The organism is Nonomuraea cavernae, from assembly GCF_014646355.1.
In the GTDB taxonomy this organism is placed as follows: domain Bacteria; phylum Actinomycetota; class Actinomycetes; order Streptosporangiales; family Streptosporangiaceae; genus Nonomuraea; species Nonomuraea cavernae.
The window spans coordinates 1-56,500 of record NZ_BMNH01000007.1 but is presented as its reverse complement, the minus strand read 5'-3'; the positions used below and the strand labels follow the sequence as shown (position 1 = coordinate 56,500).

The 56,500-nt window shown below is 69.6% G+C and carries 50 protein-coding genes and 2 pseudogenes (1 of these 52 cut by a window edge); 22 read left to right on the top strand and 30 right to left on the bottom strand.

The features are described from left to right. Together IEY82_RS14440 and IEY82_RS14435 are read left to right on the top strand one after the other, a co-directional pair. Nucleotides 1-481: the 3' portion of an RNA polymerase sigma-70 factor gene (locus IEY82_RS14440; RefSeq protein ID WP_189124619.1), read on the top strand. Its footprint begins 452 nt before the window's first position; 481 of the gene's 933 nt are visible here — the last part of the coding sequence; the start codon falls outside the window, past its left edge; its stop codon occupies nt 479-481. A gap of 171 nt (nt 482-652) precedes the next feature. Further along, entirely contained in the window at nt 653-1,135 is a 483-nt protein-coding gene (locus IEY82_RS14435; RefSeq protein ID WP_189124618.1) for a DUF3237 domain-containing protein, read from the top strand. A gap of 289 nt (nt 1,136-1,424) precedes the next feature. Here IEY82_RS14435 and IEY82_RS14430 read toward each other — a convergent pair whose 3' ends face one another. The 3 genes from IEY82_RS14430 to IEY82_RS14420 all read right to left on the bottom strand — a co-directional run bounded on the left by IEY82_RS14430 (nt 1,425) and on the right by IEY82_RS14420 (nt 4,133). Next, nucleotides 1,425-2,192, bottom strand: coding sequence for an SDR family oxidoreductase (locus tag IEY82_RS14430; RefSeq protein ID WP_189124791.1), 768 nt, complete (start codon nt 2,190-2,192; stop codon nt 1,425-1,427). A 154-nt stretch (nt 2,193-2,346) separates the two neighbouring features. Next, nucleotides 2,347-3,480 carry a pyridoxal phosphate-dependent aminotransferase gene (locus IEY82_RS14425; protein WP_189124617.1) on the bottom strand — a complete coding sequence of 378 codons (1,134 nt, stop codon included), beginning with the start codon at nt 3,478-3,480 and terminating at the stop codon, nt 2,347-2,349. 5 nt (nt 3,481-3,485) lie between these two features. After that, entirely contained in the window at nt 3,486-4,133 is a 648-nt protein-coding gene (locus IEY82_RS14420) for a helix-turn-helix transcriptional regulator (protein WP_189124616.1), read from the bottom strand. Between the two features lie 640 nt (nt 4,134-4,773). Here IEY82_RS14420 and IEY82_RS14415 point away from each other — a divergent pair. Then, nucleotides 4,774-4,917 (top strand): hypothetical protein, encoded by a 144-nt coding sequence (locus IEY82_RS14415; protein ID WP_189124615.1) that lies wholly within the window; start codon nt 4,774-4,776, stop codon nt 4,915-4,917. Further along, on the top strand, nt 4,914-5,729 hold the full coding sequence (locus tag IEY82_RS14410; RefSeq protein ID WP_189124614.1) for a DinB family protein: 816 nt from the start codon (nt 4,914-4,916) through the stop codon (nt 5,727-5,729). The genes IEY82_RS14415 and IEY82_RS14410 overlap by 4 nt, the downstream gene beginning before the upstream one ends. A gap of 407 nt (nt 5,730-6,136) precedes the next feature. On the opposite strand, the gene recQ is transcribed toward IEY82_RS14410, so the two are convergent. Further along, nucleotides 6,137-7,945, bottom strand: coding sequence for a DNA helicase RecQ (gene recQ / locus IEY82_RS14405; protein WP_189124613.1), 1,809 nt, complete (start codon nt 7,943-7,945; stop codon nt 6,137-6,139). Nucleotides 7,946-7,949: 4 nt separating this feature from the next. After that, nucleotides 7,950-9,155 carry an MFS transporter gene (locus tag IEY82_RS14400; protein WP_225262763.1) on the bottom strand — a complete coding sequence of 402 codons (1,206 nt, stop codon included), beginning with the start codon at nt 9,153-9,155 and terminating at the stop codon, nt 7,950-7,952. A gap of 74 nt (nt 9,156-9,229) precedes the next feature. Between IEY82_RS14400 and IEY82_RS14395 the strand changes: the two genes are divergently transcribed. Then, nucleotides 9,230-9,988, top strand: a complete 759-nt coding sequence (locus IEY82_RS14395) for an SDR family NAD(P)-dependent oxidoreductase (protein WP_189124612.1) — start codon at nt 9,230-9,232, stop codon at nt 9,986-9,988. A gap of 180 nt (nt 9,989-10,168) precedes the next feature. Further along, a complete protein-coding gene (locus IEY82_RS14390; protein WP_189124611.1) occupies nt 10,169-10,393 on the top strand; it encodes a DUF3040 domain-containing protein in 225 nt (74 codons plus the stop codon). 48 nt (nt 10,394-10,441) lie between these two features. Here IEY82_RS14390 and IEY82_RS14385 read toward each other — a convergent pair whose 3' ends face one another. The 3 genes from IEY82_RS14385 to IEY82_RS14375 all read right to left on the bottom strand — a co-directional run bounded on the left by IEY82_RS14385 (nt 10,442) and on the right by IEY82_RS14375 (nt 12,248). Next, entirely contained in the window at nt 10,442-10,699 is a 258-nt protein-coding gene (locus IEY82_RS14385) for a DUF6343 family protein (RefSeq protein ID WP_189124610.1), read from the bottom strand. Between the two features lie 11 nt (nt 10,700-10,710). Next, nucleotides 10,711-11,415, bottom strand: coding sequence for a maleylpyruvate isomerase family mycothiol-dependent enzyme (locus IEY82_RS14380; protein ID WP_189124609.1), 705 nt, complete (start codon nt 11,413-11,415; stop codon nt 10,711-10,713). 95 nt (nt 11,416-11,510) lie between these two features. Further along, nucleotides 11,511-12,248, bottom strand: coding sequence for a hypothetical protein (locus tag IEY82_RS14375; protein WP_189124608.1), 738 nt, complete (start codon nt 12,246-12,248; stop codon nt 11,511-11,513). Between the two features lie 186 nt (nt 12,249-12,434). Between IEY82_RS14375 and IEY82_RS14370 the strand changes: the two genes are divergently transcribed. Further along, nucleotides 12,435-13,307: a sugar kinase gene (locus IEY82_RS14370; protein ID WP_189124607.1), complete on the top strand. Its 873-nt coding sequence runs from the start codon at nt 12,435-12,437 to the stop codon at nt 13,305-13,307. A gap of 72 nt (nt 13,308-13,379) precedes the next feature. Here the strand turns inward: IEY82_RS14370 and IEY82_RS14365 are convergent, their stop codons facing one another. Both IEY82_RS14365 and IEY82_RS14360 read right to left on the bottom strand, forming a co-directional pair. Next, nucleotides 13,380-15,626 carry a transglycosylase domain-containing protein gene (locus IEY82_RS14365; RefSeq protein ID WP_225262766.1) on the bottom strand — a complete coding sequence of 749 codons (2,247 nt, stop codon included), beginning with the start codon at nt 15,624-15,626 and terminating at the stop codon, nt 13,380-13,382. Between the two features lie 135 nt (nt 15,627-15,761). Next, entirely contained in the window at nt 15,762-17,018 is a 1,257-nt protein-coding gene (locus tag IEY82_RS14360) for a GVDTG sorting domain-containing protein (RefSeq protein ID WP_189124605.1), read from the bottom strand. A gap of 177 nt (nt 17,019-17,195) precedes the next feature. Between IEY82_RS14360 and IEY82_RS14355 the strand changes: the two genes are divergently transcribed. Continuing rightward, complete coding sequence (locus tag IEY82_RS14355; RefSeq protein WP_189124604.1) at nt 17,196-17,561, top strand: DUF1622 domain-containing protein; 366 nt, start codon at nt 17,196-17,198, stop codon at nt 17,559-17,561. 61 nt (nt 17,562-17,622) lie between these two features. Beyond that, nucleotides 17,623-19,173 (top strand): acyl--CoA ligase family protein, encoded by a 1,551-nt coding sequence (locus IEY82_RS14350; protein ID WP_189124603.1) that lies wholly within the window; start codon nt 17,623-17,625, stop codon nt 19,171-19,173. A 3-nt stretch (nt 19,174-19,176) separates the two neighbouring features. Here IEY82_RS14350 and IEY82_RS14345 read toward each other — a convergent pair whose 3' ends face one another. The 10 genes and pseudogenes from IEY82_RS14345 to IEY82_RS14300 form a co-directional block, all read right to left on the bottom strand. Continuing rightward, the gene (locus tag IEY82_RS14345) at nt 19,177-20,172 is read right to left on the bottom strand and encodes a LacI family DNA-binding transcriptional regulator (RefSeq protein ID WP_189124602.1); all 996 of its coding nucleotides are present in this window, start codon (nt 20,170-20,172) and stop codon (nt 19,177-19,179) included. Nucleotides 20,173-20,198: 26 nt separating this feature from the next. Continuing rightward, a complete protein-coding gene (locus IEY82_RS14340) occupies nt 20,199-21,569 on the bottom strand; it encodes a GH1 family beta-glucosidase (RefSeq protein ID WP_189124601.1) in 1,371 nt (456 codons plus the stop codon). Further along, nucleotides 21,566-22,369, bottom strand: a complete 804-nt coding sequence (locus IEY82_RS14335; RefSeq protein WP_189124600.1) for a carbohydrate ABC transporter permease — start codon at nt 22,367-22,369, stop codon at nt 21,566-21,568. Before IEY82_RS14335 ends, IEY82_RS14340 begins: the two co-directional genes overlap by 4 nt. Continuing rightward, on the bottom strand, nt 22,366-23,328 hold the full coding sequence (locus IEY82_RS14330) for a carbohydrate ABC transporter permease (RefSeq protein ID WP_189124599.1): 963 nt from the start codon (nt 23,326-23,328) through the stop codon (nt 22,366-22,368). The genes IEY82_RS14335 and IEY82_RS14330 overlap by 4 nt, the downstream gene beginning before the upstream one ends. Then, a complete protein-coding gene (locus tag IEY82_RS14325; RefSeq protein WP_189124598.1) occupies nt 23,325-24,632 on the bottom strand; it encodes an ABC transporter substrate-binding protein in 1,308 nt (435 codons plus the stop codon). Before IEY82_RS14325 ends, IEY82_RS14330 begins: the two co-directional genes overlap by 4 nt. A 290-nt stretch (nt 24,633-24,922) precedes the next feature. Continuing rightward, nucleotides 24,923-25,117, bottom strand: a pseudogene (locus tag IEY82_RS14320) (IS5/IS1182 family transposase); the annotation flags it as partial. A 663-nt stretch (nt 25,118-25,780) separates the two neighbouring features. Beyond that, entirely contained in the window at nt 25,781-28,048 is a 2,268-nt protein-coding gene (locus IEY82_RS14315; protein ID WP_189124597.1) for a fibronectin type III domain-containing protein, read from the bottom strand. A gap of 478 nt (nt 28,049-28,526) precedes the next feature. Continuing rightward, nucleotides 28,527-29,441 carry an RpnC/YadD family protein gene (locus IEY82_RS14310; protein ID WP_229697587.1) on the bottom strand — a complete coding sequence of 305 codons (915 nt, stop codon included), beginning with the start codon at nt 29,439-29,441 and terminating at the stop codon, nt 28,527-28,529. A 101-nt stretch (nt 29,442-29,542) separates the two neighbouring features. Continuing rightward, nucleotides 29,543-30,433 carry a serine/threonine-protein kinase gene (locus IEY82_RS14305; RefSeq protein ID WP_189124596.1) on the bottom strand — a complete coding sequence of 297 codons (891 nt, stop codon included), beginning with the start codon at nt 30,431-30,433 and terminating at the stop codon, nt 29,543-29,545. A 38-nt stretch (nt 30,434-30,471) separates the two neighbouring features. Further along, complete coding sequence (locus IEY82_RS14300) at nt 30,472-32,220, bottom strand: N-6 DNA methylase (RefSeq protein WP_189124595.1); 1,749 nt, start codon at nt 32,218-32,220, stop codon at nt 30,472-30,474. 76 nt (nt 32,221-32,296) lie between these two features. On the opposite strand from IEY82_RS14300, the gene IEY82_RS14295 reads away from it, so the two are divergent. The 4 genes from IEY82_RS14295 to tpx all read left to right on the top strand — a co-directional run bounded on the left by IEY82_RS14295 (nt 32,297) and on the right by tpx (nt 38,282). After that, on the top strand, nt 32,297-33,067 hold the full coding sequence (locus tag IEY82_RS14295) for a PP2C family protein-serine/threonine phosphatase (protein ID WP_189124594.1): 771 nt from the start codon (nt 32,297-32,299) through the stop codon (nt 33,065-33,067). Nucleotides 33,068-33,276: 209 nt separating this feature from the next. Beyond that, complete coding sequence (locus IEY82_RS39885; RefSeq protein ID WP_268241129.1) at nt 33,277-34,242, top strand: CHAP domain-containing protein; 966 nt, start codon at nt 33,277-33,279, stop codon at nt 34,240-34,242. Between the two features lie 102 nt (nt 34,243-34,344). Continuing rightward, complete coding sequence (gene icmF / locus IEY82_RS14285; protein ID WP_189124593.1) at nt 34,345-37,608, top strand: fused isobutyryl-CoA mutase/GTPase IcmF; 3,264 nt, start codon at nt 34,345-34,347, stop codon at nt 37,606-37,608. 173 nt (nt 37,609-37,781) lie between these two features. Beyond that, a complete protein-coding gene (gene tpx / locus IEY82_RS14280; protein ID WP_189124592.1) occupies nt 37,782-38,282 on the top strand; it encodes a thiol peroxidase in 501 nt (166 codons plus the stop codon). A gap of 64 nt (nt 38,283-38,346) precedes the next feature. Here tpx and IEY82_RS14275 read toward each other — a convergent pair whose 3' ends face one another. Further along, nucleotides 38,347-39,147: an SAM-dependent methyltransferase gene (locus tag IEY82_RS14275; protein ID WP_189124591.1), complete on the bottom strand. Its 801-nt coding sequence runs from the start codon at nt 39,145-39,147 to the stop codon at nt 38,347-38,349. Between the two features lie 137 nt (nt 39,148-39,284). On the opposite strand from IEY82_RS14275, the gene IEY82_RS14270 reads away from it, so the two are divergent. Then, the gene (locus IEY82_RS14270; RefSeq protein ID WP_189124590.1) at nt 39,285-40,037 is read left to right on the top strand and encodes a helical backbone metal receptor; all 753 of its coding nucleotides are present in this window, start codon (nt 39,285-39,287) and stop codon (nt 40,035-40,037) included. On the opposite strand, the gene IEY82_RS14265 is transcribed toward IEY82_RS14270, so the two are convergent. The 5 genes from IEY82_RS14265 to IEY82_RS14245 are packed head-to-tail and all read right to left on the bottom strand — an operon-like array spanning nt 40,034 to nt 45,297. Then, complete coding sequence (locus tag IEY82_RS14265; RefSeq protein WP_189124589.1) at nt 40,034-41,209, bottom strand: ROK family transcriptional regulator; 1,176 nt, start codon at nt 41,207-41,209, stop codon at nt 40,034-40,036. The genes IEY82_RS14270 and IEY82_RS14265 overlap by 4 nt on opposite strands. Before the next feature lie 3 nt (nt 41,210-41,212). Next, entirely contained in the window at nt 41,213-42,070 is an 858-nt protein-coding gene (locus tag IEY82_RS14260; RefSeq protein ID WP_225262770.1) for a carbohydrate ABC transporter permease, read from the bottom strand. After that, nucleotides 42,063-43,013: a carbohydrate ABC transporter permease gene (locus tag IEY82_RS14255; protein WP_189124588.1), complete on the bottom strand. Its 951-nt coding sequence runs from the start codon at nt 43,011-43,013 to the stop codon at nt 42,063-42,065. Before IEY82_RS14255 ends, IEY82_RS14260 begins: the two co-directional genes overlap by 8 nt. Then, the gene (locus IEY82_RS14250; protein WP_189124587.1) at nt 43,010-44,374 is read right to left on the bottom strand and encodes an ABC transporter substrate-binding protein; all 1,365 of its coding nucleotides are present in this window, start codon (nt 44,372-44,374) and stop codon (nt 43,010-43,012) included. Before IEY82_RS14250 ends, IEY82_RS14255 begins: the two co-directional genes overlap by 4 nt. 35 nt (nt 44,375-44,409) lie before the next feature. Next, a complete protein-coding gene (locus IEY82_RS14245; protein ID WP_189124586.1) occupies nt 44,410-45,297 on the bottom strand; it encodes a sugar phosphate isomerase/epimerase family protein in 888 nt (295 codons plus the stop codon). A 113-nt stretch (nt 45,298-45,410) separates the two neighbouring features. Here IEY82_RS14245 and IEY82_RS14240 point away from each other — a divergent pair, with 113 nt between their 5' ends. From IEY82_RS14240 to IEY82_RS40340, 3 genes and pseudogenes are all read left to right on the top strand, one after another. Continuing rightward, the gene (locus IEY82_RS14240; RefSeq protein WP_189124585.1) at nt 45,411-46,445 is read left to right on the top strand and encodes a zinc-dependent alcohol dehydrogenase; all 1,035 of its coding nucleotides are present in this window, start codon (nt 45,411-45,413) and stop codon (nt 46,443-46,445) included. Next, entirely contained in the window at nt 46,442-47,227 is a 786-nt protein-coding gene (locus IEY82_RS14235) for a sugar phosphate isomerase/epimerase family protein (protein WP_189124584.1), read from the top strand. Before IEY82_RS14240 ends, IEY82_RS14235 begins: the two co-directional genes overlap by 4 nt. Next, nucleotides 47,224-48,402 (top strand): annotated as a pseudogene (locus tag IEY82_RS40340) (MGH1-like glycoside hydrolase domain-containing protein); the annotation flags it as partial. The gene IEY82_RS14235 and the pseudogene IEY82_RS40340, both read left to right, overlap by 4 nt. Before the next feature lie 9 nt (nt 48,403-48,411). Here the strand turns inward: IEY82_RS40340 and IEY82_RS14230 are convergent. Together IEY82_RS14230 and IEY82_RS14225 are read right to left on the bottom strand one after the other, a co-directional pair. Further along, complete coding sequence (locus IEY82_RS14230; protein WP_189124583.1) at nt 48,412-49,515, bottom strand: zinc-dependent alcohol dehydrogenase; 1,104 nt, start codon at nt 49,513-49,515, stop codon at nt 48,412-48,414. Then, complete coding sequence (locus IEY82_RS14225) at nt 49,508-50,641, bottom strand: Gfo/Idh/MocA family protein (protein ID WP_189124582.1); 1,134 nt, start codon at nt 50,639-50,641, stop codon at nt 49,508-49,510. Before IEY82_RS14225 ends, IEY82_RS14230 begins: the two co-directional genes overlap by 8 nt. Here IEY82_RS14225 and IEY82_RS14220 point away from each other — a divergent pair. Then, the gene (locus IEY82_RS14220) at nt 50,588-51,562 is read left to right on the top strand and encodes a glucosyl-3-phosphoglycerate synthase (RefSeq protein ID WP_189124581.1); all 975 of its coding nucleotides are present in this window, start codon (nt 50,588-50,590) and stop codon (nt 51,560-51,562) included. The two genes, IEY82_RS14225 and IEY82_RS14220, sit on opposite strands and share 54 nt — an antisense overlap. Further along, the gene (locus IEY82_RS14215; RefSeq protein WP_189124580.1) at nt 51,559-52,683 is read left to right on the top strand and encodes a glycosyltransferase; all 1,125 of its coding nucleotides are present in this window, start codon (nt 51,559-51,561) and stop codon (nt 52,681-52,683) included. Before IEY82_RS14220 ends, IEY82_RS14215 begins: the two co-directional genes overlap by 4 nt. Here the strand turns inward: IEY82_RS14215 and IEY82_RS14210 are convergent. Beyond that, nucleotides 52,680-53,474 carry a universal stress protein gene (locus IEY82_RS14210; protein WP_225262774.1) on the bottom strand — a complete coding sequence of 265 codons (795 nt, stop codon included), beginning with the start codon at nt 53,472-53,474 and terminating at the stop codon, nt 52,680-52,682. The genes IEY82_RS14215 and IEY82_RS14210 overlap by 4 nt on opposite strands. A gap of 77 nt (nt 53,475-53,551) precedes the next feature. Between IEY82_RS14210 and IEY82_RS14205 the strand changes: the two genes are divergently transcribed. Continuing rightward, on the top strand, nt 53,552-53,854 hold the full coding sequence (locus IEY82_RS14205) for a hypothetical protein (protein WP_189124579.1): 303 nt from the start codon (nt 53,552-53,554) through the stop codon (nt 53,852-53,854). Nucleotides 53,855-53,953: 99 nt separating this feature from the next. After that, nucleotides 53,954-54,502, top strand: a complete 549-nt coding sequence (locus IEY82_RS14200) for a phosphatase PAP2 family protein (RefSeq protein ID WP_189124578.1) — start codon at nt 53,954-53,956, stop codon at nt 54,500-54,502. Here IEY82_RS14200 and pip read toward each other — a convergent pair. Beyond that, nucleotides 54,456-55,427 carry a prolyl aminopeptidase gene (pip, locus tag IEY82_RS14195; protein WP_189124577.1) on the bottom strand — a complete coding sequence of 324 codons (972 nt, stop codon included), beginning with the start codon at nt 55,425-55,427 and terminating at the stop codon, nt 54,456-54,458. The two genes, IEY82_RS14200 and pip, sit on opposite strands and share 47 nt — an antisense overlap. A 58-nt stretch (nt 55,428-55,485) precedes the next feature. On the opposite strand from pip, the gene IEY82_RS14190 reads away from it, so the two are divergent. Beyond that, nucleotides 55,486-56,400: a threonine ammonia-lyase gene (locus tag IEY82_RS14190; RefSeq protein WP_189124576.1), complete on the top strand. Its 915-nt coding sequence runs from the start codon at nt 55,486-55,488 to the stop codon at nt 56,398-56,400. Nucleotides 56,401-56,500 lie beyond the last annotated feature (100 nt).

Genomic DNA, 56,500 nt, shown 5'->3' with positions numbered 1-56,500 from the left:
TGCACGACGGCACATGGAGGCGGGCCGGTCCCGGTTCGAGGTCGACCACGAGGAACGTGAGCGACTTGCCGAGCGTTTCTTCGTCGCCTTCCGGGAAGGCGACGTCGACGGCCTGCGCGAGCTCTTGTCCGCCGATGTGTACATGGTCGGTGACAGTGGCGGCAAGGCTCCGCAGTGGAATCCCATCATCGGCCCCGAGCCCGTCGCACGCGTACTGGTCGCGATCACCTCGGCTTTCGTGGACATCGGCGGTGTCGTGCAGCCGCGCCAGATCAACGGCCAGTCAGGCGTGATTCTTCGTGACCGGGATGGAAAGATCTTCGTCACGCTCGCCGTCGAGATCCTCGACGGGCAGGTCCAGGCGATCCGGTCGATGATCAATCCGGACAAACTCCGACATCTAGGGCCAGTGGCGGACGCTTGGGCGATCGTGCGTGAAGCGAGTAGGGCGCGTCGCCTGTCCGGTGACCGTGGGCACTGACGGCGCTTGCCGACCGCACCGTTCGGAGCCGAGCGCGTCGGCCTGTTCCTCTCACTGGTCACTGGCCCGGCTCACCGGTCACTGGCCCGGCGCCTCTGTTCGCCGACCAGATTCCGCCGACCAGATTCCGCCGTTCAGTTTCGCCCGTCAGTTTCGCCATTCAGGAGACCCATGAACCTGCTCGACACCGATCCGGTCGCCACGGCGTTGAAGGCCGAGCATCTGTGTGACTTCGCCATCACGTTCGCGTCGGTGCGGACCATCGCCACGCCGGCGGCGACGCGGATCATCGCGACCATCGCTCAAGGCACTGTCGAGGGCCCTCGGTTGCGTGGCGGGTTTCTCGCCGGAGGCGGTGACTGGATCACCTTGGGCACCGACGGAATCGCCCGGATGGACGTCCGGGCCACGATCCTCACCCACGACGGCGAACTGGTGTATGTCACCTCGACGGGCCGGGCCGGCCTGTCGGATGTCGCGATCAATCAGCTGATGGCCGGCGAGACCATCGCCTGGGATCAGATGCATGCCAGGTCGGCGCCACTCTTCGAGACCGGCGCCGATCGTTACGCATGGCTGAATGGCACCATCACGATGGCCATCAATGAGCTGTCACTGAACCACGTCAACTACCGGATCTACGCCATTCGTTGACCAAGTCCGCTGCCCGTGTCAACGCTTCACGAAGAACGGACCACCATGCCCCCACCCCAGGTGATAGGCGGCGACCGGAAGCAGGATGAACCCGAGCTTCTCGTAGAGAGCTCTGGCGGTGCGTGGAAGGGGTCGCCCCCGGTGCCGATCTCGTCCACCTCGGTGCTCGGCCCACAGAGATCATCCAGTAGTGGATCACACCAGTGATCCACTACTGGAACAGGCCTTGGTAGAAGATTTGTCGACCAAGATCAACCTTCACGCCGGAGGCTTTCTACCGCACTGGACGCTACCAGGGCACCGGTCCGTCGTCGCTGAAGAACCCGCCGGTGGGCCCGTCCGGGCCGAGTGTGGCCAGGCTGACCACGACCGCGGCGCCCTGCGCTGGGGTGAGGTACCCGCTGTGGTTGTTGATGTCCGTGGCGACGTAACCGGGTGAGACCGCGTTCACCAGAATGCCGTCCTTACGCAGTTCGTTGGCGTACTGCACGGTCAGCGCGTTCAGCGCGGACTTGGACGGCGCGTACGCCGCCGACGGCGGCAGTCCCGTCAGCGGCCCGTAGGGGTTGCTGGTGATGTTCAGCGACGCGGCTCCGCTGCTGAGGTTGACGATACGCGCCGCTGATGAGCGCCGCAGCAGCGGGAGCATGGCGTTGGTCACCGCAATGACTCCGAAGACGTTGGTCTCGAACACCTGACGAACCATGTCCAGGTCGACCCCACTGGGGATCTGATCGACGGCGTCCTGCGGTGAGACCTGCCCGGAGCCGGTGATACCGGCGTTGTTGACCAGCACGTCCAGATGGTCGAAGCGCTGCTCGATCCACGCCGCGGCATCCTTGATGGTGACCGGGTCGGTGACGTCCAAGGTGACGGCGTGTGCGGCACCGCCCGCCTCGCGCACCGCGTCTGCCGCATCCTCGCCACGCTGCCTGTTTCTCGCCCCGATGAGAACCGTCATGTCCAGCGCGGCGAACTGCTCGGCAGCCGCGAGCCCGATTCCCTTGTTCGCTCCGGTGATCAGGACAACTTGATGGGGGGCGGTGTGCTCGTTCACGTCCACACTCCTGTCGCTAAAGGCCCTTCCTTCTCAAGACGAGATAGCCCGGTCAACGTGTGACATCAGGGCGAAGGCACTGGGCCGTGGCCGAGGAGCCGCGCCAGGAGCCTGTTCAGGACGGCTGAGGCGCGGACGGCGTGGGCGGGCAGGCTCATCGGCTCGTTCGCATCCACTGGGCGAAGGCGGTCAGGCACTCCTCGGCGTCGCGCCGGCCGATGCCGATGCGGAACCGGTCGGCAGGGGTGGCGGTGAGCTCGGAGCGGTAGATGCTCGCGGGCAGCAGCAGGACACCGGCCTCCTGCACCAGGCGGGTGCAGAATGCTTCCACGCCGTCGGCCCCGCGGTAGCGGGGATAGGCGACGCATCCGCCGTCGGGTGCGCGCCAGTCGAAGTCGTCAGCGAATTCGGCGAAGAAGGCGTCGAAGGCCGGCAGGTTGGCCGTGATGAGGTCGCGGTTACGGTCCAAGATCGAGTTGCGGGCCTTCAACGCGATGCGGGCCAGAATTTCGCTGGGTGCGGAGTTGCATATCGTGGTGTAGTGCTTGGCTCGCTCCAGGCGGGCACGCAGCTCGCGGTCGCGGCAGGTGATCCAGCCGATGCGCAGCCCGGGCAGGCCCAGGGCCTTGGAGGTGACGTTCAGGGACAGTGCGTGCTCGGACAGGTCAGCCGCCTGCGGCAGGGTGCGGGCGGGGTCACGTTCGAGGCCGCGGTAGACCTCGTCGCTGAACAGGTGGATGCCGCGCTCGTCGCACAGACGTGCCAGTGCGGCGAAGTCGGCCGCGTCGATGACCTTGCCGGTGGGATTGTTGGGAAAGTTGACCGAAATGAGGCGGGTGTTGGCGCGGATCGCCGCCACCACCTTGTCGAGGTCCAGCGCCCAGTCACGATCGGCATCCAGAGCCACTCCGGTGACCTCGCACAGCGCGAGCGGAACCGTCTCAGCGGACTGATAGTTCGGCGTCAGCACCACGGCATGATCGCCGGGACCGAGCAAGACCTTCATCGCCAGGTAGAGAGCCTCTTGGGCGCCTGCAAAGCAGATGACGTCGTCGGCGTCGGCATGGTCATACGTGTCGGCGATCACGTCGCGCAGGGCCGGGTCGCCGAAGGTCTCGGTGTAGCCCAGGGACAGGTGGTGGAAGGCGCTGCGGTCGGCGTCGTCGGCGTAGGTGAGCAACTCGGCGAGCGTCATGGTCTGGGCGTCGGAGGCCGTCAGGTGGTAGCGGGCGGTGAATTCCCACTGGGAGAAGTAGGTTTCCAGACGGAAGTCCGGAAGTGCGGTCATGGTGATCACTCCTTCGCGCGTGGTGCTCGCAGCTCTGCCAGCAGGCCGTAGAGGGTGGAGCGGGAAATCTTGAGGGCGCCGGCGACGACCGGTGCGGCCCGGCGCACGGCGAAGACCCGGTCCTGCTCCAGCCTGCGGAGGATGGTGAGGCGGTCCTCGCGACTCAGGCGTTCGACGGGACGGCCGGTGACGCGGACGTGGCTGCCGATCACCTGCTGGATGCGCTCGAACCAGTCTTGCTCGAACAGCGGCTGAGGCCGCTGCACGGTCGGCGCGGCGAAGGCCGACAGGACGGCGGCGGCCTGTTCCAGTGGCGTGCGGTCGAGGTTGACGCACAGCACCGCCGACGGCTCGCCCTGGGCGTCGCGCAGGATCGCGCTGACCGAGGACAGCCGGCGGCCGTCAGCGAGCAGCTTCTCGTACGGTCCGTACACGTCCTTTCCCGATGGGTCGAGGTCGTCGAGTTCGCCCAGCAGGGATGGATCTCCCTGGCCACGCGAGGTCATCGGATTCCAGATCGCCAGCACTCGATCTGTGCCGGGGTCGTGCAGCACAACTTCGGCGTAGGGGCTGAGTAGTGCGGCGATGGCCTGGCAGACCGGGGTCCAGAGCGGCACGCGCGGGTCGTGCCTCTCATTCTCGACAGCACCCATCAGTGGATCGTATGTCTATTTTGGACAAATAGTCCAGATGGTCGATGGACTTCCGGCGCGTCCACCGAGCCAGTGCTTTACCGCGGCCGCGGCCATACCGTCCCGGCGAGTCGACGAATGTATGGCGGCTTCGCCGGCCGTATGTTGTCCCGCCGAATCGGCGTGGTTTGACAGGACGCCAGGTCGATGTGATGGCCGTCCTGTCGAATATTCCTGCGCTCGGGTCACAGGTGCCGCTACGTGTCGCACGTTTAAGAACGGTTATTTATGATCGAAAGATAAAATACAGGATCACACTCAAGGGGATGAGCCAGATAATGCCGCCTATCACGCACATGACCAGGCATCCGGTCACGACTGTGCGCCTTCTTCCGCGATCGTCCCATTCGTGAGGGCGGCCTGGTGGATCCATGGCCTTAAGGGTACGTCAGCAGAAAATAAGGATGCGCGGCAATTGTTGGCTGAAGGTCGATAGGGAATTGCCGGATCTGAGGGGCGAATGTCGGTGATTGCGACATGAGGTGCGCGCCCCTTTGTCTGGCTGGCTCTTCTCTCCGGACCGTCTGCCGCGCGGACCCTGCCCGGTGTCCGATGAGTTCCTCGTGCCCGCCTCGTCTGTACACCTGACGAGGAGGTGGACATGGGGGAGTTGCGCACCTGTCCGGGCGCCGCCGCGCGCCCTGCTGACAGGCGGCCCGGTTCGGTGAACGAGAGCATCGGCCATGCGGCCACGACGACCGGAGTGGTCAACCTGGAGTTCCGGCCCTTCGGGGTGACGCCGTGACGGCCGACCCGCTGCTCGACGGGGTGAGCCTGCTCGAACGTGCCATCGGCTACGCGCTGGGGATCCTGAGCGTCATCAACCGGGACGACCTGCACCGCGCCACGCCCTGCCACGACTGGGACGTGGCGAATCTGCTGGCCCACCTGGACGACTCACTCACGACCCTGAACGAGGCGGCCACCTTCGCCCAGATCACCCTCGGTGATGGGGCCGCCTTCCGCGCCCAGGGGAGTGGAGACCCCGGCGGTGGGGTCGGTGTCGAGCCCGGCGGCGGGACGAGCGCCGACTGGAGCGGTGAGGCCAGTGGCGAACCGGGTAGTCGGCGGGCTGGTGAGGTGGGTGGCGAACGAGATGGCGGGTCCAGTGACGAACGGGGTGGCCGGTGGGGCGGTGAGGCGAGTGGGCACTCTGGTGGGCGCCGTGGGAGCCGGGAGGGGAGCAGGAGAGGGGATCCGGTGTTGGTGCTGCGGGATCGGGCGGCCGAACTGCTCGGTGTGTGGGCTCATCAGGTGCGCGATCACGTCGTGACCATCGAGGGCTGCCCGATGGCGGCGAGGACGGTGACGGAGGTCGGTGCCGTCGAGGTGGCCGTGCACGCATGGGATCTCGCCCGCGCCTGCGGACGCTCCCGCCCGATGCCGGCTCTGATGGCGGCCGCGTTGCTCGGCCGCGCCCACGCCCTCGTCACGGCCGCCGACCGCCCGGAGCGCTTCGCCGAGCCGATCGACCAGCCGTGGCGAGCGTCCGCCGAAGACCGGCTGCTGGCCTTCCTGGGCCGAGACCCCGGCTGGAGCCCGCCCTGCCGCTTCTGACCCCGTCCCCGTCCCCGCGCCCGTCCCCGCCCGCGACTCCGACCGTGTCCGCGACCCCGCCCCGCCCGCGACTTTGACCCGCGACGCCGAGCTCGGCGGCGACGGCCGGCCCATTGACGAAAAGGGAACACGCCGCTCATATGGACAGAAGTGCAGGATGCGTGCTTGGTCCGGCTAATGTGGAAAGGAGCTGATCGCCGAAGTGGCGAGCAGCGCGGTGGCGACGACCGTTCTTCGTGCGGCCGTCGCCACCCTTCAGAGCTCCGCGAAGCCCCAAAAAGCGCCTTCGAAGTGCCTTTGAAGCCGCGAGCCACCCGCAAGGGCCTCCCTCGGTGTCGCCTCCAACCGCTCTCCGGAGCCCATTTCCGAGGCCACCCCGCAGCCGCCCACTATCGGGTCGCCGGAGGTCAGGAAGACGCGAGCGTCTCCAGCACCTGCTCCCCATATTTGGCCAGTTTGTTCTCGCCGACGCCGCTGATCCGGCCCAGGTCGGCCAGTGACGCGGGCGAGGCTGTGGCGATCTCGCGCAGCGTGGCATCGTGGAAGATCACGTAGGCTGGCACGCCCTGCTCCTTGGCCGTGGCGGCCCGCCAGGCGCGGAGCCGTTCGAACACCGGCGCCGCCTCCTCGGGCAACTCCACCACGGGCCGGGCACCGGCGCCGCCGGAGGACTTGGCGCGGGCCGGCCGCTGGGCGTCGCGGCGCAACCGCACCTGGCGCTCGCCGCGCAGCACGTCGGCGCTGGCGTCGGTGAGCACCAGCGCGCCGTAGTCGGACTCGACGGCCAGCAGCCCCTGCGCCAGCAACTGGCGCGCCACTCCGTGCCACTCGGTGTTGGTCAGCTCGGTGCCCACGCCGAACACGGTCAGCGACTCGTGGCCGAACTGGAGCACCTTGGCGGTCTTCTTACCGAGCAGGATGTCGACGATCTGGCCGACCCCGAACTTCTGCCGCCGCTCGCGGGCCAGCCGCAGCACGGTCGAGAGCACCTTCTGGGCGGCGACCGTGCCGTCCCAGGACTCGGGCGGCGACTGGCAGGTGTCGCAGTTGCCGCAGGGCTCGGAGCGTTGCTGGCCGAAGTAGTCGAGCAGCATCACCCGGCGGCACGCGACGGTCTCGCACAGGGCCAGCATCGCGTCGAGGTGGAGCACCTGCCGCCGCCGGTGGGCCTCGTCACCCTCCATGGCCAGCCGCCGGTGCTGCACGACGTCCTGCAGGCCGTAGGCCAGCCAGGCGGTGGCGGGCAGGCCGTCGCGCCCGGCCCGGCCGGTCTCCTGGTAGTAGCCCTCGACCGACTTGGGCAGGTCGAGATGGGCCACGAAACGCACGTCGGGCTTGTCGATGCCCATGCCGAACGCGATCGTCGCGACCACGATCATCCCGTCCTCACGCAGGAACCTGGCCTGGTGGGCGGCGCGGGTGCGGGCGTCGAGACCGGCGTGGTAGGGGACGGCGGCGATGCCGTTGTCGACCAGGAAATCGGCGATCTTGTCGACCGAGGACCGGGACAGGCAGTAGACGATGCCCGCCTCGCCGGGGTGCTCGGTGCGCAGGAACTCCAGCAACTGCCGCTTGGGCTCGTTCTTGGACGAGATGCGGTAGTGGATGTTGGGCCGGTCGAAGCTCGCCACGAAGTGGCGGGCCTGCTCGAGGCCGAGTCGTGAGGAGATCTCGGCGTGCGTGGCCGGCGTGGCGGTCGCGGTCAGCGCGATGCGCGGCACCTCGGGCCAGCGCTCGTGCAGCTCGGACAGCGCGAGGTAGTCGGGCCGGAAGTCGTGCCCCCACGAGGAGACGCAGTGCGCCTCGTCGATGGCGAACAGCGAGATCTCGCCCTTGGCCAGCAGCCGCAGCGTCGAGTCGACCCGCAGCCGCTCGGGCGCGAGGTAGAGCAGGTCGAGCTCGCCCGCCAGGAACGCCGCCTCGACCCGCTGCCGCTCGTCGAACTCCTGGGTCGAGTTGAGGAACCCCGCCCGGACGCCGAGCGCCGTCAGCGCGTCGACCTGGTCCTGCATGAGCGCGATCAGCGGCGAGACGACCACCCCGACCCCGGGGCGCACCAGCGCCGGGATCTGGTAGCACAGCGACTTGCCGCCACCGGTCGGCATGAGCACGAGCGCGTCGCCGCCCGAGACGACGTGCTCGATGATCTCCTGCTGGCCGGCCCGGAACGAGTCGTAACCGAACACGCGCCGCAGGACCTCGATGGGGGTATCCATACGGCTACCTTACGTGTTCGCCCGCGGGCGACGGCCCTGTTCGCCCACGGCGATCGTAGGCCACCAGCGACACCGCGCCGAGCGCGCACGCCGCCGCCACCGCGCCCATCACCGCCGGATAACCGGCCACCTGGGCCAGCCCGGCCGCGAGCAGCGGGGCCAGCGCCTTGGCGACCGTGATGGGCAGAGCCAGCGCCCCGCTCAGCGACCCGTACGCGGCGGTTCCGTACCTCTCGGTGAGCAGTGCCGGGCGGGCGATCGTGCCCACGCCGAACCCCAGCCCGAACAGCACGACGGAGCCGATCGCGCCCGGCACGCCGCGCCCGGTCAGCGGCAGCAGGACCGCGGCGACGCCCTGCAGCCCGAACACCACCGCGGTGATCCGCGAGACCGGCCAGCGGGCCTGCAGGCCGGTGGTGAGCACCCGGCCCGTCACTGACAGCACGCCGAGCAGGCCCGCGACGGCGGCCGCGAAGAGGGGCGGGTGACCGAGCGCGATCAGATACGTGACGAGCAGCACCCCCATGACCGCCACGGCGCCGGTCTGCGTCAGGAACGCGGCGGCCAGCAGCCAGAACGGGCGTTCGCGCACCGCCGAGCCGACGACCTCGCCCCGGTGGGCGGAGACCGGGACCGGTCGCCCGCGTACGGCCAGGCCGTGCAGGGGGATGGTGGTCACCGCGTAGCCGACGGCCAGCACCACCAGGGCGTGCCGCCAGCCGTACCTGTCGACGAGGAAGCCGGTGAGGGGCAGGAAGATGCTGGAGGCGAAGCCCGCGACGACGGTGACCGCGAGCAGCGCTCGGGCCCGGCGGGCCGCGTCGAACCAGGCGACGATCACCGCGAACGCGGCCTCGTACAGAACCATGGCCGAGGCGACGCCGAGGGCCGCGCAGACCAGGTAGAGCTGCGCGACCGTGTGGACCTGCGACCAGGCGAGCACGGCGGCGGTGCCGAGCACCGAGCCGGCCGTCATCAGCCCGCGCCCGCCGTGACGGTCGAGCCACCGGCCGACGAGCGGCGCCACCAGCCCCGAGATCAGCACGGCCAGCGTGATCGCGCCGGTGAGCTGGGCCACCCCCGCGTCGAGGTCGCGGGCCATCGGGCTGATGAACACCGAGAACGCGTAATAGAGCACGCCGTATCCGGCGGTCTGGGTGATCGCGAGTGCGCCGACCAGGTGGAGGGACGCTCGCCGGCCGCTGATCACACCTGGACCACTTCCCCGCCCGTCGCCCGGGAATGCGGTGATACATGTCACGTCAGGTGGATAACGTATTGATCATGAGTTTTTCGTATGTCGTGACCGGTGGAGGACGCGGGATCGGCCGGGCGATCGTCGAGCGGCTGTCAGACAAGGGGACGGTGGTGGCCGTCGAGCGCGCCGCGGGCGCGCCGGCGTGGACCGGGCCCGGTGTCATCACGGTCGTCGGAGACGCCTCGGACGAGGCGGTCGTCGAGCGCGCGGCCGACCTCGCGCAGGAGGCGGGCACGCTGGCCGGCTGGGTCAACAACGCCGCCGTCTTCCGCGACGCCTCGGTCCACACCGCCTCCACGACCGAGATCCGCGCGCTGATCACCGCCAACCTCGACCTCGCCGTCGCCGGCTGCGCCACCGCCGTGCGCCGATTCCTGGCGGCGGGCACGCCGGGCGCGATCGTGAACGTCACCTCCCACCAGGCGCGCCGCCCGGTGCCGGGCAGCCTGCCCTACTCCACGGCCAAGGCCGCCGTCGAGGGACTGACCAGGGCGCTCGCGGTCGAGTACGGCAAGCGGGGGATCCGGGTCAACGCCGTCGCCCCGGGTTCGGTGGCCACGGAGAGGTACGAGGAGTTTTTGGCGGCGGCGACTCCCGAGGCGGCCGAGGAGATGTCGCGGGACATGGCACGGCTGCACCCGCTCGGCCGGGTGGCGCGGGCGGAGGAGATCGCCGCGGCCGTGGCCTACCTCCTGTCGGAGGACGCCGCCTTCGTCAACGGAGTGACCCTGGCCGTGGACGGCGGCCGGTCGGTTCTCGGCCTGGATCCCGAGGCGAAGGACTGAGGAACGTGGTCATCCAGGGCTGACGCGCCGCAGGCGAGACCCGGGTTGTGGCGCGGCCCACCGCGCGGCGGCATGCCGGCGGCGGGCAGGATTTCGTCCCGACTGCCGCCCATGTTTCCGCTTTGGGCTGTTACTTGTGGGTATGAGGTTTTAACGGGTCTCTGGGCAATGGTGATCGCGATGAGTCTCTCCGAGCGGGAACGCCGCATCCTCGCTGAGATCGAGCATGCCCTTCTCGCGGACGACCCCGCACTGGCCAAGCGGATCGCGAAGATCAACCGCGCCGGGGCGGCCGGGCACTCCGTACCGCGTCTGCGCCTCTGGGTGACGGGGCGCGTCTGGCTGATCGTGGTGTGCTCACTCGTCGTCGTCGTGCTCCTGGTCGTGGCCGTGCTGGTCGCCTGACCGGCCTGACCCCTGTGAGCCGTGACCGTACGGGGTCGCGGATCGCCTCTATGAGCCGTGGCCGTGCTGGTCGCGTGACCGGCGGTGCCTGATCACCGCCAGGTCCACGGCGGCGATGACGGTGACCACGGCCGCGATCACGGCCTCCCAGACCCAGACGTCCGCGCCGGTGATCATGGCGCGCGTGACGAAGAAGACCGTCGCCAGCACGCCGACCAACAGCGCCACCAGAGACAGTGTCCGCCGCGCGCCCAGCGGGCTGCGGGCGGTCAACGGTTCGGTGCCCTGGCGGTCGCGTAGCCACATGTCGTCTCCCCTCAGGCCAGGCACCTCAGCCTGGCGACGAGTCGCGGGTCAAGCCCATGCCCGGCGGGCAGCCGCCCGACCGTCGCCTCGACGAACTCCGGGAAGGGCAGCGACGCGCTCTCTCCGTCGGCGTACACCCACATCTGCTCGCCGGTCGGCTCCACCTGGACATCGGCCCCCTGCTCCGACAGCACGAACCGGCCGACCTCGGCCCGCCAGCGCCACCTGTCATCGGCCTCCTGCGCGGAGACCGGCGCGCCGACGTCATCGGCGTGGGTGGCGTACTCGGAGTCGTAGTGGAAGGCCTGCAGGCCGGCCGGGTAGGGCCCGGCCATCGTGTCGAGCAGGCCGTCGCGGCCGAGCAGTCGCATGCGGTGGCGCGTCTCGCCGTTCTCGGCGCGCCACTCCTCCAGCACGTCCGCCACGGGGACGGTGCGGCGTTGCCGTACGCACCACTCGTTGAAGTCGTGGAAGCCGTCGATCCCCTCACGCGCCAGCCGGGCGAGCAGGATCTGGACGTTGCCGTCGAGGCAGGCGTGGTTGTAGAGCTCCTCGCCCGCCAGGTGACCGAGGACGTCGCGGACCGACCACCCCTCGCAGCGGGACGGCCGCCCCCAGCCCTCGTCGTCGAGACCGGAGAAGAACCGGTCGAGCCTGGCCGCCTCGGCGTCGAAGATGTCGAACGGATCGAACTCCTGCAGCGGATCCTCAGCCATAATTCGACGCTACCCCCAGAACGGCCGCTCAAGACGGCCGGGGAAACGAACGGGCCCGGCCCCCGCGGAGGGGACCGGGCCGCGCTCAGATGTGGTTACCGGTGGTGGTGCCACCGGCTGCCGTAGACCCGCACGTAGTCAGTGCGGCTCTCGGCGCTCTGGAGCTTCCGGTCGCCGGAGTAGACGGCCTTGAAGGTGCCGCTCTTGTAGGCACGCGACTTGGCCGTGAACTTGCCGCCCCACGTGGACTTGGTGGAGGCGACCCACTTCCAGCCGCTGGAGCCGTTGGCGCGGTAGAGGACCTTGACCGGCTGGCCGCGCAGGCCCTCCCAGCCGTGGTCGTCGACCTGCAGACGGCCGGAGAAGTAGATCGACTTGCCCTTGCGGACCTTGTACGGGTCAGCGCTGAAGCGCGTGATCCGCGTGTCGGCCTTGCCCTTGCGGACGTCGACGTAGAAGTACGCCGAGTCGGACACGACGATCTTGCCGTCCTTGTCCTCCCCGGTGGCCGTGGCCTTCCACTTGCCCTCGGGGTCGTACTTGTTGAACGGGACGGCGAAGCGCCAGCTCTCCAGCGCCTTGACGTCCTTGGCGCGCAGGGTGTGGAAGCCCTGCGGCTCGACGGTGAGCGTGACCTTCTCGACGTCGGAGCTGGCCGCGACCTTGAAGAAGGCCTCGGTCTCGTTGTTGCCCCTGACGATGACCGGGTTGGGCGAGATGTTCTGGATCTCGACCGTCGGCGCCTTCGTCTGCGCGGACGCGGCGGCACCTCCGGACACGAGCATGGTCCCGCCCACCAGGGCGGAGACGATTCCTACTGCGAACTTCTTCATGAGGGTGCTGATTCCTCTCCCCGTATCGCTGGAGCCGGCTCGGGATCGCGCGGCTCCTCTACTACTTTGAGGGACAAAATGGGGGAAAGGTTCGCTAAAGGTACGGAAAAACTTTGAACACAGCGCTCACCTGCGCCATCGGCGGGAAAATTTTTTGGGCCGGAGCCGACCCGCTAGAGTCTCGCCATGGCTGACGTCTACACCCTCGGCGAGGCACTGGGAGTCGTGTCCAGCGGCCGCGTCCGCCACGACGACGACGCCAGACTCGACGTCGGAGGGCCGGAGTTCACCCTGGTGATCGGCCTGGCGAGACTCGGGCACCAGGTGTGCTTCCTGGGCAAGGTCGGCGCCGACGAGCTCGGCGCCAGAGCGCTCACCGCGCTCCGGGGCGAGGGCGTCGACGTGGCGGACACCCGGGTCGTTGAGGGCGCGCGCACCGGGATGCTGCTGCGGGAGTCGCGTGTGGGCCGAGAGCCGTGCGTCACCCACTACCGCGCCGGCTCGGCCGGCTCCGCCCTGTCGCCGGGCAACGTGCCCATCGACCGGATCGCCGCCGCGAAGATCCTCCATGTGACGGGGGTCACCGCCGGGCTGGGCCGGGACACGCTCGACGCGGTCCGCGCCGCCGTGAGCGCCGCGCGGAACGCCGAGGTGCCGATCTCGTTCGCCGTCCGGTACGTTCCCGAGCTCTGGCCGTCGGTACGCGAGGCCGAGGACGTGCTGAGTGAGCTGGCCTGCGACTCCCACCTGCTGTTCCTCGGCCAGGACGAGCTCGACCTGGTCAAGGCCGCGCTCACGCCCGAGCGCGAGGTCGTGGTGGACCGCGGGCCGAAGGGCGCGAGCGTGCGGGCCGACCGGATGCGTTACGACGTGCCCGCCCCGCAGGTGCCCGTGGTGGATCCGGCGGGTTCGGCCGACGCGTTCGTGGCCGGCTATCTCAGCGCGATCCTCGACGGGTTGACCCCGCAGGAGCGCCTGCACCGGGGGGCGCTGCTCGGCGCCGCCGCGGCGACCAGCGCGAGCGACTGGCAGGGGCTGCCCACCCGGGCCGAGCTGTGACGCCCCCGCCCGGCCCGCAGCTGTGACGCCCCTTCGCGCGGCGGCCCGTCCGACGCGGCCGGGACGGCTGCCTCAGCCGCCCATGCCGCCCATGCCGCCCATGCCGCCCATGCCGTCCATGCCGTCCATGCCGTCAAGGTCTTCGAGTCCGTCGAGTCCGTCGAGCCCTTCGCCGGTTTCGGCCGGGTCGCCGACCAGCGCCGGCGCCTCGTCTCCGGTGGCCTCGTCCGGGCCCGCGTCGTCGTCCGGGACGGGCACCACCGGCCGGCAGTTCTGGGCGCAGCCGCCGAACCGGGCCGAGTCGATCGGGGTGAACGACGACGGCTCGACCTTGCTCAGCGCCGCCAGCATCGTGTCCTTCCAGATGGGTCCGGGGATGCTGGCGCCGACCACCGAGCCGTAGTAGCGGCCGCCGATCGTGACGCCGATCAGCTTGTGGTCCTGCGAGCCGCCCGGGTCGCCGATGCTCACCGCCCCGGCCAGGTCGGGGGTGAACCCGGCGAACCACGCGGAGGCGTAGCTGTCGGTGGTGCCGGTCTTGCCCGCCGCGTCGCGGCCGATGCCCCCGACGGCACGCATCGTGCCCTGGGTGAACACGCCGGAGAGCACGTCGGCCGCCGCGTCGGCGACCTCGGGCTCGATCGCCTGCCGGCAGCTGGGCTTGATCTTGGTCGTCCTGCCGTCGCGGTCGGTGATCCGGCTGATCGCCATCGGCTCGCAGTAGGTGCCCCGGGCGGCGATCGCGGCATAGGCGTTGGCCACCGTCACCGGGTCCATCTCGTTGATGCCGAGGGTGAACGTCTCGTACTCCCGGAGCTTCTGCCCGTCGGAGCGGCGGATGCCCAGCGACTTGGCCAGGGTGACCGTCTCGCAGAGCCCGACCTGCTGCTCCAGCGTCATGAAGAAGGTGTTGACCGAGCCCCAGGTGCCGGTGCGCAGCGTCTTCCAGCCGGGCGTGCCCTCGTCGTTGGTGACCGTGTGGGTCGGGTCGCCGATGTTCTCGCCCTTGCAGTTCTTGAACGCCGAGTAGCCCGACGCGCGGTAGCCGGCGCCGACGGTGAAGCCGTCATCGACCTTCATGCCCTTCTGCAGCGCGGCGAGCAGGGTGAACGTCTTGAAGGTCGATCCGGCCTGGAAGCCCACGCCCCCACCGTGGGCGGCGTCGGCGACGAGGTTGTAGGAGATCTCGTTCTTGTTCTTGTCGGAGCCGTACTTCCTGCTGGCCGCCATCGCCTTGATGGCTCCGGTGCCCGGCTCGACCAGGGCCTCGGAGGCGACCGGCGCGTCGCTCGGGTGCACCCACTTCCGGATCGCCTTGTCCGCCGCGCTCTGCATGGCCCGGTCGAGCGTGGTCCTGATCGTCAGCCCGCCTCGGTTGAGCAGGGCGAGCCGGTCCTTGGCGGTCGGGCCGAAGTCGGGGTTGTTGAGGATCTCGTTGCGCACATAAATGCAGAAGTACGGATATTTGCTGGATTCGCAGCCACCGGGGAGCTTTGTGCCCTTATAGCCGAGCCCGGTGGCCTTCGCCTTGGCCGCCTCGGCCTGGGTGATCTTGCCCAGCTCCGCCATCCGTCCCAGCACGACGTCACGTCGGCTCCGGAGCCGTTCGCGCTGCTTGCGGCCAAGGTTGGGGTCGGTCGCGTTGGGATCCTGCACGGCGCCGGCCAGGGTCGCCGCCTGCGGCAGGGTGAGCTCGGCCGCCGTCACGCCGAAGAACCGCTTGGCCGCCGCCTCCACCCCGTAGGCGCCCGCGCCGAAGTAGGCGATGTTCAGATATTTCTCCAGGATCTCGTCCTTGGAGTACTTCTCCTCCACGGCCATCGCGTGCCGCAGTTCCTTGAGCTTGCGCGCGTAGCTCGCCTCCAGCGCCTTGTTCCGCTCCTGGTCGGTGCCCGCGGAGTTGAGCAGCACCTGCTTGACGTACTGCTGGGTGATGCTCGACCCGCCCTGGCTCACCCCGCCCGCCTGGAGGTTCTTGGCGAACGCGCGGATCGTCCCCTCGATGTCGATCGCGCCGTGCTCGTAGAACCGGTAGTCCTCGATCGAGATGATCGCCGTCTTCATGACGTCGGCCACCTCGTCGAGGCCGACGACCACGCGGTACTCCTCGTAGAAGCGGGCGATCTCGGCCCCCTTGGCGTCCTGCACGATCGTGACCTCGGCCGGCGGCGGCTCGACGAGGTCGGCCGGTGTAAGGTCGACCGCGTCGGTCGCCGACTTGAGCCCGAAGCCCACACCCCCGACGGCGGGCAGCGAGATCCCCGCCACCAGCACTCCCGCCGCCACTCCCACGCCGGCCAACCGCATGATCTTGGACACGGTGCCTGATCTGTCCTCACCCCGATCTCGCATGAGCGTGAGCCAAGCAGATGTGATCGGTCGATGTCCAATATCGGTATCCATGACAGACCGATATCTACGGAAAGATGATCGCAGGTCAGGCGGTGTCCCCGGTCAGGGTCGGGTGACCGAGCGCCGCCGCAGGAGCAGCCCGCCGGCTCCGGCGGCCATGATCAGCGCCGACCCGGTGAGCACGAACGCCCGCCCGTCGGGCCCCGCCTCGCCGCCGGCGCCGGTGTCGACCCCGTCCTTGGGCGTCGCGGACCTCTTGCTCGTCGGCTCGGGCGACTCCGACGTGGGCGTGGTGGTCGGCGTGGGCGACGAGGGCGAGTCGGAGGGAGTCGATCCGCCGCCCGCGCCGATGGTCAGCGGGTAGGTGACGAGGGTGGTCGCGTTCTTCACCTCGCACTCGATGAGGGGTGAGGTGGGCAGGTTGCCGATGTTGATGGCGGCGGGCTTCACCTGCGCGGTGCCGGCCTTCTGCGAGGTCGTCTTCATGCTCACGGCGGTCGTCGGCAGCGTGATCGTCTGGCCGGCGGTGATCGTGCCCAGCGTGCCGACGCCGGTCGCCGAGGTCAGGCCCGTCAGCCCGGAGATCGAGGCGTAGGCGTAGAGCTTGACGCCTGCCGGAAGCCCGTCCGCCGGTGCTTTGAGCTCGGCCCCCGTCTCGTACTCGCCGGACCAGCCGATCGAGAACTGCTCGCCGGCCCGGGGATCGGTGGCCGGTAGCGTGAGCGTGACCTTGATCGTGACGTCCTGGACCGTGCCGGAGTCGCTGGTGCACGTGTAGTCGACGAGTTGCGTCCCGGTGCCCGCGCCGCCCCCGTCCTCGCCGCCCTGGCCGACCGTGACCACCACGCTCTCGGTGCCGGTGGTCGTGCACGAGGTCACCGCGGAGGGGTCGCTGATCAGGCCCAGCTTCAGGCTGCCCGCCTCGGTGGACGGTTTGACCGTCACCTGGCCGCCGGTGGCGGCGGTCACCGTCACGGTGCTGGTCACCTTGGCCGCGGGCACGCTCGTGGATCCGGCCGTGACGCTCGCGCCCGGCCCGCTGAGGTCCGCGTGCGTCCCGCCGGTCACGACCAGCTTGCCGGCCGCCAGGACCTGCGTGGCCGTGGTGGGCGCGGTCCGCAACGTCAGCGTCGGCAGGCTCCACTCGACGTCGAACGTGCCGCTCGCCGTGTCCGGCACCACGATCGGCACGGTCATCGAGGTGGTGCTGAACGGCCCGCCCGTACAGGTGAAGCTCACGCTGAGCGTCCTGTCCGCCGCCCGCGCGGGCGACGGCAGGGCCAGGAACGAGCCGGCGAGGACGGCCAGCAGGCTTGCTAAGGCGGATGCCCACCCGAGGGTGGCCCGGGGCTTCGGCACTGTCCATCTCCCTACGGAGGCTGACTTGACAGAGCGCACAGACTTTCAGCCTTGGGTCACGGTTGGGTGGAGTTCGTTGGAAAACGGGGGTAAATCAGGGGGATAAAGCGCTTGTTGCGGCTGAAGGGTGCGGATACGACACCTGGGCATGAAGGGGATGAGTGGGAGGGTGCGCGCGTGAAGGAGATCATCGAACTGATCGGTGAGGCGCTGGACTTCGTCGGCGTGCTCGTGATCGCGGCCGGCACCCTCATCGCCGGTGTCACGTTCGCCCTCCGGTACGCGCGCACCCGCCGGGCCACCGGCTTCTACCCGGCGTTCCGGCAGGGCGTGGGCCGGGCCATCCTCCTCGGGCTGGAGCTCCTCGTCGCGGCCGACATCATCCGAACCGTGGCGGTCTCGCCCACCTTCCAGAGCGTGGGCGTCCTGGCCGTCATCGTGGCGGTGCGGACGTTCCTCAGCTTCTCCCTCCAGGTCGAGCTGGAGGGCCGCCTGCCCTGGCAACCGCGCCCGGCCGCCGGGCCGCCACCCTCCGGCGGCTAGGAAAGCGGACCCGAATCGATCACCATGAAGAGGTGGCCGACATTCGCGTGGAGGTGCCCCCGTGGCCGATTTCACCTTCGACCCGCTGACTCCCGCCTCGTTCCTGGCCAGGTCGTCGGTCGTGTTCCGGGACCGGATCGCGGTGGTCGACGGCGAGCGGGAGCTGAGCTACGCGGAGTTCGGCCGGCGGTCCGGAGCCGTCACCGGCCTGCTGGCGGGCCTCGGCGTCGCGCCGGGGGACCGGGTCGCCACCCTGTGCGCCAACAGCCACGTACAGCTCGAACTCCACCACGGCGTGCCGCTGAGCGGGGCGGTCCTCGTGGCGCTCAACTTGCGGCTGTCCGCCCAGGAGCTGACCTACATCGTCCGCCACTCCGGGGCCGGCGTCCTCGTCGCCACCACCGAGTACACCGGCAAGGCGCACGAGATCGCCCAGGCCACCGGCGTACGCCTCGTGCTGGCCGGCCAGGACGGCGACGACGAGTACGAGACGCTGCTGGCGGCCGCCGAGCCGGCGCCCACCGAGCGGATCGACGAGCGCGGCCTGCTGGCGATCAACTACACGAGCGGCACCACCGGCCCGCCCAAGGGGGTCATGTACCACCACCGCGGCGCGTTCCTCCAGGCACTGGCCATGGCCTTCCACGCCCGGCTCGACTCCGCGACGCGCTACCTGTGGACGCTGCCGATGTTCCACTGCAACGGCTGGTGCTTCACCTGGGCCGTGACGGCGGCGGGCGGCACCCACGTGTGCCTGCGGGCGGTCGAACCCGAGCGCATCTGGCGACTCCTGCACGAGCAGGGCGTCACCCACCTCAGCGGCGCGCCGACCGTGCTGTCCATGATCGCCAACCATCCGGGCGCCGAAGAGAAGCCGCTCGACTCGACGGTGCGGATCAGCACCGGCGGCGCCCCGCCCACCCCGACCCTGCTGGCCAGGCTGCGCGAGCTGCGCATGGACGTGACCCACCTGTACGGTCTCACGGAGACCTTCGGCCCCATCGCCGTCAACGAATGGCAGGCCCCCTGGGACGAGCGCCCCCCGGACGAGCAGGCCGCCCTCCGCGCCCGGCAGGGCGTGGCCAACGTCATCGCCGCCCCGCTGCGCGTCATCGACGACCACGGCGCCGACGTGCCCGCCGACGGGGCCACGCTCGGTGAGATCGCCGCCCGCGGCAACGACGTCATGCTCGGCTACTACCGCGACGAGGCCGCGACCGAGGCCGTGACGACGGACGGCTGGTTCCGCACCGGCGACCTGGCCGTCATGCACCCCGACGGCTACGTCGAGATCCGCGACCGCCGCAAGGACATCATCATCTCCGGCGGAGAGAACATCAGCTCCGTCGAGGTCGAGCAGGTCCTGGCCCGCCACCCCGCGGTGCTGGAGAGCGCCGTGGTGGCCACGCCCGACGCCCACTGGGGCGAGGTGCCGGTCGCCTTCGTCACCCTGCGCCCCGGAGCCGCCGCCACCGCCCAGGACCTGATCGACCACGTACGCTCCGAGCTCGCCGGCTTCAAGGCCCCCAAGCGCGTCGTCTTCTCCGACCTCCCCAAGACCTCCACCGGCAAGATCCAGAAGAACGTTCTCCGGGAGCGGGCCGCCACCTGAGGCTCAGGCGGACTCGCGGACGATCAGCTCGGTCGGCAGGATGACCGGGTCGGACGGGCCGCCGACGAACAGGCCGAGGAGGAGACGCACCAGCGCGGCCGTCTGTTCCGTGACCGGATGACGCATCGTGGTCAGCGGCGGCTCGGTGTACTTCGCCGCGTCGATGTCGTCGAAGCCCACCACCGCCACGTCGTCGGGCACCCGGCGCCCCGCCTGCCGGAGCGACTGCAGGGCGCCGACGGCCATCAGGTCGTTGGCCACGAAGACGGCGTCCAGCGCGGGGTCGTCGCGCAGGAGCTGGCGCATGGCGGCCGAGCCCGACTCGCGGGTGAAGTCGCCGACCGCGACGATCGAGCGGTGATCGGAGTCGCGCAGCACGTTGCGGTAGCCCGTCAGGCGGTCCTGCCCGGCGATCATGTCGAGCGGCCCGGCGATCGTGGCGATGCGGCGCCGGCCCGAGGACAGCAGGTGGCGCACCGCCGCCTCGGCGCCGCCCACGTTGTCGTTGTCGACGAACGGGATGTCGACGGGAACGGCCGGCCTGCCGTACGAGACGACGGGGACACGCAGCCGGGACAGCGCGGTCGGGAGCGGGTCGGCGCCGTGCATCGAGATGAGCATGACACCGTCGACGTGGCCGCCCGCGATGTAACGCTCCAGCCGCGCGTGGCTCTTGGCCGACGACGCCAGCATCAGCACGACCTGCTTGTTGACCGCCTCCAGCTCCACGCTGGCAGAGCGGATCACCGTGGAGAACAGGGGATCCTCGGAGAACACCCGGGTCGGCGACTCGGACACGACCAGGGCGATCGAGTCGGTGCGCTGGGTGACCAGGCTGCGCGCCGCCGAGTTGGGCACGTAGCCCAGCTCGTCGATCGCGCGTTCCACGGCGTCGCGGATGTGCGGCGCGACCGTCGTCTGACCGTTGACGACCCGGGACGCCGTGGCGCGGGAGACGCCCGCCCGGGCGGCGACCGCCTCCAGGGTCGGGCGTCTCATCTCATCTCCTTGAGCACGAATGGAATCTACAGCCCGTTCCTGACGATCACCTCGCGATACCACAGCGCGCTGTCCTTGAGCACCCGCTCCTGGGTGGAGTAGTCGACGTGCACGATGCCGAACCTGCGCCGGTAGCCCTCGGCCCATTCGAAGTTGTCCAGCAGCGACCACACCAGGTAGCCGCGCAGGTCGGCGCCCGCCTCGATGGCACGGTGCACCTCACGCAGGTGACGGTCGAGGTAGGACACGCGGTCCGCGTCGTGCACCCGGCCGTTCTCGACGACGTCGTCGAAGGCCGCGCCGTTCTCGGTGACCATGAGGCCGACCTGGGGATAGTCCTGAGAGAGCCGGATCAGCAGCCTGGACAGGCCGTCCGGCACGATCGGCCAGCCCATCGCGGTGGTGGGGGCGTCGGCGGCGGCGAACCTGACGCCCTCGGAGCCCGGCCAGGCGGCGTCGGCGGGCTCGCCCGGTCCCGCCTCGACCACGCAGGGGTTGTAGTAGTTGATGCCGATCTGGTCGATCGGTGCGGCGATCGTCTCCAGGTCGCCGTCCTTGATGTGGCCGGTGCCGCCGTTGCGCTCGGCGGTGCCGAGCACCTCCTCCGGGTAGCGGCCGTAGAGGGCGGGGTCCAGGAACTGCCTGGTCAGCAGCGCGTGGATGAGGTGCGTGGCTGCGGCGTCGGCCGGGGTCGCGACCGCGTCCGGGTCGTCGACCTGGGCCGGGGTGAGCACCGGCGCCGAGTTGATCACCAGCATGAGCTCCTCCGCGCCCAGCTCGCGCAGCCGCCTGGCGGCCAGGCCGTGGCCGAGGAGCAGGTGGTGGGCGGCGCGCAGGGCGCTCGCCGGGTCGCGGCGTCCCGGCGCGTGCACGCCGTTGCCGTAGCCGAGGAAGGCCGCGACCCACGGTTCGTTGAGCGTGGCCCAGTGGCCGACCCGGTCGCCGAGCCGGTCGTGCACGGCCTCCGCGTACTCGGCGAACCGGTAGGCGGTGTCGCGGTCGGTCCACCCGCCGCGCTCTTCCAGAGCTTGCGGCAGGTCCCAGTGATAAAGCGTGACGTACGGCGAGATCTCGGCTTCCAGCAGCTTGTCGACCAGCCTGTCGTAGAAGGCGAGGCCCTCGGGGTTGGCCGGGCCGGTGCCGTTCGGCTGGACGCGCGGCCAGGCGACGGAGAACCGGTAGGCCGCCAGGCGCAGCTCGCGCATCAGCGCGACGTCGTCGGCGTAGCGGTGGTAGTGGTCGCAGGCCACGTCCCCGGTGTCGCCGTCCGCTACGTTCCCGGGGGAGTGGGAGAAGGTGTCCCAGATCGACTGGCCTCGCCCGTCCTCCTTGACCGCCCCCTCGATCTGATAGGAGGCCGTTGCGGCGCCCCAGACGAAGCTCTCCGGGAAAATCATCCTTTTACCGCTCCTTGCATGATTCCACCAATGATCTGTTTGCCGAACAGGACGAAGGCGACGACGAGCGGCAGGGTTCCCACCGCCGTGCCCGCCAGGCCCAGCACGTAGTCGTTGACGTAACCGCTGGCCAGGGTCGACAGGGCCACCTGCACCGTGGGGCTGTCCGGGTTGAGCACGACCAGCGGCCAGAAGTAGTCGTTCCAGGCCGACATGAACGTGAGCATGCCGAGCACCGCCGCCGCCGGCCGGGCGGCCGGCAGCACGACGTGCCAGAACAGCCCCCAGGTCGTGCACCCGTCGACCCGGCCCGCCTCCAGCAACTCGGTCGGCAATGCCCGCGTCAGGTACTGCGTCATGAAGAACACGCCGAACGCGTTGACCAGGGCGGGCACGATCAGCGCGTAGTTGGTGCCGGTCCACTCCAGCTTCACCATGAGCAGGTAGAGCGGGATGATGCCGAGCTGGACCGGGACCATCATGGTCGCGACCGTGATCAGCAGCATGATGTTGCGGCCTCTGAACCTTAGCTTGGCGAACGCGAACCCGGCCAGCGTCGAGAAGAACATGACCGCGATCGAGATCGAGCCCGCCACGATGACCGAGTTGAGCAGCGCCAGCCCGAACGGCACGGTGTCGAAGACCCTCGCCACGTTGGCGAGGAAGTTGCCGCCCGGCAACAGCGGCGGCGGCACCTCCGCCAGCGCCGAGTTGTGCCGGGAGGCCACCACCACGCTGTAGTAGAGCGGGAACGCGGAGAAGAAGGCCACCGCGGTCAGCGTCAGATACCTCAGTCTCATACCAGGCCGCCCTTCACCCGGCGCGTGATCAGGAAGTTGACGCCCGCGACGATCACCACGGCCAGGAACATCAGCCAGGACGCCGCCGAGGCGTAGCCGAAGTCGAACTTGGTGAACCCCTGCTCGTAGACGAACAGCGCCAGCGTCTGGAACTGCCGGTCGGGCCCGCCGTTGGCCGCGCCGCCCTGGGCGACGCCGGTGCTGGCGCCGAACAGCAGGGGCTCGGCGATGATCTGCATGGCGCCGATCGTCGAGACGATGACCACGAAGATCATCGTGGGCCGGATCATCGGCACGGTGATCTTGCGGAGCTGGGTGAAGTTGCTCGCCCCGTCGATCGTGGCCGCCTCGTACAGCTCCCGGGGTACGGCCTGCATGGCCGCCAGGAAGATCAGCGCGTTGTAGCCGGTCCAGCGCCACATGATCATCGTGGAGAGCGCGATGTGCGAGGTCGCGGTGCCCGCCGCCCAGTCGATGGCCCCCGCGCCGAACCAGGAGAGCACCCAGTTGATCATGCCGAAGTCGCGGCCGTACAGCTGGCTGAAGATCACCACCACGGCCACCACGCTCGTCACGTTGGGCAGCAGCAGCGAGACCCGGAACAACGTCTGGAAGCGCAGCCTGCGGTTCAGCAGGTGCGCCAGCCAGATGGCCAGCACCAGCTGCGGCACGGTCGACAGCACCCCGATGGACAGCGTGTTGAACGTCGCGTTCCAGAAGTAGCCGTCGGCCAGCAGCGTGCCGAAGTTGTCCATCCCGACGAACGTGTGCTCGTCGGACAGCAGCGTCCACTCGTGCAGGCTCACCCACGCCGTGTAGACCAGCGGGAACAGCCCGAAGGCGCAGAACAGCAGGAAGAAGGGCGCGACGTAGGCGTACGGCGACACCCTCACGTCGAGGGTGTGCCGTATGCCCCGCCTGCGCCGCCGCCCGGGGACGGCGAGCGGGAGAGAACTCATTTGATCTTCTTGACGTCCTCGAGCACCTGCGCCCAGGCCTGGTCGGGGGTCTGCTTGCCCTGCTCGACCCGGCCCAGGCCGTCGCCGATCACGACGCGGACCTCGGCCTCCTTGGGCCCGAGGTGCTGCGGCTTGAGCGCCTTGGCGGCCTCGGAGTAGATCTTGCCGATGGGGGCGTCGCCGAAGAACGGCTTGGTGAAGTTCTGGATCGACGGGTCGTCGTAGAGCGACGGGATCGACGGGAACGTGCCCTCCTCCTTGAAGACCTTGGCCTGGTTCTCCTTGGAGGTGAGGAAGTCGATCAGCTCGGCTGCCTCCTTGGGATGCTTGCTCTGCTTGGGGATCATCAGGTGCGAGCCGCCGCTGTTGCCCGACCCACCGGGAACGGTCGCGATGTCCCACTTGCCGGACGCGTCCTTCGCCTGCTCCTGGATGAACCCGGTCATCCAGGCCGGGCAGATGATCGTGGCGAACGAGCCCTTGGCGAAGCCGGTGTTCCACGGCGGCGAGAAGGCGGCCAGCTTGGCGGTCAGCTTCTCGGCGGTGAGCTGGTTGGACAGGTCCCACGCCTTCTTCACGTCGGGGTTGGAGTCCACGATGATCTGGTCCTGGGCGTCGTACAGGCCGGCCGGCGCCTGGTTGACCATGGCCCGGAAGATCTCACCGGGGCTGTCCACGAACTTCGCCCCCGCCACGTCGGCCGCGGCGAACTTCTTGCCCGTCTCGATGTACTGCTCCCACGTCGGCCAGAGCGCGGCCACCTCGGTCCGGTCGGTCGGCAGCCCCGCCTTCTCGAACAGGTCCTTGCGGTAGCACATGGCCAGGCCGCCCACGTCGGTGCCGAGGCCCAGCACCTGGCCGCCCTGCTTGCTCAGGCCCTGCTGCCACTTCCAGTCGAGGTAGTCGCCCTGCCGCTTGTCCAGGCCGTACTGCTTGAGGTCCTGGAACTTGGCGGGCTGCGCGGTGAACGTGCTGATGTAGCCGACCTCGACGGCCTCGATGTCCCCCGCCCCGGCGTTGGTGGCCAGCCGCTTCACCAGGTTGTTGTGGTGGTCGTTGAACTGCGTGACGTTCTCGACGATCTCGACGTTCGGGTGCGTCTTCTTGTACTCCTCGTACAGCGGCTTGAAGCCGAAGTCACCGAAGAGGCCGATCGTGAGCTTGACCTTCTCTCCCGGCTTGGCGGCGGTGTCGGCGCTGCCCGCGGTGTCGCTCCCGCCGCCGCTTCCGCAGGCCGCCGATGCGAGGACGAGCAGGGACGCGGTGAGCAAGGGTACGGCGAGCCGGCGGATACGAGGGGTCATGGAAACCCTCCAGAGTTCAGGCTAGGGGGATGTGGAGAGAGCGCTCTCTCACGAGGTTCGTAGCCCTTCTATCGCTCTGTCAACGGAAGGTGGATAACGATAGGGTTGCCTGAGAGAGCGCGTTCAGAAATCTGACGGCCGTGGGAGCAGCGTCTGCGGAGGCCGGTCCCATGGGTGCCGACGCAGATCATCGGCCTGGAGTGAAAGCCTCCACGCTGGACCAGGGCGCTCTCGCCGTCGACCGCGGACGAGGGATGGAGTCCTGAAGAGTGAGTGCTTTCATCCCGAGTGCGGCCTTCTTCGATGAGCTGCAGGACGAGGATGGCCTGCACGATCGTGGTGGCGCGGTGCGGGCAGCAGTGCAGCCGGGTCGGGACCTTCAAGGTCTTCAAGGTGGCAACGGCGCGTTCACCGCAGGCGCGGATGCGCGCGTGTGCGCGGTTGACCGAGTGCTGGTGGCGTGACAGCGCCGACCGGAGCCGGTGGCCTCGCGGACGTAGCGCCAGGCGGATCAGGGTGTGATTGGACAGCGGAATCGCGGCAGGGTAAGACAGCAACGAGGCTCTCCGGTAGAGGCATCGGATCTTGGTCGACTGCTGTCTTACCGGGAGCCTCTTCTCATGTCGACTGGTCCCGGTGCCGCGCCTGCTGACCTGCGCGATCAGGTTGGAAAAGCCTCACTGTCACGCGCCGTTCCGTGGGAGCTTGGGATGAGATTCCCGGGCGATCTACCAATCTGATAGCACTCAAGTCGCGCGCGAGTCGACGACCGGCTGGGAGCGGAGCCGAACCACTATGAACCGTCCTGCGCGCCGGTACGTGGATCCAGTCCCGGATCAATGTCAGCTGATCCGCCACCTGCCTCCCTTGTTTGGCCTCGTTCGTTGAGCCCCAGAGCAACGGCGCCGACCATGGACCCCAGCCCTGTCAGTGCGAAGACCAGGCAGACTGCAAGGTCGCGCGGGTTGGAGGTGACGTTTAGCGCGCTAAAGCCGCTTAACACAAAGAAACCCCACCCAGCGACCAGAGAGATTTCCCGCCCTGTCATAACGCTCCTAACAAGTCACACTTAAGAGTGCTGTGATGGCCGCCCACGTAAAGCGGGCGGCCACGCACATGTTACCTGAAGTCGGCTCGCACTCGCACAGCTAATCCCGAGGGTTATGCCAGCCGCTGTCGCAGCGTAGCGGGATCCTACCGTCCGGCTTCTGTGGATCCGAGTATGGAAGCTTCAGTTCGGCTTCGAAGCCGAACTTGAAAGTCCCGATGTCGCATGTCGGAAAGCCTCCGGAGCATTCCAGGAGCCCATTATCGTGTCCATCCGTCGGATAGTTGTGAACCTCCTTGCCGGGACGAGATTCGTCCTTTTTTTCGTGACACTGCGAGGATTCCGATGGAGAGAATCCCGGTGGATAGGAGACTGTCAACTGGCCTGCCTTGATTTTTCCGCAGAATGTCGTGGTGAGTGAGATTGTCATTTTTTTGACGAACTGATACTTGCCGTATTTTTGGCGGAAGGAGTCGGTCATATAGACCTGAGTCCATATGCGCATTTTGGCGATGTTGAGCTGAGTCGTTCTCACCGCATGGTTCGGCTTCCAGCCGACGACACCGGATGCCCGGAAGGTCATGCCCTTGTACGGCCTTCCCGGCATGGCGGAAAAGTGTTTACATCGGTTTCCTGCCGCCCTGATGGTCTCGCATATTCTCGGATTCAGCGCGTAGTCGGGCACGCAGTCACTCGCAGTTCCTGCCATGGTTGACGAACGCTCGCTGGAATTGCAATCCGGCCCTTCCGAGCCGAAGTCCGTCGAATCCTCGTGCTGGGGAAGCGGAACGATGATTATCGTCATGTTTCCGCAGCGATCAAAGACGTGTATCGAGATGGTCGGGTCGCTCGGTTCCACCTGGCCGAGGGGAGTGACCGCCGATGTAGTCGCTTTCGTTTCCGAGGATTCGGCTTCCTGGAAACGCCACGTACGGCTCACCGTGGCGGTCACGTGGACGGTGCCGTTCGCGTCACTTTGCACGACAGGGTGGTCGAGCGCAACAGCGGAATCGGTTCGACTGAGACCGATCCGCTCCAGGATTTCACGTTCGCTGATGAGCGCTGCATTGAGCAGGGACAATTTGGCCGTGCTGGGCGCGTCCGCAGTTACTCCAGGGGCATCCCAGATTGATGTCGCCCGGCTCTCCAAAACCGCGTCCTGAGCCTGGTAGTAGTGCTTGACCCGGTCGATGTAGGCCTGCCTGCCAGATTCCTCGTTCGTGGCCTTCCTCTGCTGTGGGTCAGGCTCCAGGACGCAACCCGCTCCGCCGTTGGGCGCAGGTGGTGGCACGGCCCTGGTGGTGAAGGTCTTGGCCTCCCACTCGCCGGAGCCGTGGGCGGTCCTGGCCCGCACCTTGACGGTATAGGTGATGTCGTTCGCCAGGCCGCTGATGGCCGCCCACGAATCTTTCACCTCCAGGTTCTCGACGACGTTGCCGCCGCTGTCGATGACCTCTACGTCGTAGCCTTCGAGCAGCGCGACGCTGCCATTGGACTCTGGCAGCCCCCAACTGGCCGTTGCGCTGGCGTCGCCGCCGGTGACGGTGAGGTTCAGCACCTTGCTGGGTGGCCCGGCCGGCAGGTAGGCGAGTCCAACCGACGGCTGCTCGTCTGCGGCCGCGTCGCTGAAATTGACGACATCGTCCTTGTCGGAGGTGAGAAGGAGCCATTGATATTCGCTGCCGGAGATGTCCGCCTGTGGCGTGCTCAGCGGCAGTGTGTACGGCGTGGTGCTGGTGTCGGCGTCGCCGGTCAGATCGGAGCCCTTGCTGTCACCGGTCACCGGGCTTTTCAACGGAGTGGCGGTGATGACCGCGTCCGCCGGGCAGGGACCCGCCGGGCAGGTTGGTGTACCGAGTTTCAGAAGCGCTTCGGAGACAGCCGCGCCGTCGGGCAACTCGGTGAGGCGCAATCCGATGACAGCGGCGGTCTTGTCGATCCCGGTGCCGCCGATCCGCATGACGGTGTCGTCAGTGACGGTGCACGGCGAACCGGCGCATGCCGCAGGGTCGGTCTTGGCTGTCTTGACGACGATGTCGTCCTTACCCAGTGTCAGATGCCGGATGTCCTCTGGGGGGTCATCCGGAGGTGTGCCGGGTGTGGTGAAGTGGACCGGAGCCGTCTTAGAGGTACAGATCTCGAGTTCGGAGCCGTCCGAGGAAGCTACTGTAGCCGTGGTCGAGGCCCCAGGTTTACCGGAGGTGGTCCTGGCGAGCGAGGGGGCCGCACCACCGAGCGGGGTGTTCATGTCGGTGGTGATTTCGGCGGCGGTTTGGGCGCGGTTGTAGATGCGAACTTCGTCGATGATGCCTTTGAAGTATTCGCCGTAGGCGGTGTTGCCGCCGATGTGGTGCTCCAGTCGCGCCACATCGGCTGGGCATGGCCGCGAGGTCTTGCGCGCGGCTGATCGGGTTACTTCTTCGTGCCGTCCATGGCGGTCATCGAACGCAGGGCGCATCAGTCAGCGGTTGGCTTGGAGACCAGATCCACCTGCTGCTTGACGGCGAGAACGAGTCCCCGCCGTCCATGATGTCGACGTTGCGCAGCGTGCGATGTGTCCGCCCGTCCTTCTGCACACCCGGACGTATCACCGTCTCGCGCCACGCGGGGTGGGTTGTGCTGAGCGGTTTGCGTACCGCGCGGATGCGTGTGGCCTTGTCCTCGTCGTTGCAGATCACGACAGAATCGAACGCCCTGGGCGAGGAGTAGGGCACGCCCGTGACATGCCGCCGCCGGCGGCGGCACCAGCGCGTCGTACCTTCTGCCTGAAGGAGAACCCGTCCGCGGAACGGAGGCATGTGGCGCGGTGCGACGCCTCGGCGGCAGGCATCTGACGTCCGCCTACATCAGCGGCGCTGCTCTCCCGATCCGTCGAACAGGCCGTCCAGGGTCTGGGTGGTGACCGCACGGGTGACCCAGGTTTCCAGTTGGGTCAGGTCGGTGCACGCGGTGATGCGGGCCCGAACGTCGTCGGGGAGCATGAATCCACGGGTTTCCAGAAGGAGCAGCACTAGCCGGGCGGCCTCTTCTGCTTTCCCTTCTGCTTTCCCTTCGGCCTTGCCTTGGGCTTGCCCCTCTTCGAGGCCGCGGCCGTAGTGTTCGCGCGCGAAGGGGCTGTAGACGGGCCAGGCGGTGGACTTCATGATCTCCTCCATGAGTCGCCGGATGTCGGGCGCGGCCATGCTGTAAGCGTATTCATAGTACTTCGGAGCGTATTCATCGCGGAGCTCGGTCAGTGCCATGGCGAACGCTTCGATGACCTTGCGATCACGGCCGTGGACCATGACCGACATGGCCGACAGCCCCGGCTGCTCCGCGGCCTGGTGGGGGTCGGTGATGGCGGGGATGTCGTCCGGCCCCAGCACCTGGCACTGGAGGCGGTAGCCGGTCAGGCCGGAGTCGATCGGCTGTGCGTAGTGGGCGGCGGCTGCCCGGTCGGGTGTGATGACCAGGACCGTGACGTCGCAGCCCAGCAGCAGCCAGAGCGCGGCGGCGTAGCGGGTGAACTGCCGGGGATCCTTGGCCTTGTCCTGCTGGATCTCCACGACGACGGCGTGTGCCGGCGACTGTGGTGGCCCCATGACGAGGATCAGGTCGGCCTCGATGTCGACCGAGTGGCGGGTGTTGAACGTGCTGTCCTCCACCCGGATGAGGGGAGTGGCAGGTAGCTCCACCCCCATGAGGTCACGCAGGATCTCCACTGCCAGCTGCGGGCGGTCACTGATCATCTGGATCAGGGCATCATGTCGGGGGGACGGCATGACACCTATTGTGACACGGCGCTCACGTTGAGTGACGCATGGCTGATGGCCGACTTGCGGAGGCTGGCCTTGATGCGTGGGACGGTTCGGTCCGGATGTCGCTAACCGTTGAGCACTCGGCCCACCATGCGGGCGTACATGCGGCCTGGGCTGGGCGACTTCGCCAGAAAGCCGGGCAGCATCCGCAGCCCCACCGCGAACGGCTCCAGCCGCTCGTACAGCGCCTCGGCGCCCGCCGGCCGGTCGCCCGGCTTCTTCTCCAGTAACTCGGCCAGCAGTGCGCCCAACTCGCCGGGCAGCCCCGGGATGCCGGGCGGGCGCTGCTTGACCTGCTTCTCGAACACCACGTAATCGGTGGGGCCGGTGAACAGCTGGCGCCCGGTCAGCATCTCGTGCAGCACGCAGCCCAGGGAGTAGAGGTCGCTGCGCGGCTCGGCGACGCCGTGCTGGATCTGCTCGGGCGCCATGTACGCGGGCGTGCCGAGGATCTGGCCGATCCTGGTGAACGTGGTGACGTCGGCGTCGCGCAGCAGGGCCAGGCCGAAGTCGAGCACCTTGACGCTGCCGTCGGGGCAGAGCATGAGGTTGGTCGGCTTGAGGTCGCGATGGCAGATGGACAGCGCGTGCGCGGCGGACAGCACGGCGCACGCCTGGGCGGCGATCGCGGCGGCCCACGAGACCGGCAGCGGCCCGTGCTCGCTCACCACGTCGGCCACCGTGACGCCCTCGATGAACTGCATCACCTGGTAGAGCCGCTGTTCGTGGGTGCCGAAGTCGTACAGCACGGGAGCGCCAGGATGCTCCAGCCGGGCCAGGATGCGCGCCTCGCGGATGAACCGGCGCTCCAACTCCTCGTCGGGCCCGCTGGGCAGCCGGAGGAGCTTCACCGCCACCCGGCGGTCGAGATGGCGGTCGTGGCCCGCGTAGACGGCTCCCATGCCGCCCTGCCCCAGAGGGAGGTCGTCGAGCACATAGCGGTCGCCGATGACCATGAGCCCCCTCCCGCCCTTATCGCGAAAAACCTACACCGTCAGGACTGGGGCTGCAGGTGGCCGTCGGTCAGCCCGTCGAGGCCGAGCCGGATCAGCGTCTGGCCGAGCGCGGAGGTCTCGCGCAGGGCGTCCTCCAGCACGGCCAGCTGCCGGAATGCCTCGCCGTAGGCGGTCTGGTCGGCGAGCGAGAGCCGGGGCAGGCGGGTGCGCCGCGCGTCGAAGCGGCTGGAGCCGGTGGTCGCCCGCCCGCCGGCGGCGCGCAGGAAACCGGCCAGGAAGTCGGGGTCGAGCCGGCGCGCGTCGACCCGATAGAGGGTCAGGTGCGGACCGAGCACGAAGCCGCCCTCGGTCATCACCCGCACGCTGGAGTAGGACGCCACCACGTCGCCCGGCCGGACCTCGACGAGCCCGCGCTGCGGACCCGCGCGGCCCGAGGGGGCCGTGCCGTGGGCGATGTCGTCGGCCGTCAGCACCGCGACCTCGCCGCCGTCGGCCGCCATCTTGGGCGGCGCCTGCACCGTGGTCACCAGGCCCTCCTTGATCAGGTCGCCGACCGTGGTGACCGGCTGGTCGAGCGGCTGGTCGAGCACCTTGAGGTCGGGCGGCGTGGCGGCGGCGGCCAGGAAGCGGTCGCGGGTCTCGGTGAAGGCCCGGCCCAGGTCGTCGCGGCGCTGGTGGCGGGCCGGGGTCATGTCGACCTCGTCGGCCAGCAGGTCGATGATGCGTACGGTCTGGTCGGAACGGTCCTCCAGGTAGGCCCGCCAGGCGGGCTCGACCGCCGACTGGTCGGTGGTCGCGTCGAGGATGAGCACGTCGGACGGCGGCCGCTCGCCGGCGGCCGGGCGGCGCAGCAGCCACAGGTCGCTGCCCGGCAGCGCGACCACGGCGCGCAGGGCGCCGGCACGCAGCAGGTTGGCCCGGATGCGCCTGCCCGCCTTGCGGCTCGCGGCGGCGGGCGGCATGAGCACCGCGACCAGGCCGCGCGGCCTGGCGTGGGTGAGGCAGTGCTGGACCCAGGCCAGCTCGGGCTCGCCCCGGGGCGGCAGGCCGTACTCCCAGCGCGGGTCGCCGGTCAGCTCCTCGTAGCCCCAGGACCGTTCGTTGAACGGCGGGTCGCACACGACGGCGTCGGCCTTCTCGCCGGCGAAGGCGTCGTGGCGGATCGAGTCGCCCGCCTCCACCCGGGCCCTGACGCCGCGCAGCCGCAGCCGGGCGGCGGTGATGCGGGCGGAGGTGCCGCTGAGGTCCTGGCCGAGGACACTGGATGCCCGGGGCGCCAGCAGCAGCGTGCCGACGCCGCAGGCGGGGTCGAGCACCGTGCCGCCGTCGGTGTGGACCAGCCTGACCATGAGGTCGGCGGTCTCCTCGCGGGTGACCGAGAGCTGCCGGGAGTGGGCCTCCAGGTAGCGCTCGATGAGGAACTCGTACGCGGTGAGCGGGTCGTGCCGCTCGGCCAGCTCGAAGACCAGCGCGGCGAGCTCGGGGTCGAGCCCGCTGTGTCCCTCGGTCAGCAGCACTCCGACCTGGGCCACCAGCTCGCCCAGCCGCAAATCACCGGCGGCTCTCAGGCGTTGCCATACCCGATCACCCAGGGAGACCTGGTAGGACTTCCCATAGCGTCGCAGCCAGGACTCGACCTGGGGCAGCGAGAAGAGGGGTTGGTTGGCGGTGCCGCCGACGGGCAGTGGGAAGTCGTCGTGGCGGCGGCGCCAGTTGCTGACCGCGGCTCGCCCGACCCCTGCGAGCCGGGCGATGTCCCCGGCGTTCACAGTCGGGTCATGGCTCATGAAGGCCACAGTAGTTCACAAGAGTCTTCAGCGCATCTGCTTGTGAAGTCTTTCAACCAATGATTTACTGCAGGGTATGAAGCAGAACATCCGCTATGCCGCCGGATCAGATGTGGGCCGCCGCAGGGAGCAGAACGAGGATTCCGGTTATGCGAGCAGCCGGCTGCTCGTGGTGGCCGACGGGATGGGCGGGCACGCGGCCGGTGAGCTGGCGAGCTCGGCGGCCATCGCGGTCATGCGCGAGCTGGATGCCACGCTTCCCGAGGCGGGGGTCGACCTTGAGGCCGCGATCGAGGGCGCCGTGCACGAGGCGGCGCGCCGGCTGGTCGAGTTGGCCGACATCGACCCGGCGCGCAGGGGGATGGGGACCACGGTGACCGCCATGCTGTGGGACGGCTACCGGTTCGCCCTGGCTCATCTCGGTGACTCCCGCGGATACCTGCTTCGCGATGGTGCGCTTTACCAGATGACCAAGGATCACACACTTGTGCAGTCGATGGTGGACGAAGGACGGATAACAGAGGATCAGGCCGCCGTGCACCCCCGGCGGTCGATGGTGCTCCGGGTGCTGGGCAGCGAGGGCCGTGCCGAGCCCGACCTGGCGCTACGCGAGGCCGAGCCCGACGACCGCTATCTCCTGTGCTCCGACGGGCTGACGACCGTCCTCGGGCCCGAGGTCCTGCACGAGGTGCTGACCACGTTCGCCGACCCCGGAGCGGCCGTACGGCGGCTGATCGACCTGGCCAACGAGGGCGGCTCGCCCGACAACGTGACCGTGATCGTGGCCGACGTGGTGGCGCCGGGCGGGGGCGATCAGCAGGTCTACCGCGTGGGGGCCGGCGCGTAGGCAGGCGGGTGATCAGCGGCTCCGCCTGAGGTGGCGCCGACTGCCGTCACCTCTGTCACTTCTGCCGCACAGCCGCTGTTTTCTCTCACGGTTAGCCACTTTCCGGGTGTTCGGCGCGCGATCGTAGGTCGGCTATTACAGTCCAACGTGATCTGCCGGATTTTCTGGGAGGAGTCGCCCTGGACCCGATCGCGGAAGATCTGCTGAAAGTGGTACGCCAGGAGATCGGCTACCGGGAGAAGGGCGGCCAGCACACCAAGTTCGGCAACTGGTACGCCGACCGTGTCCAGGATTCCCAGTACCGCAACGCCCCCTGGTGCGACATGTTCATCGCCTGGGCTGCGGACAAGGCCGGGGTCACCGACTACGTCGGCCAGTTCGCATGGACTCCTTCCCATGCCGCCTGGTTCATCCAGAAGGGCGCCTGGACCGCCAAGCCGGAGCCGGGTGCCCTGGTCTTCTTCGACTGGAAAGGCGGCAAGAGCTACAAGGGCATCGACCACGTGGGCATCGTGGAGCGCGTCTCCGGTGACAGGATCCACACGATCGAGGCGAACGTCGACCGCGTCTGGCTCAAGCGCAAGACCCGCGAGACGGACAAAGTCGTCGGCTACGGGTTACCCCGGGTGGTCAAGGAGCGCCTCACCCAGAGTGAGATCCGGGCCACCGACCAGCCGTTCGTCCCCGTGCCGCGCGTGGCGGCGCCGCAGGGGTCGCCGTTCGACATCCTGGGCACGCCGCAGGCGCTGCTGGCCGTGATGGTGCTGACCACCGTCGTGCTCTCCTTACGCCGCGCGGGTCACCGCCGTGGCACCCGCAGGGTCGCCCACCGCCGCTTCCGCTGGCCATGGAACGCGCCAGACACGTCACCGGCCAGGCATCCCACTCCGGCCAGGCTTCCCACTCCGGCCAGGCAGCCCGGCCCGGCCAGGCAGCCCGGCCCGGCCAGGCACCCCTGCCCGGCCAGGCCCGCCCCGCCCGCCGACCCGTTCCTGACCGCAGGGCGGGGCGAGCCCGCCGGCCCGTCTCCGTCCGCCGCGCCGGTACGCCATCCCGATCCGGCGCTCTCCGGCCGTCCGGAGAGTGGCCGGAGCCGGGTCCCCGCGGGCGTGGGTCACGGGGGTGAGCGCCGTCCGACGGTGACGAGACGCCGGCCGTACGAGCCGAAGGGCTGACCGCCGCACGGGTGTTTCCTTCGCGAAGAGCAGGGGGCTTGGGAAATAGTAGGACGTCCTAGTATCTTCGAAGTGAGGCCCCTCACCAAGGAGTGATCAGGCGTGCACGTTCCGGCCCACCCTGTCCGTTTCGTGACGGCAGCGGCCCTGTTCGACGGTCATGACGCGGCGATCAACATCATGCGCCGCATCCTCCAGTCGCAGGGCGCCGAGGTCATCCACCTCGGGCACAACAGATCGGTGGACGAGATCGTCACCGCGGCCGTCCAGGAGGACGTCCAGGGCGTGGCGATCAGCTCCTACCAGGGCGGTCACGTGGAGTTCTTCTCCTACCTGGTCGAACTGCTGCGCGAACGCGGCGCGGGCCACATCAAGGTGTACGGCGGTGGCGGCGGCGTCATCGTGCGCGAGGAGATCGACCTGCTCCACTCCCGCGGCGTCACCCGCGTCTTCTCGCCCGAGGACGGCCAGCGGCTCGGCCTGCCCGGGATGATCAACAAGCTGATCGAGGAGTGCGACGTCGAGCTGAACGGCGCCCCCTCGGCCGAGGCCGTGCTCTCGGGCGACCAGGCGGCGCTGGCCAGGGCGATCACCCTGATCGAGGCCGGTCGCGCGCCGGACGGGCTGGTCGAGGGCCTGCGCTCGGCGGGGCGCCAGGCGCCCGTGCTCGGCATCACCGGCACCGGAGGGTCGGGCAAGTCGTCCCTCACCGACGAGCTGGTCCGCCGGCTGCGGATGGACAACGACGACAAGCTGCGCATCGCGATCATCGCCATCGACCCGACCCGCAGGCGCGGCGGCGGCGCGCTGCTCGGTGACCGCATCCGGATGAACAGCCTGGGCCCGCAGACCTACTTCCGCTCCCTGGCCACCAGGGGCGCCCCCAACGAGGTGCCCGCCTGCCTCGACGACGTGATCGCCGCCTGCCGCGCCGCCGGCCACGACCTGGTCGTGGTCGAGACTCCCGGCATCGGCCAGGGCGACGCCGGGATCGTGCCGCACGTCGACGTGCCCATCTACGTCATGACCCCCGAGTTCGGCGCGGCCTCCCAGCTGGAGAAGATCGACATGCTCGACTTCGCCGAGGCCGTGGTGATCAACAAGTTCGAGCGGCGCGGCGCCGAGGACGCCCTGCGCGACGTGAGCCGCCAGCTGGTGCGCAACCGCGAGGCCTTCGGCGTCTCGCCGGACGAGATGCCGGTGTTCGGCACGATCGCCTCCCGCTACAGCGACGCCGGGGTCACGGCGCTCTACCACCACCTCAAGGGCCTGCTCGTGGACAAGGGCATGCCGGCCGGTTCGGGCCTGCTCGCGCCGGTGCGCGGACGCACCTCCCTGGCGTCCGCCGCGACCGTGCCGCCCGCCCGCGCCCGCTATCTGGCCGAGATCGCCGACACGGTGCGCGGCTACCACGCCGAGACGGACGCCCAGGCCGAGGTGGCCCGCCGCCGCCGGCAGCTCACCGCCGTCCGCGACCTCCTCGCCACCGGCACACCCGGCACACCCGGCAAAGCCGCCGGAGCCGCCGAGGCCGGAGCGGTGGACGCGACGGAGGCCAGGCTGGCGGAGCTCCTGGAGCAGGCCGAGGGCGAGCTGAGCGACGAGAGCCGGGCGCTGCTCGACTCCTGGCCCGCCACCCGCGCCGCGTACACCGCCGACGAGCTGGTCGTACGGGTACGCGACCGCGAGCTGCACACGCCGCTCTGGCGGGAGACGCTGTCCGGCAACCGCGTCCCCCGCGTGGCCCTGCCCCGCTACACCGACGACGGCGAGCTGCTCAGGTTCCTGCGCCGCGAGAACCTGCCGGGCAGGTTCCCGTTCACGGCGGGCGTCTTCCCGTTCAAGCGCGACGACGAGGACCCGACCCGGATGTTCGCCGGCGAGGGCGACCCGTTCCGCACCAACCGGCGCTTCAAGCTGCTCTCCGAGGGCCAGCCCGCGACCCGGTTGTCCACGGCGTTCGACTCGGTGACGCTCTACGGGCACGATCCCGACCCACGGCCCGACATCTACGGCAAGGTCGGCACGTCGGGGGTCTCCATCGCCACGCTCGACGACATGAAGGTGCTCTACGACGGGTTCGACCTGTCCGCGCCCAACACGTCCGTCTCGATGACGATCAACGGCCCGGCGCCGACGATCCTGGCCTTCTTCCTCAACGCCGCCCTCGACCAGGCGCGCGACGCCTTCCGGGCGGAGCACGGGCGCGAGCCGTACGAACAGGAGGAGCGCGAGCTGCGGGCGCGGACGCTCGCCACCGTCAGGGGCACGGTGCAGGCGGACATCCTCAAGGAGGACCAGGGCCAGAACACCTGCATCTTCTCCACCGAGTTCTCGCTGCGGATGATGGCCGACATCCAGGAGTGGTTCATCGCCAACGGCGTGCGCAACTTCTACTCGGTCTCGATCTCCGGCTATCACATCGCCGAGGCCGGGGCCAACCCCATCAGCCAGCTCGCGTTCACGCTCGCCAACGGCTTCACCTACGTCGAGGCGTACCTGGCACGCGGCATGCGGATCGACGACTTCGCGCCCAACCTGTCGTTCTTCTTCTCCAACGGCATGGACCCCGAATACAGCGTGCTCGGGCGCGTGGCCCGCCGCGTCTGGGCGGTCGCGATGCGCGAGAGGTACGGCGCCGCCGAGCGCTCGCAGAAGCTCAAGTACCACATCCAGACCTCGGGCCGGTCCCTGCACGCCCAGGAGATGGACTTCAACGACATCCGCACCACCCTGCAGGCCCTGATCGCCGTCTACGACAACTGCAACAGCCTGCACACCAACGCGTTCGACGAGGCGGTGACCACGCCGTCGGCCGAGTCGGTGCGCAGGGCGATGGCCATCCAGCTGATCATCAACCGCGAGTGGGGCCTGGCGCGCAACGAGAACCCGCTGCAGGGCTCGTTCATCATCGACGAGCTGACCGACCTGGTGGAGGAGGCGGTGCTGCGGGAGTTCGAACGGCTGTCTGACCGGGGCGGCGTGCTGGGCGCCATGGAGACGGGCTACCAGCGCGGCCGGATCCAGGACGAGTCGATGCTGTACGAGACCCGCAAGCACGACGGCTCGCTGCCGATCATCGGAGTCAACACGTTCCACAACCCGCGCGGTGACGAGCCGCACCCGCGGAAGCTGGAGCTGGCCCGGGGCACCGAGGAGGAGAAGCAGTCGCAGCTCGACCGGCTGCACGCCTTCCACGAGCGCAACCGGGCCGAGGCGCCCGCCGCGCTGGCCAGGCTGCGCGAGGCGGCGATGTCCGACGGCAACGCCTTCGAGGTGCTGATGGACGCCGCCCGGTTCTGCTCGCTCGGCCAGATCACCGACGCCCTGTTCGAGGCGGGCGGCCAGTACCGGCGCAACGTCTGACGCCGGTCGGCCGGTACCGGCGAGACGTTTGACGCCGGTCGGCCGGTACCGGCGAGACGTTTGACGCCGGTCGGCCGGTACCGGCGCGACGTGCGCCGGTCGGCCCGGGTCGGCCGCTGTGGTGCCCGCCGATAGGATCAAGATCGGGGGCATCACTGCAATCAGGAGGTTTCATGTCCGACGTCACGTTCAAGGGCAGCCCGATCACCGTGGGCGGCACCTTCCCGCAGCCTGGCGCCGCGGCGCCCGACTTCCGTCTGGTGGGCGGTGACCTCGGCGAGGTCTCGCTGGCCGACTACGGCACCTCCACCAAGGTGCTGAACATCTTCCCGAGCGTCGACACCGGTGTCTGCGCCGCGTCGGTCCGCCGGTTCAACGAGGTGGCCGCCGACCACCCCGACGCCGTGGTGCTGTGCGTCTCGGCCGACCTGCCGTTCGCGCAGAAGCGCTTCTGCGGCGCCGAAGGGCTCGACAGCGTGGTCATGCTCTCGATGATGCGCGGGCGCGAGTTCCTCACCGACTACGGCGTGGCGCAGGAGTCGGGGCCGCTGGCCGGGCTCGCCGCCCGCGCGGTCGTGGTGCTCGACGGCGACAACAAGGTGATCTACTCGGAGCTGGTGCCGGAGATCACCCAGGAGCCCGACTACGATGGCGCGCTCGCCGCGCTCAAGTAGTCACCGGGAGCCGTACGGCGAGGGCCGGGATCCGTCACGGACCCCGGCCTCCGGCGCTCGGGCGTCAGGGCTTGCGGCCCATCCCGCACAGGAGCAGCGACGACTCGGGAGAGTCGGCGAAGCCGATCGTGTCGGCCGGAGCGGGCCGCCACTGCGGCAGCCACACCAGGCCCGGCTCGACCAGGTCCCACCCCTCGAACAGGGCCGCGACGCGCTCACGGCCGCGCGGGCTCAGCGGAGAGGTCGTACGCCGGAAGACCTCGACGATCTTCGCGTCGCCGGCGGCGCGCGCGTCGCCGGCGAGGTGGGAGATGACCAGCGCGCTGCCGGGGGCCACCGCCTCGCGGAGCGTCGTGAGGATCCGGCCGGGGTCGTCGGCGTCGCTGACGAAGTGCATGACCGCGGTGAGCAGCACCGCGACGGGCCTGCTGAAGTCGAGGGTGCGCGACACCTCGGGGCTGCGCAGGATGTCGAGCGGTTTGCACAGGTCGCCGTAGACGACGGCGGTGCCCTCACCGGCCGGCATCGCCCGGGCGTGCACCAGGACGACCGGATCGCGGTCGACGTAGACCACGCGCGCTCCGGGGGTGACCTCGCGGGCCAGCTCGTGCACGCTGCGTCGCGTGGGCAGACCGGTGCCGAGATCGAGAAACTGCGTCACACCGGCCCTGGCCAGCTCGTGAACGGCACGTTCCAGAAACGCGCGATTGGCCCGCGCGGCGGCGCGGAGCTCAGGCGCCACCTGGAGGATCTGCTCCGCGGCCTCACGGTCGGCGGGGAAGTGGTCCTTGCCTCCGAGGAGGTAGTCGTAGAGCCGGGCGACGTTGGGAGTGTGCGGATCGAAGCCCAGCGGTTCGCGCTCCAACCAGTGGCCCCCGATCAGAAGTCCACGACCTTTATCTGGGAGTCTACTGATGCGTCAGGTCGGCTGTGGAGGTGCTTCGGCACACTGGAATCGTTCCAGTCGGGTCGCCGGCGACGGCCGCGGCACGGGGGGCCGGTGTGAAGGACGACACGGGAGCCGAGGTGCGGGTGCCCGCCGAGGTGCGCCGGATCGTGTCGCTGGTGCCCTCGCTGACCGAGTCGGTGGCGGCGACCGCCCCGGAGACGCTCGTCGGCGCCACCGACTGGTGCGCCCATCCGGCGGGTCTCGACGTCACCCGGGTGCGGGGCACCAAGAACCCCGACCTGGAGACGATCAGGGCGCTGCGCCCCGACCTGGTCCTCGCCAACGTCGAGGAGAACCGCGAACCCGACATCTCGGCGCTCCGTCAGGCCGGTCTGGCCGTCTGGGTGACCCGGATCGAGACGCTGGACCAGGCGTTCACCTCGCTCGACCGGATGTTCCGCCTCGCCTGCCGCGCCGGCCGTCCCGGCTGGCTCGACCTGGCCGAGGAGGCGTGGCGGGAGCCGCCGAGCGGGCCGCGGCGCACGGCGGTCATCCCGATCTGGCGGCGCCCGTGGATGGTGGTGGGGCGCGACACGTTCACCGGCGACGTGCTGAGACGGCTCGGCGTGGACAACCTCTACGCGGATCACCCGGAGCGCTATCCCAAGGTGCCGCTGCCCGAGCTGGTCGGGCGGGCTCCCGACCTGGTGGTGCTGCCGGACGAGCCGTACGCCTTCGCCGCCGACGACGGGCCCGAGGCGTTTCCCGGACTCGGGTGCGTCCTGGTCAGCGGGCGCGACCTGACCTGGTACGGGCCGTCGCTCGTCGCCGCCCGCGACCGGCTCGCGGCCTGCCTCGCCCGCTAAGGCACGATCGCGCGGCCCCTGGGCTGACCGGGATCGGCGGCCAGGGCGGCGTCGACGGTGGCCGGGCTGAGCACGTGCTCCATGACGATCACCGCGGTGCCCACGATCCCGGCGCGGTCGCCCAGCGAGCTGGTCGCGATCTCCAGGTTGCGCGTGGTGTACGGCAGGCTGCGCCGGTAGACGCTCTCCCGGATGCCCGTCAGGTAGTGCTCACCGGTCTCGGCCATGTCGCCGGCGAGCACCAGGACACCGGGGTTGAGCAGGCTGACCGCGGTGGCCAGCACGATGCCCAGCGTGCGGCCGGCCTCCTGGGTGCGGGCGATGGCCGTGGGATCGCCGGCCTGGACGAGGCGCACCACGTCGCGGCTGGTCTGACCGCCCACGTCGACGGCCACCGCGTGGCCGCTGGCCAGGGAGGCGACGCAGCCGCGCGAGCCGCAGGTGCAGACCCGGTCGTCGGTCTCGCGCAGCCGTACGTGGCCGATGCTGCCCGCGGCGCCCTCCACCCCCCGGTAGATCTCGCCGTCGAGGATGACGCCCGTGCCGATGCCGGTGGAGACCTTGACCAGGACCAGCGCCCGGGTCTCGCGCCAGGTCGACCACCACTCGCCGAGCGCCATCGCGTTGGCGTCGTTCTCGACCAGGATCGGCACCTCGAAGTCGGCGCCCAGGGCCTCACGGATCGGGTGGTCGTCCCAGCCGGGCATCAGGAACGATCTGACCACCCGGCCGGAGGTGTGGTCGACCGAGCCGGGCAGGTCGACGCCGATGCCGCACACCCGGTCGTGGGGGTGTCCGGTGCGGTCGAGCAGCCGCTGGAACGCCTCGCGCACCCAGGACAGGACCGCCTTGGGGCCGCGGTCGATGCGCATCTCGGTGTGCTCCTCGGCCAGTGGCCGGGCGGCGAGGTCGGTCAGCGCGACGTGGGCGTGGCCCGCCCCCAGGTCGGCCACGAGCACCAGGCGGCCGGCGGCGTCGATGTCGAGCACCGAGGGCGGCCGTCCGCCCCCGGAGCTCGCCACGCCCGACTCGTGGATGTAGCCGGCCTCGATCAGCCGGTCGACCCGGTCGGTGATCGTCGATCGGGACAGTCCGGTGAACTCGATGAGTTCCTTGCGGGTGCGGCAGGAGCCGTCGCGGATCAACTGGAGGATCTGCCCTGCCGTCAGCATGGTCTATCCCTTCTCCGCTCCAGCGGTGAGGCCCTCCGTCAGCAGGCGTTCGCCGGCGAAGAACACGATCACGATGGGCAGTGTCAGAACCACCGATCCTGCCATGAGAACCGTGGTGGGGATCTCGATACTGCCCGCCAGCTGGGAGAGCCCCAGGGAGACCGTCCAGCTCTCCCGCCTCTCGACGAGGAAGAGCAGGGCGAACAGGAACTCGTTCCAGGCGATCATGAACGCGTAGAGGCCGGTGGCCATGAGCGCGGGCTTGGACAGCGGCAGCACGACCCGCCAGATGGTGGACAGCCGCGTGCAGCCGTCGATCGCGGCGGCCTCCTCCACGCTCTGCGGCACGGTCTCAAAGTAGTTGCGCAGCATGTATACCGTGACAGGCACCGTCTGCGCGATATAAACCAGGATCAATCCCACCAGAGAGCCACGAAGCCCCATCATCGTGAAGAGCACGAACAAGGGGATGGCCAGCACGATCGCCGGGAACAGGTAGACGGCCAGGAACAGGAAGTGCACCTGCCGCCGCCCGAAGAACCGCAGCCTGGCCACCGCGTACGCGCCGGGGATGGAGATCAGCAACGTGGCCGCCACGGTCGCGACCGCGACGATCGCGCTGTTGCGCATGAAGGTCAGGAAGCCCTGCTCGCCGAGCACGTTCGCGTACGTGTCGAGGGTGAAGGACCGCGGCCACAGCGAGCCGGGATCCAGGATGAGCTCCTGGATGTCGCGGACCGACAGCATCACCATGTAGAGGAACGGGAACGCGGTGATCGCGAGGAGGAAGGCGATCACCAGCGGCTTCAGCCCGCGCAGCAGCGCCCGTTCGAACCTGTCCCGGCTCATGCCCCTAGTCACGTTCGCCTCCCCCGAAGAACCTGAGATAGACGATCAGGAAGCCCACCAGCACGACCGCGAGCACGATGGCCTGCGCGGCCGAGGCGCCGATGTCGTCGCGCGCGGTGAGGAACTCGTAGACGCGCACGCTGATCACCTCGGTGCCCGCCCCGCCGCCGGTCAGCAGGTAGACGTCGTCGAACTTGGTGAACGTGAAGACGAACCTGAGCACCGACAGCAGCGCGATGATCCGCCAGAGCTGCGGCATGATCACGTACCTGAACCGCTGCGTCGGCGTCGCCCCGTCCACCACCGCGGCCTCGTCCAGCTCGGCGGGCAGCGCCTGCAACCGGGCCAGGATGAACAGGAAGGCGAAGGGAAAGTAGCGCCACGCCTCGAACGCGATCACGGTGAGCAGCGCCACCGGCACCTCGACGCCGAGGAACGTGCCCTTGGCCTGGCTGAGGAAGGCGATCGGCTGACTGAGCCAGGTGTTCACGATGCCGTACTGCGGGTTCAGCATCGTCTCCCACAGGAACGTCACCGCCACCACCGGCGCCACGTACGGGATCAGGATCGAGGCCCTGACCAGGGTCCGGCCCCTGAACCTGTCGCGCAGCGCCAGCGCGGTCACCAGCCCGATCACGATCGACAGCGCCGTGCCCGCCACCGTGTAGACCAGTGTGTTGACCAGGGCCGGCCAGAACCCCGGCTCGGACATCACGTACGAGAAGTTCTCCAGGGTGTAGTTGCCGAAGACGCCCGTCCGGCGGATGTTGATCAGCCGGGCGTCCTGGAAGGCCAGCATGATCGCCCAGGCCAGCGGCAGCACCACCACGACCAGCGTGATGACCAGGGTCGGCGAGATCAGCGCCAGCCCGGCCCGTCCCTCCTGCTCCCGGAGCGTCCGTCCCCGGGGGGCCGGCGCCTGGGCGCGAGGGCGTGCGTCGAGGTCCGTCGTCACTGCCGGATCCCGCGCTTGATGGTCTCCACATCCGTCTTGGCCTGCGCGGCGGCGGCCTGCGGGGTGAGGGAGCCGTCGACGATCGCGCTCAGCGCCTTGGGCACCGGCAGCTCGCCCATCGTGGCGCCGACCAGCTTGCCCTGCCCCTGCGGGATGCCCCAGCGGCCGAGCGTGTCGGGGCTGGCGCGCAGCGCGTCGAGGACGTCGGCCGGGTAGACGTCGGCCAGCGGCTTCTTGGTGTCGACGCCCGCGGGCAGCTCGTTCCACTTGGTCGCGAAGCCCTTACGCGTCGGGAACTTGCCCTCGGGGGCCATCCCGATCCACCGCTCGTAGCCCTCGTTCATCGCGTACGCGATGAACTCGGCGGCCGAGTCCTTGGCCGCGTCGCGGGTCACGGCCCAGGAGACGACCTCTCCGTACTGGGCGGGCACGCTCCCGTCGGGGCCCTTCAGCGCCGTGACGACGCCGGTGTTCCTGGCCAGCCACTGCGGGTCCTCCCGGCACTGCGGGCAGCTGGGCGTCGCGTCCTTACGCAGCCCCGCCAGCTCGTCCAGGATGAACGACGACCAGATGGTCATCGCGGCCTGGCCGGAGAAGTAGGTGGCGCGGGTGGAGTCGACGTCCTGCTTGCCCTTGACCGAGTAGTCCTTCGCCAGCTTCGAGTAGAACTCGAACGCTTTCACGCACTGTGGCGAGTCGATGGCGACATTTCCGGAATCGTCGACGAGCTGGCAGCCGTTCGCCAGCGCCACGTGCTCGAAGCTCTGCGCGGTGAACGAGTCCTTGGGCGCGATGGCCAGCGTGATGCCCGCGACCCCGCCCGTGTTGAGCTTGCTCGCCGCCGCCTCCAGCGCCTCGTACGTGTCCGGCGGCTGGAGCCCCGCCTTCTCGAACAGGTCCTTGCGGTAGAGCACGAGCTGTGCCCACCCGTCGCTCGGCACGGCCAGCAACTTGCCGTCGGAGGTGTCGAGTTCGAGGGCCCGCTGGGAGAAGGAGCTCCTGCCGAGCTGGTCGACGACCTTGCCGGGGGTCTCGGTGTCGAGCAGGTCGTTGGCCTCCATCTCACGCACGGCCGACAACGGCAGCGCCCCGATCACGTCGGGGAGCTCACCGGCCGCCGCGGCGGTGGTGAGAACCTGACTGAACTGGTCTTCGGCCACTCCGGTCAGCTTGACCTTGATTCCGGTCTTCTGGGTGAACTCGTCGGCGATCTGTCTCTGCACGCTCATCCGGTCGGGGAGGTTCTCCTCGGTCCAGACGGTGATCTCGTCGGCGGCGGTCTCGCTGTCGTCGCCGCACGCGGCCAGGGTGGCCGTCGCCAGGATCGCGGCGGAGAGGACGGCGGTTAACCTCTGCGGCATGTACACGCTCCTATGAACGGGAATATGCCGCCCCTTTACCCCCGCACGAGATGACGCAACGTGCGATACGCGATGCCGAGACCGGTCCGTACCTTCTCCGGTTCGCCGCTCCACACGGGATCCTCGTGCTCCACCGACACGACCCCGTCATAACCGCCGTCACGCAGAGCGCCGATCACCTGCTGCCACGCGATCTGCCCCAAACCCGGCACGCGGAAGCGGTACCAGCCCTTCTCGCCGCTGATCGGGCCGTAGAAGCCGAAACGGTTGATCTTCTCCGGCAGGATCTCCGTGTCTTTCGCCTGAACATGCGAAATTTCCGATATATACGGCATAGCGGCCGAAACCGGATCAATTCCCAGGGCCACAAGGTGTGAGGGGTCGTAGTTGAGTTTCAGCCCGAGGGTGAACATCCACTCCCACAGCTCGGGGGAGTAGGCCAGGTTGCCCGGATAGCCGTCGGGGTGCCAGCTCTTCATCGGGCAGTTCTCGATGACCAACTCGATTCCGTGGTCCTCGGCGTACGCGACCAGGGGCTTGAACACCCCGGCGGCGCGCTCCAGGTTGTCGCGCACGGGCAGGCCGGGGTCGCGCCCGACGAACGTGCCGACGGTCGGGCAGCCGAGCGCCGCCGCCGCGTCGACGCAACGCCGCAGGTGGGCGTTCACCTGATCCCCTTGGTGAGGGTGCAGATTGTTCTCGTAGTAGGCGATCGAGGAAAGGGTGAGTCCGGTCTCCGCGAAGATTCGCCCGACGCGATCACGTTCGGCCTCGTCGAAACGATCTACTCTGATGTGATTTCGGGGGTCGGGCGAGGGCCATCCGGCCACCTCGAGTGCGTCGAAGCCTTGCTCCACAGCCCATCGCGCGATTTCGGCCAGGTCGTCATCGGGAAGACATGCTGTCAGAAACCCCAATTGCATCAGTTATCTCCTACGGAAGTCCTAGACTTACGAGCGTTCTAAGCGCGACTATAGTTTGCAAACTCGCGTTAAACCCTTGTCTTTTACTTGATCACTAAGCATAAGTGTGGACAATGCACGTCATCAGCTTCGAAGAGCCAGGCCGTGTCCGCGTCGGCCTGGAGCCCCCCGCCGACCTCCAACCGGGCTGCGTACGGGTCCGGACGATCTATTCCGGAGTGTCGGCGGGCACCGAACTCACCGCCTACCGCGGCACCAACCCCTACCTTGATCGCAAGTGGGACACCGAGCGACGCCTGTTCGTCGACGGCCAGACCCATGCCTACCCGCTGACCGGCTGGGGCTACCAGGAGGTCGGCGAGGTCGTCGAGGCGGCGCCCGACGTCATCGCCCCGCCCGTCGGCAGCCTCGTCTGGGGCATCTGGGGCCACCGCGCCGAGGCCGTCGTCCCGGCCGAGCGGCTGGCGGGCCACCTGCTGCCGCCCGGCGCCGACCCACTGACCGGGGTCTTCGCCCGCGTCGGCGCCATCGCGCTCAACGCCGTGCACGCCGCCGACCCGCACCTGGGTGACCAGATCGCGATCTTCGGACAGGGCGTCATCGGCCTGCTGGCCACCCGCATGGCGGTGCTCAGCGGCGCGCGGGTGGTCGCCGCCGACGCCATCCCGGCCCGGCTGGAGCTGGCCAGGCAGTACGGCGCCGCCGAGACGTTCGACGTGGGCTCGGGATCGGTGGCCGAGTTCGTCCGCAAGCGGATCGAGGGCGCCGACACCGCCATCGAGCTGAGCGGCAGCCACCAGGGCCTGCACGAGGCGATCAGGACCGTGCGCAGGGGCGGCCGGGTGGTCGCCGCCGGCTTCTACCAGGGCGACGGCATCGGGCTCCGCCTCGGCGAGGAGTTCCACCACAACCAGGTGCAGCTCGTCTCCTCCCAGATCGGCGGCGTCGCCTCGTGGCTGGCGCATCGCTGGGACGTCGAACGCCTCCAGCGCACCTTCATGGAGCTCGTGCATCGGGGTGAGATCGAGGTTCTCGACCTGGTCAGCCACGTCGTCCCCGTCGAAGGGGCCGCCGAGGCCTTCGACCTGATCGACCGGCACCCCTCAGAGGTGCTCCAGCTCGTCTTCCGATTCGAGGAGCAACAGTGAAGCTCGCCGCCCAGGAACAACTCCTTCCCGGCCGGACGCTGCAGGAGAAGTTCGCCTTCGCCGTCGAGGCCGGCTTCGACGCCATCGAGCTGCGCGGCAAGGGCGACTTCCACTTCGCCGGCCGCCTCACCGAGCTCAAGCGGGCGCGGGCCGACGGCGTGGTCATGCCGACCGTCTGCGTGGACATGCCGCACTTCATCGGCGACTTCGACGCCGCCCGGCGCACCGACGCCATCCAGCAGCTCAGATCGCAGCTCACGGTCATCGCGGAGCTCGGCGGCATCGGCGTGATGACCCCGGCCTCGTGGGGTCAGTTCTCGCGCAGGCTCCCGCCGTTCGAACCGCCCCGCGGCCCCGAGCAGGACCGCGAGGTGCTGACCGAGGCCCTCGGCGTCCTCGGTGAGCACGCCCAGCGCAACGGCGTGCTGATCATGCTGGAGCCGCTCAACCGGTACGAGAACCACATGGTCAACACGCTCGCCGACGCGGTGTCCTACTGCTCGATGGACTCGATCCGGGTCGTCGGCGACACCTACCACATGAACATCGAGGAGGACGACCCCTGCCGCTCGCTGCTGGACGCCGCCCCCTACCTCGCGCACATGCAGATCAGCGAGTCCAACCGCAACCAGCCCGGCACCGGCCACCTCGACTGGGGCGCGCAGCTGGCCGCCCTCGACGCCGCCGGCTACGACGGCTATCTGGCGCTCGAATGCCGCCTGCGCGGTGAGCCCGAGTCCGTCCTGCCCGAGACGGCGTCCTTCATCAGGAAGTTCCTGTGATCCTGCGCGACGCCGTACGCATCCTGGTCGGCAACTGGGACGGCAGCTACACGGTTCCCTCGCGCCGGCTCTACCCGCACCAGTGGAGCTGGGACTCCGCCTTCATCGCGATCGGCAACGCCCGCTGGGCCCCGCGCCGGGCCCGCTCCGAGCTGTTGACGTTGTTCGGGGCCCAGTGGCGCGACGGCAGGGTGCCGCACATCGTGTTCAACCCCAAGGTGCCGCTGGGCGCCTACTTCCCCGGCCCGGAGTTCTGGGACGTGCGGGCGCCGTCCGGCTCGGCGACCTCCGGCATCGTGCAGCCGCCGGTGCACGCGCTGGCCGCCTGGCGGGTGCACCAGGCCGAGCCCGACCCGGCGTTCCTGCGCCGGATCTATCCCCGGCTGGTGGCGCAGCAGCAGTTCCTGCGCACCGCCAGGCGGTCGGCCGACGGGCTGATCTCGATCGTGCACCCCTGGGAGTCGGGCATGGACAACAGCCCCGCCTGGGACGCGCCGCTCGCCGCCGTGGAGGCCGAGCCGTCCGGTGTCACACGCAGGGACCTCGACCACGTCAGCGCCCACGAGCGGCCCACCGACCGTGACTACGAGCGCTACACCGCGCTCGCCCGCGCCTACCGCGACTCCGGCTACCGCCGCCCCGGGGCGTTCTGCGTCGAGGACCCGCTGTTCAACGCCGCGTACGGGGTGGCGGAGGCGACGCTCGCCAAGATCGCGGACGTGTGCGGCGGGGATCCCGAGCCGCACCTGCGCGAGGCCGCCGCGGTCACCGAGGCGATGGTCGAGCACCTCTACGACGACGGCCTCTTCCAGGCCCGCGACGTGCTCACCGGCTGCCCGATCCGCTCCAACAGCGCCGCCGGCCTGGTGCCGCTCATGCTGCCCGGCCTGCCACGCGAGATCGTCAACGGGCTGATCGGCACCGCGCTCGACCGCTTCGGGCTCAAGGACGGCGTGCTGCCCAGCTTCGCCCCGGCCGCGCCCGAGTTCGACGCCGCGCGCTACTGGCGCGGCCCGAGCTGGATCAACCTCACCTGGCTGGTCTGGCAGGGTCTCCGGCACCGCCGCCCCGACCTGGCCGGCCCGCTGGCCGACAGTGTGATCAGGGCCATCAGGCAGGCGGGGTTCCGCGAGTACTTCGACCCGTTCAGCCTGCTGGGCCACGGTTGCCACGACTTCAGCTGGTCAGCGGCGCTGCTCCTCGACGTGGTCGCAGAGCACGGCCTGGACGGCGTGCCGCCTGCGGGCCGCGAGGTCGGACAGCAGCCCGGGAGCCTCGGCGAAGCCGACGACATCGGTGACCACGTGCTCGCGTAGCAACGGGCCGCGCCGCCTGAGCAGGGCGATCGTCTCGTGCGAGAGCCGCTCGCGGTCCCACAGGTGGGCCAGGCCGCGCGGCACCCTGCCGATCTGGGCGCAGCGCAACGTCAGCCCGTTGTGGTGGAACTCCTCGCCGAGCCGCACCTCGTCCGCGCCCTGCGTGTAGAAGGCCAGGTCGATGACCGTGCCCTGCGGCCGGAGCACCTTGAGCGCCAGGGCCAGCGCCCGCGACTGGCCCCGGCACTGGAACACCACGTCGGCGCCTCGGTCCTGCGGCCCGTGCCGCCAGCGCCGCTTCAGCTCGACCGCCGGCTCGGCGTCGAACTCCAGCACGTTCGCGCCCAGGGACTCGGCGACGCGCAGCCTGGCCGGGGTCTCGTCCACGACCACCACCTCGGCAGCGTCGTACGCGAGGGCGAACGACGCCGTCAGCAGGCCGACGACGCCCGCGCCGACCACCACGACCCGCCGCCCCCGCACGCCGTCGCCCAGCTCGCGGACGGCCGGTCCGTGCAGGTCGGCGGCGGCGTGCAGCAGGCCGTTGGCGCAGATCGGGCCCATGTGCGCGACGTAGATGCCGAGCACCGGGTCGAGGTCCTCGGGCAGCTCAACGAACCGGTCGGCCATCGGGTCGGCCACGTAGCCGGTGCGGTGCCCGTAGGCCATCGCGACCAGCGCGCCCTCCCGCACCGACCGGGTACGGGCCTCGACGACCCTGCCCACCTGCATGTAGCCGATGCCGCGCACCGGGTAGGCGATCGACGGCGTGCCGGTCATGAACAGCCCGAGCGCCGGGTCCCACGACGAGACCAGGTAGGGGTTGCTCCCCTTGACGTAGGTGAGCTCTGTGCCCGCCGAGATGCCGCTGTGCGTGGTGGCCACCCGGAACCCGCCCTCGGGCACGGCGGCCAGCCTCTCCTCGACGAGCTCGATCTCGCCGGGCGCCTCGATGCTCAGCACCTCACCCATCGAGCATCACCGGCCTCCGTTCCTTCGCCGACCGCGCCAGCGCGAGCGCGAGCCGGTGCGTCCGCAACGCCTCCCGGTACGGCGCGCGCACGTCCGCCTCCCTGCCCTGGACGGCGTCGACGAACGCCCGATCCACCCGGGTCTTGGCCTGCCCGTCGTCCTGGACGTGCGTCTCACCGTCGACCATCAGCCCGTTCTCGCTGAGGTCGAGCGCGATGCCCTCGGCGTGCACCTCCAGGCCCACCCGGTGCTTGTGCCGCAGCAGGCTCGTGGTGGCCAGCAGCCCGGTCGCCCCGCCGGCGAACCGCAGCACCGCGGCCGTGGCCCGGTCCACCTGGCCGTCCACCTGGCCGCCCGACTGCCCGTCCGCTTGGTCTTCGGCCGGTACGGCATGCACCATCGTCGCCTCGCCCACCAGCACCCGGGCCAGGTCGAGCACGTGCACCGCCTGCTCGACGATCTGGCCGCCGGACCTGCCGGGGTCCAGCCACCAGCCGACCGGGGGCACCTTGTCGAGCCAGTGACCGAGGGCGAGCCGTACCGGACGGCCGGCGAGCAGCTCTCGCGCCCGTTCGACGATGTCCAGATAGCGCCAGTGATGACCGACCGCGGACGGCAGGCCGCGGCGGTCGAGCTCGGCGGCGACGGCCTCGGCCGTGGCCAGGTCAAGTGAAAGCGGCTTCTCCACAAAAATCGGGAGATCACACGACAAAGCGTCAAATTCCGGGTTACCGTGCGCGAAGGGAGGGACGCAGACGTACACCGCGTCCAAGCCGCCCGCTTCGAGCAGCGCGGCGTGCCCGCCGTAGGCGGGACAGTCGTACCGTGAGGCCAGTGCCTTGGCCCTGAGGGGATCCGTGTCGGCGATGCCGGCGATCGTCACGTCGGCGAAGCCGGACAGGACATCCGCATGGCGAGCGGCCACATTTCCGGCACCGATGATGCCGATACGCGTGATAGGGGACACATCCCGGCATATCCCACCTAGGCGGGCAATCAAACAACATGTTCGAACCCGCAGCAAAAGGGCAGATGTCGCCGACCGTGGACAGACGAGATCGGGGCTGAGTGCATGAAAGCAGACCTGCGGAGCTTGGCCAGAGTCCAGGAATGGTATGGCCCCCATACGAGCACGGCCGCGGAGTGGCCGCTGGACGCTCTCCTCCTGGCCAAGGGCACGACGACGGTGAGCGTCGTGCTGCCGGCGCGCGACGAGGAGCGGACGGTCGGCGACATCGTCCGCGTGATCCGCCGTGATCTCGTCGAGCGAACCCCTCTGGTGAACGAGATTCTGGTCGTCGACTCCAACTCCACTGACGCGACCGCGGCGCGGGCGGCCGCCGCCGGCGCCCGGGTGGTCGCGCAGGACGCCGTGCTCTCCCAACTTCCCCCGCTCACCGGCAAGGGCGAGGCGCTGTGGAAGGGCCTGGCCGCCACCAGCGGCGACATCGTGGTCTTCGTCGACGCCGACCTGCGCGACTTCGGCGCGCACTTCGTCACCGGGCTCCTCGGCCCGCTGCTCGTGGACCCCGACATCCAGTTCGTCAAGGGCGCCTACGAGCGTCCCTTCACCGGTGCGGACGGCGTGCCGCGGCGCGGCGGCGGCGGCCGGGTCACCGAGCTGGTGGCCCGCCCCCTCCTCAACATGTTCTGGCCCGAACTGGCCGGGTTCGCGCAGCCACTCGGCGGCGAGTACGCGGGCCGCCGCGCGATCCTCGAACAGGTCCCCTTCGTCACCGAGTACGGGGTGGAGTTCGGGCTGCTCGTGGACCTGCTGGAGCTGGCCGGGCTGGACGCGCTGGCCCAGGTCGACCTCGGCACCCGCGCGCACACCCACCAGTCGACGACCGCGCTCGGCCGGATGGCCGGGCAGATCCTGCAGACCGCCTGGTCGCGGCTGGAGCGGCAGGGACGCCTCTTCACCGCCGAGCCGCCCGCCCACACCCTGCTGCAGTTCGGGCTCGACGGGCAGGCCGACCTGGTGGACGTGGCCGTGGCCGAGCGACCTCCGCTCGCCTCGCTCGTACACGAGGAGGACGTGGCATGAACGTGCTGGTGAACGCGGGACCGTGGCTTCAGGTCCCGCCGCCCGGATACGGCGGCATCGAGAACGTCGTGGCCACCCTCGTGCCTCCGCTGCGCGAACGCGGGGTCAGGGTGATCCTGGCCTCGGTCGGGTCGAGCACCCTTGAGGTGGACGAGCTGATCAGCGTCTATGACGAGGGCCGGTTCTCCGAGCTGCAGAAACCGTACAACCAGGTCATGGGGATCGCCCACGCGCACCAGGCGATGGTGGCGCGCGAGCTGGCCCGCCGCGACGACGTCGACCTGGTGCACGACCACCTCGAGGTGGTCGGCCCGGCCGTACTGGCCGCGCTGGGCGGCCCGCCCGTGCTGCATACCCTGCACTGGGACCTGCGCAAGCACGCCGCCTTCTACGAGGCGTTCCCGTCGTCGATCGCGGTCAACGGCGTCTCCGAGTCACAGCTCCGGCGCGCGCCCGACGCCCTGCGGGGGGCGTCGCTGGGCGCGATCCACCTGGCCACCCCGATGGCCGGCCGTGAGCCGCACGGGCCGCGCGGCGAGCGCTTCGTGGTGATGGGCCGGGTCTGCGGGCTCAAGGGCCAGCACGTGGCCGCCCGCATCTGCCAGAAGCTCGGCCTGCCGCTCGTCCTCGCCGGCCCGGTCAGCGGCCTCGGCAGCCAGGCCGAGCTGGAGATCGTGGCCCAGAATCCCGATCATCCGCTGCACGGCCATCCCGACGTGCGCTACCACCTGGACGTGGTGTCCGCCTATCTCGACGGCGACCTGGTGCGGTGGGTCGGCGCGGTGGAAGGCGCGGAGCGCGACGAGCTCTACGCCTCCGCGCGCGCCGCGCTGTTCCCGATCCAGTGGGACGAGCCCGGCGGCACCGCCGTCGTCGAGGCGCTGGCCCTCGGGGTGCCGCCGGTCGGGCTGCGCCGCGGCTGCCTCCCCGAGATCATCGACCACGGCCGCACCGGGTTCCTCGCCGACACCGAGGAGGAACTGGCCGAGTGGCTGCAGCGGGTGGACGAGATCGACCCCGAGGAGTGCCGCCGCGAGGCCGCCCGCCGCTTCTCGCCCTCGGTGATGGCCGAGCGCTACCTCGAGATGTACGAGACGGTCGTCGCCAGGAGCCGGCGCTAGGCGTAGCCGCGGGGCAGCACCGTGACCGGCCGAGGTGAGGCCCGCAGCACCTTCATGGCCAGCTCGCCGAGGAACACCCGGTGCGGCTGCGCGTCCTCGCTGGCCGCGCACACCAGCAGCTCACCGGGCAGCCACTCCACCGTCTCCAGCGCGGCGGCCACGTCGTGCGCCTCGGCGACCTCCGTCTCCGCCTCGATGCCGGTGCTCTCCCAGGCGAGCCGTACGGCCAAGGCCAGATCGTCGCGGAGCCGGTCGGGATCGTCGGTGCGCAGGTCGAGGGTGATGAGCCGGAGCGGGACGCCGAGCCGCAGAGCCGCCTGGGCCACCCGGTCGACCGCCTCGTCACACTGCGGCCGGTGCACGTAGGCGAGCGTGAGCCGCGAGGGCGCCCCGACCGGCTGGTAGCCGGCGGGCGCCAGCAGGACCGCCTCGGACGACAGGTGCAGCAGCCGGTCGGCCGTGCCGCCTAGCGCGATGCGCCCGTGCTGCCCGCCGCCCGCCGAGCCGACCACGATCAGGTCGGCCCTGATCCGGCTGGCCAGCACCGACAGCCCGCGCCCCGCCCCCCGGCTCTCGAACGTGAGGAAGTCGGCGGGCAGGTCGCCCAGCTCGGCCGCCGCCTGTGTGAGGCCGGCCTGCGCCTCGACCGCCTGCCCCGGGCTGCCCGGAGGGTAGATCGTCGCCACGGTGAGCTCGCCACCGGTGACCCCCGAGATGGCGGCGCCGAGCGCCAGGGCGTCGTGTCCCCCAGCGCCGGTGGTGTAGCCGACGATCACGTGCTCTCCGATCACGCCTGCCTCCCTACCCGCTCTCACCTGGGAATACGCGAACCTTTTGGCGAGTTGTAAACCTATGGAGGCGCAAGAAATTGAAGATCACTCTTGACACTCGATTCAATGGATCTCTGGGCCCGATCACGTTGCGTGAGGCCGTCCAGCAGCTCAAGGCACATGAGCTCGCATGTACCGTAGCCCCCGATCATCTCGACGAGAAGGTCACCGTCTTCTCCTCCTGCGTGGAGCGCGGGTTCACGCCGCTCCGCAGCGAGATCATGGCGGCCTACTACGTCGCCGAGCTCGACGCGACGACCGAGGCCTTCAACCGCGGGCTCATCACCGAGGGCGAGCTCAACCAGAAGCGGCTCGACCTGGCCCGACAGGTCCTTCGCTGATCGACCGAATGGCCGATGGCTTTCGGCCGTGAGATCGAGGCGAGCAATGCTGATCATCCGTAAGGTCGTATTCATCGACCGTTCACGGATGGGATCCCTGTGTACCGCGACATCGCCGACTACGCTCTCAGCACGCCCGGATGGCTGCACACGCTCGCCGAGGTGGGCACCGACGCCGGGCTGTTCGTCTTCATGGCCCTCTTCGGGCTGTGCTGGTGGCGGGCGCGGCGCGCGGACGCGCGCGATCTGGCGATCGCCATCGCCGGGCCCGCGGGCGTGGTGGGCGCGTACATCGTCAGCGAGATCCTGAAGCTCCTGATCAAGGAGGACCGGCCGTGCCGGGGCGGAGTCGCGACGATCGCGCCGTGCCCGCCCCCGACCGACTGGTCGTTCCCCAGCAACCACGCGGTGATCGCCGCCGGGGCCGCCGGCACGCTCATCCTGGCCTGGCGGGCGCTGGCCTGGGTGGTGCTGCCGCTGGCGGCCGTGATGGCGTTCTCGCGGGTCTTCGTCGGCGTGCACTACCCGCACGACGTGGCCGCCGGCTTCCTGCTCGGCCTGGTGCTCGCGCCGCTCTTCGCGCTGCTGCTCGTCGGCGCCGTCACCCCGGTGGTACGGCTCGTGCGAAGCCGTCTGTCGCCCGGATGAGCCGGTCCACGATGCCCGGCTCGGTGGCGGAGTGCCCGGCGTCGTCCACGACCTGCAGCTCCGCCTCGGGCCAGGCTCTGTGCAGGTCCCAGGCGGTGGCCATCGGCGTGCACACGTCGTAGCGGCCCTGCACGATCACCGCCGGGATGTGCCGGATCCGGTCGACGCCGCGGATGAGCTGGTCGGGTTCGAACCAGCCCAGGTGCCGGAAGTAGTGGTTCTCGATCCGGGCGAACGCCACCGCCATCCGCTCCTCGCCGAACGTCTTGACCAGCTCGGGATCCGGCAGCAGCGTGACCGTGGCCCCCTCCCAGCCCGCCCAGGCCCTGGCCGCGGCCAGCCGCGCGACGGGATCCTTCCCTTCGAGCCGGGAGGCGAAGGCGGCCATGAGGTCATCGCGCTCCTCGGCGGGGATCGGTTCGACGAACGACTCCCACAGGTCGGGGAACAGGTGGGACGCCCCCTCCTGGTAGAACCACCGCAGCTCACGCGGCCGCAGCGTGAAGATCCCGCGCAGCACCAGCTCCGTCGTCCTGTCCGGATGCGCCTGCGCGTAGGCCAGCGCCAGCGCGCTGCCCCACGAGCCCCCGAACACCTGCCAGCGGCCGATCCCGAGGTGCTCGCGCAGCAGCTCCATGTCGGCGACCAGGTGCCAGGTGGTGTTGGCGGCGAGAGACGTGTCCGGATCGCTGGCGTGGGGCAGGCTGCGCCCGCAGTTGCGCTGGTCGAACAGGACTACGTCATAGAGCTTGGGATCCCACTGCCGGCGGTGCGTGGCGGTGCACCCGCCGCCCGGCCCGCCGTGGAGCATGACGGCCGGCTTGCCGCCGGGGTTGCCGCAACGTTCCCAGTAGATCTGGTTGCCGTCGCCCACGTCCAGCAGGCCTGAGGCGTAGGGCTCGATCGGCGGATAGTGGGTTCTCATGCGCAAGATCCTGCCACGCCGCGCCGCCCGCGCTGATCGGGAACGTAGGGTGGGCGGCATGCGACTGGTGGAGATCGCCGACATCCGAGCCGCCGCCGACCGGATCACCCCGGTCGTCGTCCACACCCCGCTGGTGCCCATGGACGGGCTCTGGATCAAGGCCGAGAGCCTGCAACGGGTGGGCTCGTTCAAGATCCGCGGCGCTTACAACGCCGTGGCCTCGCTGCGCCCCTCCGGTGTCGTCACCCACTCCTCCGGCAACCACGGCCAAGCCCTCGCCTACGCGGCCCGTGAGTTCGGGGTGCCGTGCGTGGTCGTGGTGCCCGAGGGCACACCGCGGGTCAAGGCGTCGGCCATCGAGCGCCACGGCGCCGAGCTGATCGTCGTGCCGCCCGAGCAGCGGCTCTCCGCCGCCGAGAAGCTGGTCGAGGAGCGCGGGCTGACCATGATCCCGCCGTACGACCATCCGGCCGTCATCGCCGGGCAGGGGACGATCGGGCTGGAGATCGCGACCGAGCTGCCGGACGTCGAGCTGGTGCTGGTGCCGGTCAGCGGGGGCGGGCTGGCCTCCGGCATCGCGGCCGCGATCAAGGCGTCGAGCCCCGGCGTCCAGGTGCTCGGCGTCGAGCCGGAGCTGGCCGCCGACGCCGCGGAGAGCCTGGCGGCCGGACGGCCGATCGCCTGGGAGCCGGCCAGGACGTTCCGCACGATCGCCGACGGCCTGCGCGCCGACCTGTCGCCGCTCACCTTCGCCCACCTGCGCCGGCACCTCGACGGCATCGTCACGGTCTCCGAGGACGAGATCCGGCAGGCGATGCGCCACCTCTTCGGCTCGGCCCGTCTCGTGGCCGAGCCGAGCGGCGCCGTCGCGACCGCGGCGGTCCTGTCGGGGAAAGTCCCGGCGGGGCGGCGCACCGTGGTCATCCTGTCGGGCGGCAACGTCGACGCCGACCTCTATCGCCAGGTGATCTAGGCCGTGTTTCATAAGGCGCGGAGCCACTGGTTGATGGCGGCGATGGTGAGTGTGGCCTCGTAGCGGACGGCGAGCTTGTCATAGCGGGTGGCCATGCCAC

Coding starts and splice junctions, on each gene's coding strand:
- IEY82_RS14435 (WP_189124618.1), top strand. CDS start 653: ATGAACCTGCTCGACACCGATCCGGTCGCCACGGCGTTGAAGGCCGAG.
- IEY82_RS14425 (WP_189124617.1), bottom strand. CDS start 3,480: ATGACCGCACTTCCGGACTTCCGTCTGGAAACCTACTTCTCCCAGTGG.
- IEY82_RS14420 (WP_189124616.1), bottom strand. CDS start 4,133: ATGGGTGCTGTCGAGAATGAGAGGCACGACCCGCGCGTGCCGCTCTGG.
- IEY82_RS14415 (WP_189124615.1), top strand. CDS start 4,774: ATGGGGGAGTTGCGCACCTGTCCGGGCGCCGCCGCGCGCCCTGCTGAC.
- recQ (WP_189124613.1), bottom strand. CDS start 7,945: ATGGATACCCCCATCGAGGTCCTGCGGCGCGTGTTCGGTTACGACTCG.
- IEY82_RS14395 (WP_189124612.1), top strand. CDS start 9,230: ATGAGTTTTTCGTATGTCGTGACCGGTGGAGGACGCGGGATCGGCCGG.
- IEY82_RS14390 (WP_189124611.1), top strand. CDS start 10,169: ATGAGTCTCTCCGAGCGGGAACGCCGCATCCTCGCTGAGATCGAGCAT.
- IEY82_RS14385 (WP_189124610.1), bottom strand. CDS start 10,699: ATGTGGCTACGCGACCGCCAGGGCACCGAACCGTTGACCGCCCGCAGC.
- IEY82_RS14380 (WP_189124609.1), bottom strand. CDS start 11,415: ATGGCTGAGGATCCGCTGCAGGAGTTCGATCCGTTCGACATCTTCGAC.
- IEY82_RS14375 (WP_189124608.1), bottom strand. CDS start 12,248: ATGAAGAAGTTCGCAGTAGGAATCGTCTCCGCCCTGGTGGGCGGGACC.
- IEY82_RS14370 (WP_189124607.1), top strand. CDS start 12,435: ATGGCTGACGTCTACACCCTCGGCGAGGCACTGGGAGTCGTGTCCAGC.
- IEY82_RS14345 (WP_189124602.1), bottom strand. CDS start 20,172: ATGAGACGCCCGACCCTGGAGGCGGTCGCCGCCCGGGCGGGCGTCTCC.
- IEY82_RS14340 (WP_189124601.1), bottom strand. CDS start 21,569: ATGATTTTCCCGGAGAGCTTCGTCTGGGGCGCCGCAACGGCCTCCTAT.
- IEY82_RS14335 (WP_189124600.1), bottom strand. CDS start 22,369: ATGAGACTGAGGTATCTGACGCTGACCGCGGTGGCCTTCTTCTCCGCG.
- IEY82_RS14330 (WP_189124599.1), bottom strand. CDS start 23,328: ATGAGTTCTCTCCCGCTCGCCGTCCCCGGGCGGCGGCGCAGGCGGGGC.
- IEY82_RS14325 (WP_189124598.1), bottom strand. CDS start 24,632: ATGACCCCTCGTATCCGCCGGCTCGCCGTACCCTTGCTCACCGCGTCC.
- IEY82_RS14310 (WP_229697587.1), bottom strand. CDS start 29,441: ATGCCGTCCCCCCGACATGATGCCCTGATCCAGATGATCAGTGACCGC.
- IEY82_RS14305 (WP_189124596.1), bottom strand. CDS start 30,433: ATGGTCATCGGCGACCGCTATGTGCTCGACGACCTCCCTCTGGGGCAG.
- IEY82_RS14300 (WP_189124595.1), bottom strand. CDS start 32,220: ATGAGCCATGACCCGACTGTGAACGCCGGGGACATCGCCCGGCTCGCA.
- IEY82_RS14295 (WP_189124594.1), top strand. CDS start 32,297: ATGAAGCAGAACATCCGCTATGCCGCCGGATCAGATGTGGGCCGCCGC.
- tpx (WP_189124592.1), top strand. CDS start 37,782: ATGTCCGACGTCACGTTCAAGGGCAGCCCGATCACCGTGGGCGGCACC.
- IEY82_RS14265 (WP_189124589.1), bottom strand. CDS start 41,209: ATGCTGACGGCAGGGCAGATCCTCCAGTTGATCCGCGACGGCTCCTGC.
- IEY82_RS14250 (WP_189124587.1), bottom strand. CDS start 44,374: ATGCCGCAGAGGTTAACCGCCGTCCTCTCCGCCGCGATCCTGGCGACG.
- IEY82_RS14245 (WP_189124586.1), bottom strand. CDS start 45,297: ATGCAATTGGGGTTTCTGACAGCATGTCTTCCCGATGACGACCTGGCC.
- IEY82_RS14240 (WP_189124585.1), top strand. CDS start 45,411: ATGCACGTCATCAGCTTCGAAGAGCCAGGCCGTGTCCGCGTCGGCCTG.
- IEY82_RS14230 (WP_189124583.1), bottom strand. CDS start 49,515: ATGGGTGAGGTGCTGAGCATCGAGGCGCCCGGCGAGATCGAGCTCGTC.
- IEY82_RS14220 (WP_189124581.1), top strand. CDS start 50,588: ATGAAAGCAGACCTGCGGAGCTTGGCCAGAGTCCAGGAATGGTATGGC.
- IEY82_RS14225 (WP_189124582.1), bottom strand. CDS start 50,641: ATGGGGGCCATACCATTCCTGGACTCTGGCCAAGCTCCGCAGGTCTGC.
- IEY82_RS14215 (WP_189124580.1), top strand. CDS start 51,559: ATGAACGTGCTGGTGAACGCGGGACCGTGGCTTCAGGTCCCGCCGCCC.
- pip (WP_189124577.1), bottom strand. CDS start 55,427: ATGAGAACCCACTATCCGCCGATCGAGCCCTACGCCTCAGGCCTGCTG.
- IEY82_RS14190 (WP_189124576.1), top strand. CDS start 55,486: ATGCGACTGGTGGAGATCGCCGACATCCGAGCCGCCGCCGACCGGATC.